This is a genomic window from Gilvimarinus agarilyticus (assembly GCF_000832015.1).
Taxonomy (GTDB): Bacteria; Pseudomonadota; Gammaproteobacteria; order Pseudomonadales; family Cellvibrionaceae; genus Gilvimarinus; species Gilvimarinus agarilyticus.
Map to the genome: position 1 here is coordinate 169,332 of NZ_JXCJ01000001.1, position 57,671 is coordinate 227,002.

A 57,671-nucleotide genomic window follows, 5' to 3' on the forward strand; every position below is an offset into this window, starting at 1 on the left:
ATATAAAATGAAAGAAATAGCTGAGTACTTTGGGTTACATTACTCTTCTGTGAGTAAAATAATAAAAGTCTACGAGGATTCACAATTCAAGACCTAATGGAATGGTCCGCCCCACTCCCAATACGGCTTCGAATGAGCCATGATGTGTGTGCGAACAGACATCAAAAAGAGTGGAGCAGACCATGAGTAATCATACCCTAAAAAATGACGTGGCGGYGTTAGGCATTGRCCTGRCAAAGCAAAGCTTCCAGCTTCACGGCGTGGATACCGGTGGAAAAACTGTATTGAAAAAGAGGTTATCCAGGAAAGATCTTTACAGCTTTATCGCTCAACTCCCAGCTTGCACCATTGGCATAGAGGCCTGTGGTGGCGCAAACCACTGGGTTCGGGTATTTGAGAAATTCGGCCACACTGTGCATATGATTGCCCCACAATTTGTAAAGCCTTATGTGAAGTCCAATAAAAATGATGCTGCCGATGCCGAAGCAATATGTGAGGCGGTGCAGAGGCCGTCGATGCGTTTTGTGCCTGCGAAAAGTCTTGAGCAGCAAGACATCCAAAGCTTGCACCGCATCAGGAGCCAAGCTGTTGCTCGACGAACCGCGCAAGCCAACCAGATCCGCGGCTTACTGATGGAGTACGGCCTTATCATTCCGCAGGGGATTGCTTACGTTAGAAAGTCGATACCGCTGATACTAGAAGATGCCGATAATGAATTAACCGTTATGTTTCGAGAGCTTCTGGCCAATCTCTACGATGAAATGGTTCATCTGGATGCGCGGATTAAAACCCTAGAAATCAAGCTTGAATCGCTCTGTGTCCAGAATGAAGACTGCCAACGTCTTTTGGGTATTCCGGGTGTGGGGCTGCTTAGCGCAACGGCGATGGTGGCATCCATCGGCGACAKTAGCGTCTTTAAAAATGGTCGGGAATTAGCGGCCTGGCTGGGGTTAGTGCCTCGGCAGCACTCCACTGGAGGCAAGCCCACGTTACTAGGTATTAGTAAGCGCGSAGACACTTATTTACGAACGCTGCTCATACACGGCGGACGCACAGTGGTTAGAGTGGCAAACAAGCATSAAGATAAGCGTAGTACATGGGTGACGCAGCTAGAAGGGCGGCGAGGCAAAAACATATCAGCCGTTGCGGTCGCCAACAAAAATGCACGAGTGGCCTGGGCATTACTTAGCAAGAAATCTACRTATCAGGCCAGCGCAGCATAGTGCAAAGAATTTAACAGCAAGCTGTTATCAACGAGTTGCGTAGATACAGTTCAAGTGATGGCAAAAAAGGTAATACCTGTCTATCAGTAAGTCTRCTGGGGTCTCGGGCTCATTAGAAGCCGAAGACTTGATGAGACAGATAGGCGCGAATTCCATCAGGGCCAGAGGTTTAAATAAYCTCATCCAAAGGCCGGATATATGGAAGCAACCTTTTTACGATTACGAGACATTTAATCTTGCAATACGGGGCGGACCATATATGACCCCACCAGCCATGACCCCGCCAGCCTTAATTGGGTCAGGATGATACTTAAATCTGGGTAAATCCATGAGATCTCCGAGAAGCTAACGTCGCAATAAAAGGCGAGCATTAGCAAGTCCAGCCCACGGCTTTTGGTGGGCGATTTTTAATTGCTTTGTTATGTGAGAATCTACGCATCTTTAGCTAAGCTGGTTGTATCTTAATTATTCAAATAAATTTAAGCTATTGGGTGGAGGATTATTTGACTTGAGTGCCTGCACTTCACTAAGAGCTTCAGCTAGCCATGCCCCTGAGGTTTTCTGTAACTCAAACGGATGAGCTCCATGAGCTAATAGTGCAATGTTACCACTGGCGTTAGATCGGCGATTTACAAACAAAGGAACCCAGTTATTTTCATTGTTTTCTTTAGCGCCAGCCCAAGTACCGCCTTTACCTTCATCAGCTCTGACGACTAGGGCAGAGCTTGCAGTAGTATAAATGTACTTATTACGAGCCATTGCATTCCCGACACTGAAGCCTGCTTCAGGATAAAAACTTGAGATTAAAACCAGTTTTTCACTTTGAAGGTATTTGCGCCATTTACTTGCTGTGGCCGCCTTTAAAAGGCTGTCTGACATAATACCAATAGCTGTGCCACCCGCTCTAAGTGAGGCCAGCATAGCTGTTTCGTCTACGCCTTGTGCTGCACCGGATACTATATTGATATTTTCTTTCGCTGCTTGTATTGCGATGTTTTGAGTAAACTCTTCGTCAATCTCATCAATACCTCGCGAGCCGATAACGGCTAAGCCACCATGCTGAAGTAATTCTTTATTACCCACACCAAAGAATACCGGCGGTGAAACATGCCGAAGTTGCTTTTTAAGTAGCTGTGGGTACTCGCTGTCTTGTCTGGTAATGACCCAAACACCTGCGCGCTGCCACTTTTCTAGAGCTAATCCCATAGCAGCTTTACGACGTAATATCTCCGATAGGCGATCAGCCGTAATTTTACCTTTAGGATCTCTCCATTTAGACAGCACCTCATCAAATTGATGAAACAATGAACTAGGCGTGTAATTAAATTCATGTAACCAGCGAGCAAAACGGCCATACTCGATTGCCGTCAATGGTCGAGCCTCATCTTTTCTAGGTTTGCCAAAAAAGGTTGATAGCAGTAGAACCGCTTGTGTATTTTCGTTATATAGGTTGTTTTGAGTATTCAATTTATCACTCTTTAATTAGATTTTGTTGACATAACAGCCATAGGAAATACTGGGCCACATGCTTCACGTCTCAACAATGCCGCAATTACCGCAAATGTCCAACCTGAATCTGACGCATCATCAATCAGTAATACCGCCTCGCCTTCACGTACATTTTGTACTGCAAAAGCTCCATCGAGGTTTTTACAACGAAAATCACTATTTTCCATCCGCTTTTGCGGTGCTGTTTCTTCTACTTTTATTACTGCTTCAACGCATTCTAATCCAAGCTTTTGTGCTATTAACTCAGCAAAATCCTTGACTAACTTAGGATAGTTTTTTGATGGCACATAAGTCACCCATGTCGGCATAGGAACCGGCTGCCAACGATTGTTTATCATTGCAACACAGGCATCTGCTAATTTAGGATCAAAAGCATGTGCTCGTTTTCCAGCAGCGGCTATTTCTCCCCAGCCAGCTTCTCCCCAATGACATAATGCAGCACCTGTTTCATGGGCTAAGTCACCCAGACGAAATGGAAAATCATATACTGGGAATCTGGCCGCAGCTTGTGCGTAGCCATTACCAACTTGTTTTTTGGGCGGTATATCAATCATGGTATTGCCCAAGAACTCTACTGCTTGCTGGCCTAGTTCTTTTGGGTATGTCAGATCAAATGCACTATCAGGATCGCAGTTAGAACATTTTCCGCAAGATGCTGTAAGAGAATCATCAAGTGCGGTGGCTAACACTTGCATAAGACACTGATCACTTCTTAGATACGATTGAATTTCTTCCCATTCGCCAGTTTTCCTATTAGATAATCGTTGAATCATTTCTGTCGGTAAGGAGTAGTGATTAATCGTGCGCTTGTAAAAAGAGCCTTCCTTAACTATCGGTGTTGGGTGTTCAGCTAGTAGAAACTTCAGCGCAGCCTCTATTTTCATAGGTGCAAAGTTGAGCTGTGCTTCCAAATCAGTTTTTTTAAGCCCGTCACAACTGTCTTCTTCTAGTAGAGCGAGTAAATCACAAACTAACTCTTCTTTAGGAAACGCCTCCCTAATAAAGTAGTTTTGGATTTCTTCGTCTTCATCACCGGAAAGCAGTACACCATAAGCATCACTAATACTTCGGCCCGCACGGCCTACTTGTTGGTAATAACTAACAACTGACCCCGCACTTTGATAGTGAATGACGAAGGTCAAATTACCTTTGTCAAATCCCATCCCCAGAGCTGAGGTACTAACTAAAACTTTTATTTCGTCATTTAGTAATTGTTGCTCTAATTGCTCACGTTTTAACGTATTCTCTTCTTTAGTAAGCCCTGGAATTGAGCCTGCATAACCTTCTGCAGCTATACCGCAACTTCGGAGCCAAGCCGCAACAAGGAAGGCGTCATTGATAGTTGTAGAGTAAACGATGCCCGTACCATCAATTTGTGGAATTGTATGGGCAAGCCAAGCCAAACGCTTTGAACGTTTATCTAGCTGTATATTTTGAAGATGAATTGATTCTCGTGTTAATTTCCCACGCAACAAATACACCTGTTGACCTTCAATATGTAGTTGCTCAACAATATCTGTAACAACTCGCCTTGTAGCTGTTGCGGTTGTTGCTAATACTGGTGTATCAGAAATATTCCCAAGTACTCTTGAGATACGTCGATAGTCAGGCCTAAAATCATGCCCCCAGTCTGAAATACAATGCGCTTCATCTATAACAAAGAATCCAGGGTTAGATGGTATTAATACATTATCAATAAACTCTTGGTTAGCCAGTTGTTCGGGCGCAATAATTAGTGCATCTAAATTGCCGGCTAAAAATCGACCTTTGTTAACATCATTTTGCTCTCGACTTTGAGAAGAATTAACTGTTCCGAGCGTTACTCCATATTTGGCGGCAGATTCAATTTGGTTGCGCATTAACGCCAATAAAGGGGAAATAATGATTGTTGGACCATGGCCTTTCTCACGTAACATCTTAGTTGATATAAAGTAAACCGAGCTTTTACCCCAGCCAGTCCTTTGGACACAAATTAAACGAGAGTGTTGATTTACTATTGCATCAACAGATTCCCACTGATGTTCATGAAAGTCAGTGAGTGGGCTGCCAACCCCCTCCCTTAATAATTCCAACGCTCTCTGCTTACTCATGTGCAACCCTTTCTCAATTTTTAATTATTTAATGCCTATGAAAAAACTTAAGCTATCTGCAATTGGGCGTTATGTCTGGTCATCCCAATGGTCGGCACCTTCAAGAAAAACCTGGATGGTTTCTTTATTTTTTCCTGGGTAAATCCCATTTTCTTGAAGAAGCACCAATAATGGCTCGACAGGTATAGCTGAGGAATAACCGAGTTCTTCTGACTGGTTGTTTACCACCAAGGATTCAGTAAGAACTCCGAGGAGGAAACCAAACTCGCTCAAAACGGGACCGCCACTGTAGCCACCACGGCCCATATTAGAAATTACAAAGTGCGGATGAGGTCCATTGTATTTATCAACTACGGCATTTACCTCACCTTCAGAGGCAAGAAGAACGGGGTCGCTAGAAAACGGGATGGGGGGGTACCCCATGAGCAGAGCTTTTGACAAAACTAACTCGTCCCCAATCCAGTCATCTAGGTGACCACCAATCTCTATGTGGTCAGTTTGTACGAAACCTTCTGGTGTGCCGTGTATGGTGGTTTTTGTAAGATAGTGATTAAGATCTAAATTTGTTTTCAATATCGCAAGATCCACCCTCTCATCACGATGGCAGATTATCTTTTCTATTTGTAAGTCTTGGCGGCAGTACTCTGAAACTATTTCCTCGATATCACCGCCATTCACAACATGAGCGGCTGTTACAAGCCATCCATCGCCTATATGAAAAGCAGAACCATTGCTCAAGTCTCCCAACTTCGTTCTAACAGTGATGCGAACCATTGAGTACTTATAGCTTTGATATAGGTGAGTAAAATTCTTCACAGGGCTCTCTCAATGACATAACGCCGCGCTCACCGGCTTGTCCGGTGCAACGCTTTGTTAAATGCTTGTTGACAATTCTCGATATTTTCATCGAAATACATTGGGGAGCCTACAAATGGCCAATATGTGGCTGTCCTTTATGTTTCTCGACCCTTTTAGGGGTCGTAAGGGCCGAAGGCCCGTCATTGCCGCTTTGAGCGGCTCACAAACTAAAGCCCCCGGCTTTGCCGGGGGCTATTTACTTGTTTTGAAGAACGAAACTAGAAATCCAGTTTATTGCATTTTCGTAAATTTCATTAGAGTTAAGATTTACGTTAACTGAATGATTCACCGCAAGGGTGTAAACCATACCTTGCGTATACACAACTCCTGAAATTGAAACATTTTCTTTTTGCGGAACACCGTCAATTGAAACCATTTGTATTTTTCTGTAAATAAGCATGTTGTATGAGTGCTTATATATCTTCGCACTTACACCTTCGGTTTTAACAGTAATTCCGTTAACTAATTGCTCATATTTCTCAGTATTTTTCGCTCTTTTTTTAGCTCCGAGAATAAACTTCCTAGCGTCATCCGGAGAAACATCCCTACCTTCCCAGTACTTACTTGTATATACAAAATATCGGACAGAATCATCATTGACCTCATCTCTTTCTATTGTTTTTTCGTCATAAAAGCAATCAATCAAGTTCCCGCCCGGAACACTCTTATCGAGTGCTCGCCTATATGACTCGTTATTTTGGCACGCGCTTTTCGCCCCCTTGGGGGTTGGCACCTTGATCTCCTTAGAATGCACTTGGAAGCTAATAGAAAATAATGCACAAAGTGTAAGGTGAACGAATGTCAATTTTTTAATCATTATTATCGCCTAGATGGTGAGCTAGATCACCCGAATTACAAAAGTTTAACATTTTAATAGGCTCCCTCTGGAAATTCCGACACCAAGGAGCCTTTCCTTTTTTGAATTTTAACCGAAACTACCTCGAATACCCCGTCAATTCAAACCTCCAGAAGAGTTTGAATTATGTTCAAGCAAAAATAGACCGTACTGGGAGGGAGCCTATTCCCGGCCAAACAACATACTGCAACCCATTGATTATTATATATTATTTATGATAATAGCCAATAACCTCCCAAAATAGGTTCCTTAAATACCTATTGCGACTATTTGAATAGACCGTACACACAACTGTACAGGATAACAGCATTGTGGTTAGCCCAACCAACGCCCGAATGTTAGTCACGATCTAAAGCCATATGCCTGGCAAGACAGACTTCAAAATAAAAGCCCACATTGATAGAGCACCATACAGCCGCACCTCTAAAGCCAGCGTCAAAGCGTGGGTAATGCACTCCGCTCACTGGATACCGGCTCAAGGCCGGCATGACGATGTGAGGACCATAAATATGGTATTTCGACGGCTCAGCTAACCACGAAGCACCGCTTTTAGCTCCCCTGCAGCCAGCCGAACGTAGGCTAATTTTAGGGGGTAAGCAAACAGGACGTTTGCGCAAGCATCGCCACGCCATGGACGGCGTGTCGATGCGGCCCTCTAAAATTTGCCGGAGTGAGGGAACCCTTTAGGGCTGAGATGCCGGGGTGGCCTTTCTTTTGAGTACTTTTCTTTCGGCCAAACAAAGAAAAGTACTTCGCCACGCCCGGCGACACGGGCATATAAACTAAAGCCCGCCTTGGCGGCACTCTACAGCGCTCCAATCACACGAACCTCAATCACCCCCTCAACCCAAACACCCTTTAGCCTTTACGGCTCGACCACCTCTCTCGCGCTATTAATCCTAAACTTCCACTGCTTAAACACATCCCCCTCCCGCTCAAGATTCAAACGGCTCGCCACATAATGTAAACGCCGGGTGGCCTCACCGTTGGGTGCTAAATCAAAGCGTTGCTTCAGCCAATACGGCGGTATCGCCTGGTAATACATAGTCGCGTCTACCGTGAGTGGTTTACCACGGTAGTGTGCGGGTAAATCAATACGGTACTGCAACGAGTCCCGGCCAATAAAGCCTGCGCCCTGATCTTGGTAATCGGGGTCGGTGCCCACAAAGTGCGGATCGGTGGCTTCCATAAACTGCGTCATCACCTCGCCTTGTGGCTTAAAGAACGATGAATCGCGCCAGCCGTCGGGCAGCAGCCGGTTATCTTTTACGATGTGCACGCGGTGAACAAAGCTGGTGGTAAATTCCTTGGCTTTATTGCGGTTTAGCTCTTCGTAAATTTGTACCTGTTTATCGCTGGTAATAACCTGATGATGCGCCTGGTAACAGCCGGCGGGTTGATTATTCGGGTGCCCGCAATCGCCTTTAGGTAAAAACTCGGTGGCCAGTGGTTGGCCCGAGTGATCGACAATAACACCGGCATCGTTGGTGCGCCCCGAACTCCAAACGATTTCGTCGCTGTCTTTTACCAGCAGCTCGATAAACCCGCGCCTAAATGCCACGCCGCTGGGAAAGCGGTGCCCGGTTTTGTTTTTAGCCGTTACATCAACCACCAGGGTATTGCCTGCAAAGTGGAGCTTATCGATGCTCATATCGACGGTACTGTGACGCGCTTGCTGCTTCATGCTCTCTAGCGCCAAATCAACGCCGGCCTCGGATGCTCCCGTCATATAGCTTTTAGGGGCTACCCCCAGTATTGGCTCAAACTGTTTAAACATGCTTAACAAGAAGGCATTTAGMCCCACGTGGGTGTGGCGCTTGTATTCTTTGCGAAATGGCACATCGAGTTCATTGGCCGCCAAGCCGTGGTCGGCATCCGGGTAGTTACTGTCTTCTATGGTGGCGATTTTGCTGATCAGCTCATCAATGGAAACATCGTCTTTCTCGCTGGCAAAGCTTGATGGCATGTGGCAATCCTGACAGCGTTGCGCGGTATCACCCTGCGCGAAGGCGCTATTCTGCCACTCTAAAAAGGTCGCCTGCTCGATAGAGTGCGGATACTCGGCAAACGCCGAGTCAACCTCGGCAGCTTGCAGAACCGGCAAGCGGGTATCGCTAGAGCCGATGTTGGGAAGGTTAATGGTGTGGCAGGTACCACACAGTTCCGACTTTTGTATAAAGTCGTTTTTGCTGGGCGTTATATTGAGTGCGTGCTCCATGGGCTTTTGTGCCACATCGAAAGGCCCATTAAGAGTGCCCGCATCGCTGGTATCAAAGCGCCCGGTGGAGTTATGAAACAGCAGGTACGCCAGCGCTTTATCTTCTATGCCCGTACTGACCCAACCCTTCGGCGGGTTCCAGCTTGCCACGGCTTGCTCGTCTGGCCCGTCAATGCGGTGACACACCATGCAGCTGATGCCTTCGCGCCCGAGTGCGCCGTATTGATGGTATTGCTTTTCCTCTAAGCTTTGCGTCTCTCCGGAAGATAGTTGCTCGGTATAGTAAAAATAATCGGTTTTAAAATTTTTATCCAAGCTCTCGTTTTGATGGGCGTCTAGCGTTAACTGCCTTTGGCCCATGGCGCCGTGGCAACTCAGGCACGTGTTGGTTACCGCTTGCTGGGTTTCTTTTAGCGGGCCTTTTAAACCGGATTCTTCTGGATTTTTGGCGTCTTTATTTAATATTGCCATTTCGCTTTCTAGCTGCGCGTGGAAAATCGGGTCCCGCCCCGCCAGGCCCATGGGTGACCAGCGCCACTCGCCGTACTCTGAAATATCAAAACCATCGCCATACTCGGGGCCGGTGGCCACAAACATGGTGGTGCCAAAGGTGTCGGCACTTAAGCCACCGTGGCAGCCAAGGCAGTTATCCGAGGTGACATACTCCTGCGGCTCACCGCTTTTTTGCACGACGTGATCCAGCCACTGCTGGGGAAACTTTTTAACATCCGCCGCTTTTAATGCCGGTATCTGCGGGAAGGTGTTAAGAAAGGCTTGATTGATGTAATGCTCGTCACGCGTGTTTTCGTCGCTAAACAGCTTAGCGTGTGTCGCCTCATCCATTTGTGAATCGCGACCGTGCTCGTTAAACGAGGCGTCGGCGGCTGCACGCCGAACACGCTGCTGGGTAGACCAAGGCAACTGCGAAAGGGGGACGTCGAAGATGGCTTTTAGCTCCGGGTCATCGAGCAGCAAGGATAGCGGATAGTTAGCGAAGTGGCTGGCAGTGCGCCAAGAGTTATCGTCAAGAAACCGCAGCGGGTCGCCCTTAGACTCAAACCCGTTAATATTACGCAAGCTGGCAAAGGTTAGCTCATTATCCGCCGAGGCGTGGCAGCGTAAGCAAGGCATACCAAAACCGGACAACCGAACGCCATTGGTCGCCACGTAGGATTTTGCCTTGTTGTTGTTTTCACGGGTATCCAGCTGCGCCTTTACCGCCTCTGTGGTGCTTTGCCGCTTGCCATCTACTAAGGTGGGCGCCGAGACGCTGCCCCAAAACCAACCGTCGCTCGAGGCCTTGGCATCTTTCACCATAACCGTCCAATCCGAGAGCTGCTGCAATCGCAAAGACTCGTATTCATCGGCACTTTTAAGGCGGCGTATATCGCGGTAGATTTGTGCCGGCGCCCCGTACATCTCTTTAATAATCATGGCGCCATCGGGAACCTCACTCTCGATGCCCTTTTCGCGGTTGAGCAACCACGCCATCATATTAGGTGAGTAATAAATTAGTACTGCCGGATGAGTACCATGGTACTGGCCATCAACGAAAGGCCCGGTATCGCGCACCTCTTTGTCGTGGCACCAACCCAACGCCGCGTATTCGCGGTTTATAACCCAAGGGTAAAGCGCTTGCTCATAATCGACTAACGGGAGGGAACCGGGCAAGGGTAAAGAGGCCGACGCCGATTTGGGGGGTATCGCACAGTCGAGCGATTGGACATCGACCGTCAATGCGTCACCATCGACGCCCTTGGCGCTCGCCGGTGATGACATGACAGAGGCCAATAGCGCCAACAGCATTAAGTTTGACATTATAATTCGCGCAATCATTATTATGATTCCTTGTTGCCCGGCCTAAAGCCTCCAACCCTAAGGGGAATCACTAAGTGTAGCGGATAAAAGCGCTAAAATCGTAATGTGTAATGGCGTGTAATTTCGTCGCCGAGGTATTTGCCATATTGGGCACCGCCCACGAGGTCAAGCCCCCGATTAAACGGCATGAGTTAGCCGTTAATGATTTACCTATGGCCGCACCCGAACAGCTTTTACAAAGCCTCCGGTGCTTAGCCGCAAAGATCGCCGACCTCAAGAAACACAAAATTCTGTGCCTGACTTTACATGGCTAATGGCTAATGGCTAATGGCTAATGGCTAACGACATCATCCAGAATTGCAATGAGATCTTTGATCACCACAGGCTTAACCAAGTGGTGATCAAAGCCCGCACGCTTGGAGAGCTCTCGGTCTTCATTTTTGCCGTACCCTGTGAGGGCAATTAAGGTTATGCCGGCAGCAGCGGGCTCCGCACGAATCTTTCGCGCTAACTCATAGCCATCCATATCCGGCAAGCCAATGTCTAAAATCATCGCTTGCGGTACGGCGTTTGCCATTTGCTGCAATGCGGTCTGGCCCCTATCGTCAACACGCGGGCGATGCCCATGCAGCTCCAACAACATGGCTAACGCCTCAGCGGCGTCGACATTATCGTCGACAATTAAAATATCGAGCGACTGCGTGCTCGTGTGACGCTTTTCGCTACACGGTGTGTCCGGCGTTTGTGTTTGCAACGAGCGCGGAAGCTGTACCGTAAATACACTACCCTTATTGGTGCCCTCGCTGTGACCGGTAACGCTGCCCTGGTGCAGTTCGACCAAACTTTTCACCAGCGCCAGACCTAAACCTAAGCCACCCTGGGCCCGATCGGGCGAGCGCTCTGCCTGAGTGAACAGCTCGAACATATGGGGCAAAAGCTTTTGCTCTACGCCAATACCGTCGTCCCGCACTGTAATTGTTATATGTTCAGAATCAGCGGCAAGACGTAACTGAATGTTGCCTTGCTCGGGTGTGTAGCGGTTGGCATTGTTAAGAATATTGGCAACGACTTGTGTTAACCGGGTGCGGTCACCGTCAACGATGGGTCGTTGTTCTTCTATCTCAACGAGTAGTGTCTGCCTCTTCTGCTCAACCATGGCGCTGACTTGCTCTACCGCATCATCGACAATTGTTTTAAGGTTGACCGGCTCTTTTTGCAGCGTGACCAGCCCCCGTGTAACGCGTGAAACGTCGAGGAGGTCATCCACCAGGCCTGTCATATGACCGACTTGGCGAGAGATTATGTCGGCGGTTTTTTTCACCACGGCAGGCTCTGCTCTAGAGTCTTTCAGTAATTCGGCGGCCGAGCCAATAGGTGCCAACGGGTTACGTAATTCGTGCGCCAGCATGGCCAAAAACTCATCTTTACGGCGGTTAGCCGCTTTTAGCTCTTCTTGGGCTTTTTCAATGTCGTGAATATCGGTGTTTGTGCCCAACCATTGTAGAATGGTGCCTTTCTCGTCACGCAGCGGTGTAGCGCGGGTAAAGAATGTTCGGTATTCGCCCGAGGCTGAGCGTAGCGGAAAGCTCATTTCAAAGGGCTCTCCGGATTCGAGGCAGCGCTGATAATTGGCTAGCGCTAACGGCAACCACTGCGGATCATGCAGGTCTTTCCAGCCCCAGCCTGCGGCCTCTTCCGGGGTAGTACCGGTGTACTCATACCAGCGATCGTTAAACCACAAAATCTGTCCGTCCGGTTCGGCCAGCCAGGCGAGATGCGGGATGGTATTGGCCAACTGCCTTAGGTGTTCTTCGCTTTCACGCAACGCTTGGGTGGCCTTCACCTCCTCGGTCACGTCGCTGCCTTCGATGAAAATTCCGGTGACCTGATCTCTTGCGTCGCGTATGGGCTGGTAGATAAAGTCGATAAAGTATTGGTCAAGCTCGGCGCTTTGCGGGCGCCGCAGCTTTACCGGAACCGCTCGCCCCACATAGGGCTCACCGGTTTGGTATACGGTATCGAGCAATTCATACAACCCCTGTCCTTCGATTTCCGGCAAGGCATCGCGCACCGTCTTGCCCAGCAACTCACGATGCCCCACCAACTGATAATAGGCTTCGTTGGCCAACTCAAACACATGCTCGCGATCGCGCAAAACAGCCATAATACCGGGTGCCTGCTGAAACAACTGCCGCAGACGCTCGTTCTCGTTTTTGCGTTGGCGCTCCGCTAAAACTTGCTGTGTAGTTTCGGTGCAAGCGCAGTACATGCCGGCGACCTTACCGTTCTCGGCATAAATAGACGAGTACGAAAACGTGAACCACGTCGATTCTTGATAGCCCTTACGCGTCATGGTTAAGGGGAGGTTTTCATGGAACGACGCCTGGCCGGTCATGGCTTGCTCGACAATGGGCACAATGTCCTCCCATATTTCCGACCAAACCTCTTCAAACGGGCGCCCCAGTGACGCTGGGTGTTTGTTCGCCAACATGTCTACGTAAGCGTCGTTATACAGCAGCGCCAACTCCGGTCCCCATGCCAAAAACATCGGAAACTTGGAATTCAAGATCAAGCTGGTCACTGTGCGCAGCACTTGCGGCCAAGTGTCTGGATGGCCTAACGACGATTGGCTCCAATCGTGAGTGCGCATTAAAGCGGCTACCGCGCCATCACCAAAATAAGCCGTAGCGGATAAAGGAGGTATTGACATGTGTTCTCACAATTAGCGTTATTGAAACTCGCGCAAGTATATAGCTGAGAGGCCAGGCTGACACCTTACAACGTGTGATCGAGCGCTGCGTCGAAATAGCTGTCAACAAGGTTGCACATTACGACACTGGATTAACGCATACTATAGGCGTGGTTTCTATAAAAACCACCAAGGGGAATCGGTTAATACGCCCCAACCTCTACCGCAGCGAGAGTGGAACGTAATTCTGACAAGAGAATCAGCTTAAGCACGCTCTGGTGTAAACTCCTACCTTCACGACGCCCATTGCCGCGCCCGTGATGATGAGCTGTTGCCATTGATTATTCACCCGGTAAAAAAACCTTTAAACTGCCCGCTAACCTGCTATCCATCACCGCCACGGAACCCACACCCATGAGCCAAATCTTGAACGTCGCACTGGCCTCATACGGCATGTCTGGCAAGGTATTTCACGCACCACTGATTGCCGCGCACCCAAACTTAAAGCTTGCCGCCGTGCTGCAGCGCAGCAGCAACACCGCCCAAGAGCGCTACCCCGAGGTAACGATCGCCCGCAGTTTTGCCGAGCTTATCGGCAACCCAGATATTGATATTGTGGTGGTCAACACCCCTAACACACTGCACTACCCCATGGCCCGGGATGCACTGCGCGCCGGTAAACATGTGATTGTAGAGAAGCCTTTTACAACTAACATAAATGAAGGCCGCGAGCTGATTGAGCTGGCGGAACAGCTCGGGCTGATGCTAACGGTATTTCACAACCGGCGGTTGCAGTCGGGCTTTTGCACCGCGCAAAAAATATTACACGAAAAGCGCCTGGGTAAACTCAACACCTTTGCGATGACGATCGACCGGTTTCGCCCCGCGCCCGGCCCCAAAAAATGGAAGGAGGAGCCCGGCCCCGGCGCCGGCTTACTGTATGATTTAGGCTCACACTTATTGGACGAGTGCTTAACGCTGTTTGGTTTGCCCAGCTCAGTGTACGCCGACTTACGCATAGAGCGTGATGGCGCCCAAACCTGCGACTATTTTGAGGTGCGGCTCGATTATCCCAGTCACAAATGCTTACTTAAAGCGAGTATGCTGGCGCGCGAGCCGGCGCCCGCGTATGTGATTCACGGCGATAAGGGCTCTTACCTTAAACCGCTGGGCGATGTGCAAGAGAGCCGGCTGGCGGAGGGCACCATCCCTCAGGGCTTAAACTGGGCCGCAGAGGAGCCCCACCAGTGGGGCCATATTCACACCGATAGCGGTCGTGAAGGCTACCCGACTATCGCCGGCAACTACCTATACTTTTACGACAATGTTTACTGCCATTTATTGCAGGGCGACAACCTGTTGGTGAAGCCCGAGCAGGCACTGGTGACCGTGGGCCTGCTTGATGTGCTGGAACGCAGCTCGAGCGAGCGCGCCTGCATCGAGCTTGCCTAATACAGCTGGTATAACGGCGAACATAAAAAAGCCACCCGGAGGTGGCTTTTACGACAGGAGCTAGCCCTTGGGCTAAGAGAACATTAATCGTTCTCGGGGTAATTCAGCACTGCAATGTAGTGCATATTCACCGCGTCATCACCAACAAAGCCTGGGATAAAGCGAGAATTTTTTAACGCGCCTTCGACTACTTTGGCATCGCGACGAGTGCGACCACGAGCCTCGACAGTCTTAACCGAGCTGACTTCACCATCGGCGTTTACCTCGCCCACCACACGGGCCAGCTGGCCTTCGTTAAAAAACGGCTTGCCGTTTGCGCTGCCGTCGGCGGCGTAGGCGCTGTACCAGTCGGCCTGATCCAGGCGCTCTTGCGGCGCAACGTAACTAACGCCGTATTCACGCTGTAGGGTACCCAGGTTAGGCAGCATTACCACGTTGGGCTGGCTGTCGTTGCGTGAGTAGACTACCCGAAAGCCCATACGCACCGGAACAGCGGTGCCGTCCACTTGCGCAGGTGCAAAACTAAGCCCTTCGATCGCGCGCTGGGTTTGCCCTTGCAGGTCGTCGTAGGCGGCTTTGTCAAAACAGCTGACATTACTGGTCACGCCGGTGGCGGCGATGTCTGCTTGGCAGTACACTGAGATAGTGCGCTGCTCTTGACGCATTTCTTCCGGGATAACCACTTTTTGGCTAACCTGATCGACCGCATCACCAAACTGAGCGGGTTGGTACATGGAGCTCGCACTGCTAGAAAAAGGCAGTACTACTGCCAGAATCGCCAGTGAACCGAGCACTTTATTGGTTAGAAGTGTTTTCATGCTCAAATCCTCGTCATCTCTGGGGGACATCCCCGACTTCAAATGGGCGCAGCCGGTAAACTGTTTCTGCACCATTGGTATTAAGAATATCACCGGGCTAAGCACGCTATTGTTAATTTATTATTACAGAAATGACTTTTTTTAAGATTTTTTGCAAAAAAATCGACTTTTTTCACTTTTTAGCTGTTTTCCGCCCAAATCTGTGCAATAAACAGGCAGAAAGTCTTATTTTTAGCTAACGCTATAACAAAAACATCTAAGGTTTGGGCCTGTTTTATTACTGTTTTTGTGCCGCTAGCACCCAAAAACCGGGCTTTACGCGCCTAATGTGACAGACAAAAGCAAAAATATGACAGCGGTAGGCTCGTATTACCGACAAAAAAAAGCCGCACACCTTGCGGCTGCGGCTTGGTCGCGATCCTTCGCGTTATCTTTATTGGCATCTTTTAGAACGAATATTTGAAATCCAGCCCCATACCGACGCCTTGCTCCTGTGTCAGAATATTCACACTTTCGCCGCCAGAGTTTACCTGCTCAAACTCCCGATCCTGATCCAGCAGGTTACTCAACTTGATCTTCATGCTGAGTGTATCGGTTGGATAAAAGGTGTACACCAAATCCAGCGAGTGATAAGGCTGCTCAAACGCATCGTCGTGGCCATCAAGTACCGCGGCGTAGTAAACGCGATCGCCGAAAACGTTGTACAACAGCGAGGCAGTGTGCATACCGTCTTCCGAGTCGAAGCCTAACTGAGCGTTCATGACGTACTCAGATTGACCAGTCATACGGCGCACGGTATTGGTAAAGCCCTGACCTTCGGGCGATACGATTTCTGAATCACTTAAGGTTAAGTTACCCGAGACGAAGAAACCCGCACCGATATCTTTTAAGCCTTCAAACTCTAAACCGTAGATCTCACCGGATTCAGCGTTGTAGTAAGTCAACAAGATACTATCGTCGGAGCCCGGCACACGCGCTTGCTCGATAGGGTTAACGATGTCTTTGTAAAACAGCGAGATCGTAAAGTTGTCACCACCAGGGTAGAACCACTCGGTGCGTAAATCAAAATGATCTAGCTCAGAGAATTCTAGGTTAGGGTTACCTTCTACCCGCACATCCAGATCTGGATCCAGATACTGCACCTCAGACATCTCACGCAGATCTGGGCGTACAACGGTTTGCGCCATCGAAGCACGTATCTGGAAGTCATCCGCCCCCATAAAGCCCTGATCCATAAAGGTCAGCGCTAACGAGGGGTACCAGCTCTCGTCTTCAACTATGAAGTTTTCTGGGTTGTTTTCCAGATCCTCGATTTGTGCCTCTAGGTAACTGCCCGAGTAATCCAGCATGTTGACCGGCAACAAAGCCTGACGAAAGTTTTCGTAACGCGCACCACCAGTCAAACGCCACGTGTAGTCGATATTTAAATCGAACATTGCGTATGCCGCGTCGGTTTTTTGTGCCGCGATGTAACTTTCAGTACCCAACCCTGGGTCCATTGTCAGGTCAAAGTTATAGTCAAGGTTGCCAAGGTTTTCATCGCCCAGCACTTCACCCGGCGTACCAGCCAAGGCTTCACTGCTTACGCCCGGTGCGTTAATTGCGGCCGTATAGCCGTAGTACGCACGCGTCTTGTCGCTGTAATCGTAACCGGCGGTTAAGGTGAGGACGTTGTCGCCAAAGTTCATTGGCAGCTCAAAGTCGTAACCATAACTGGTGACATTGTCTTCTAGTTGAAGGAAGCCAAAAGTCGTCATGTTGGTGGTCGATTGCAAACGCGTTTGCAGAACCTCACCTGTAGCGGGATCCACAACGTTAGAGCCAGTGATGTTCACCTCGCTTGGAATTGCGGTCTCGGCACGCGAATCGGAGTAGTACCAATCTATACCCACCTCATCAATGGCATCGATCAGGTCAAACTCAAAGTTGTGATCACCGGTGAACTGACCAATCGTCAGGCGACGCTCTTCATAGCGGGTCTGATAATCCAGAATCTGTGAACCGTCGGACTCTTGGTTGTTCTGATCGTAACCTCTGGAAATTACAGCGCGATCTTCAATATCGGTGATATAGAACAGGCTGGCTTCAATGGTGTGCATCTCCTGGAAGCTGACACCACCACTTACAGAGGCCAGAGTACGAGACTCTTCCGAGGTACGCTGAATTTCCGAGTTCACCTGATCGGGGTTACCAATACCTTGGGTCGTCTGGTTTTTATTACGCCACTGATGATCGTAAGATAAGTTTGCCAGCCCGCCCACGCTCCAATCATCACCCACATACCAAGAGTTACCCAGCGATACCTTCCCGCCATAATCCGGATCCAGCGACTGCGGGGTAATCTCGACGTTGCGATCCAGGCTAAGCATTAAGTCGCGGTTAATTTGTTGCGCTTGAGCGCGGACTTCTGACGATATCGCTTGTCCCTGGCCGACAATCGACTGCGCGATATCATTGGTGGTGATATTACCCTGATACAGAGTAATGGCCTGGCTCAACTCAGCGGGAACACCATTATCGATATCGCCACCAGAGTAAAAGATGCCATCGTCTGAGTTAACGGTGTTCCAACCCGTACCCACCGACACATCAAAAACCAGATCCTCTGGCATGCCCTTGGTGCGAATATTCACGTTACCACCACCAAAGGTGGCTGGTAGATCTGGTGAATAGGCTTTTTGCACCTTCAGGGTTTTAACAATCGTTGAGGGAAACAAATCCAATGGCAATACGTTACGGGTCAGTTCCGGTGATGGAACAGACGCGCCATTTAAATTGACAGTGGAGTAGCGCTCACCCAACGAGCGAACATAAACATATTGATCGTCGACAACGGTCAAGCCGGTCACTCGACCCAGAGCCGACGCAATGTCCGCGTCGCCGGCACGAGAAATTTGGTCGAAGCCTAGTACATCGGCAGAGAAAGCCTGCTCAAGACGCTCATCGACAATAGAGTCGGCACTGCTTTGCAAGCGGCCGATGGTCAGCACTTCTTCAATAACCGGTGCCTGAATGCTCGCGCGCTGAGGCGTTGGTTGGTCACCAGCTCCCTCGTCAGTCTGAGCCAGTACCAGTTGAGTGCTACCCAACGCAACAGTGGCAGAAAAAACAGCCAGTGCTAATGGGCTTCGTTTGGTAGTAATTGTGCGCATTTTAAAAACCTTTTAGAGGCGGTTTTCCAAACGGTCTGGGATACCCACCCGGCAATCAATCAACTGGATAGACGGGTGGTGTGAGGACCAAAAAGTCCGGGGGTTTATCGCAAAAGGCGCCCCGGAAGGCGCCTTGCAACACAGCTGACGCAGGTGGATTAGTTATCCAGGCCTACTGCCCAGCCGGCAACCCAGTCATTGTCGGCACTTACGGCACCGATGAAGTCAACCGCTTCGAAGAAGCTGCTGCTACCGGCAGAGCCTAACGCTGGAGCGGCGTTAGCTTCGAAGGTGTTTTGCAGCATGGTCACATCGTAAACCGGAACGTTCAAAGCGTTAGCGTTGCCGTCGGTCATGTTAGCGGCGGTGATGTAAGCACGTGGGTTGCTATCCAAACCTTCGATCACCATGGCAGGCAATGCACCGGTGGTGGCTTCGTCCAGGATTACGTTATCGGTGTTCTCACCAGAAACGATCCAGGAGTTAATATCGAAAGCGCCGTTGGCAGGATCAACACCCGCTTTAGTTGCTTCGGTACAAGCGATCACAGTGCTCTTAACAACTGACAAACCGCTAGTCGCTGCGAAGATAGTTTGTGGGCCTTCAGAGTCGTCCAGCTCAAAACACTCGTTAGAGGCCATGCCAGAAGCGTTAGAGGTTACGATCGAGTTGTACAACTCAAAGTGTGCACCCTCGCGGAACAGAACACCTTCAGCAGCACCTTTAGGCGTTGGGTTTTCACCTTCGTTTTCAGCAACGTTTGAAGTAACACACGTCATATTTGAAACACGACCTTTGGTGAACGGGGCGATGTCATCTGCACGACCACCACCGGTGTTGTCGGCTTCGATACAGCGGTTTGAACCAGAGGTTTGGGTAACCAGAGCAAACTGAATGTTGCCAACCCATCCTTCTGAGTAGTCGATAGAGTCGTCACCAACGTTAACGGCAACAACGTTTTTCAGATCAACCGCGCCACCAAACATTTCAAAACCATCATCTTGTGTGGTGTAAGTTTGGGTGTACTCGATAGTGGTGCCAGAACCTACACCGTTCAAAGTCAAACCGTTCAACTCAGAGCCGTCAACAACCTCAAAGCCTGCGTGCTTGATAACAACGTAACGCAAGGTGCCGCTGCTTTCTTCGTTGTTGTTACCGCCGTAGTTAGTAGGACGACCTTCGGCTTGTGCGTTACAGCTGTGCACGTTGTTGGCAGTCGCTTGACGCTGCTCGTCAGTACACTTGTTGGTAATACCGTTACCGTTAATCTGTACACCACCCCACAGACCGCGATCAGACTCGGTCGCAGCGCCGTCACGCAGATCTTGTACGGCAGAGAAGATGATCGGCGCATCGGCCGTACCTTCAGCAAAAATAGTAGAGCCACGAGCTACACGAACGTAGTCAGCAGAGGAAGAGAACGCAATTAGCGATCCGGCTTCGATGCTCAGAGATGGACCTTCGCCCTCTTGCGGGATGCGGGTACCGTTAGCAGCCTCGGTTGCGTCAACATCTTCACCTACCCACAGGCTGTCTTCGAAGATATGCAAACCACCATCCAAAGAAGGGATGTTTAAATCGACAGTCAGGGGGTTGGATTCACTTACGAAAGAAGAGCCGTAAGAGCAGTTGTCGCCATCGAAGCTGCCCTGAAAGGTCTGACCATCTTGCTCATAAGAAGCACATGGGTTGTCATCACCACCGCTGCCACCACCAGTATTGTCGTTGTTGTTGGTAGTGTTGTTGGTTACGTTGTTAGAATCGACAACAGTGTTAGACGGATTCAGTTCGATGTCACCGCCACCACAACCAACTAACACAGCGGCCAAAACGTTTACGCTTACCAGAGTCTTGATCTTCATAAATTCCAACGCTCCCCAAAGGATTGTTTGTCAAAAGTGTGTCTGACGCTAACCCCTGTTAGCGCCGGATAAATTCTTAGCTCGTTCCATAAATCAGGACGGACATGACTGACTGAAAAGGCACAACAAATCTGTGGCAGGCCAAATCCGAGCTCAGTGCTCATGTGGCGCCTATACTTGACGAGTTTTATGAAACTTGCGTGACAGGAATGTGAAGGTTTTGTTTCAGCGGAACTTTTTGAAATAAGACGACACGGGGATACTTGGCGTGCACGTATGCGACTACTAACATAGCGCGATCATTAGTGACTTTGAGACAATCATCAAGGGATCTGATGGAGGTAAGTTCGTGCGGGTGAGGTGGCTGACTTCAGGCGCAAGCCCTGCGCGGCAAGTTCAAAAAGCAACCACATACACCTACACAGATACGTCATCTACCGCCGTTGCGCTCGCAACCAGCGCTCTTATCGCGTGGCGGTGTGTACTTAACGCGTCGAGCAACCGTGGCTCCGCAATATCATCTACCCGAGGGTGATACTGGCGAGGCCTGATCCCCATACCTTCAAAGATCGAGTACCAGCTAGTCGCGCGAAACAAATCGTCTACCCCGGCGCGTAGCACGCCCTGCGCTTTAAACAAGGCAATACGCTGCGCCAACGATTCAGGGAGCGCTTTACTGGCGCAGTCGCGCCAAAAGGGGGAGTCTCGCCGCTGGCTCGTACAGTAATGCAGCAGTACAAAATCTCGTATTTCTTCGAAGTCGGCCTGCATGCGTCGGTTGTACTCCGAGCTTAACACCGGATCACAATCGGCCGTCGGGAAATACCGTAAAAAATATTCAATGCCGCGTGCGATCAGGTGGATCGAGGTTGACTCTAGTGGCTCAATAAATCCTGCGGCCAGGCCCACGCTCAGACAATTATGCTGCCAAAACACCCGACGATGGCCAGGCTTAAACACGATAAACTGCGGATCGGTAATGCGCTTGGCGTCCAAGTGGCGAAACAACACGGATTTTGCGTCGGCGTCAGAGCTGTGACGACTCGAGTAAACGTGACCGAAGCCGGTGCTATTTTTTAACGGGATGCGCCACAGCCAGCCCATTTTTGAGGCTGACGCTTCGGTAAATGGTTTATAGGGCCGCACAGCCTCTGTTTTGACCGACACCGACCGATCACACGGCAAGATTGCCGACCAGTCCCGATAGCCTACCCCCAATTCGCCCTCGATGAGTCGCGCCGCAAAACCGGTACAATCGATAAAGAAATCGCCGCTTACGGCTATTCCATTGTCGAGCTGCACAGCCTTGATGTGGCCGTTATCTTGGCGCGAAGCACTGACGACTTTGCCCTCTATGCGCTCGACACCGCGCTCACAGGCATAGCGACGAAAGTATTGGGCGCTCATTGTCGCATCCATATGCAGTGCGTAGCTTGCACCTATCCCTCCGCCTGTTGCGGGCGAATAAAAGCGCCCGGCCTCGGCCAGCGCCGCGCAGGGGGAATGTGCCATCAAGGCAGACGAGTCCCCCAGCTGATTGGCTCGCAACCAGCACTGGTAAAAATCATGTTGATCTAAACTCTGGCCCAACGCACCAAACGGATGAAAATACTCGTGATTGGAGGCGCCCCAATGGCGAAACCGAATACCCAGCTTATAGCAACCATCGGTCTGCTCAATAAATGCTTTTTCGTTAATGCCGAGCTTGCGTAATAAACCCAAAAAAGGCGGGATGGTGGATTCGCCCACACCGATAACCCCGAGCTCAGCCGACTCAATGAGCGTTATCCGGCATGCATCCCGTGGCAAGTGCGCGGAAAGCATCGCCGCCGTCAACCACCCGGCGGTGCCACCGCCAACGATGACAAGACGCCGGATTGGCTTGCTATTGACTGGGTTAGCCTGCATAGATCACCAACAGTTGTTATCGACAAATAGTGCCTCGCTGGCACTGTGAACCTGAGGCCAACTGGCGCGAGCGCACAGGTTTACAACCTCTTTGGCGAGCGCATCGATGTCTTGCGGCCGAGCAAAACTGCTGCGCCACATCAACGAGTTCTGACGGGTAAACTCCTCACCGAAAGTGCGCGCCACTAACCCGTCGGCAGCCAAACGTTCGGCATTGGCTAACGAACGCGGGATTACCGATACCCCTCCTGCGACACTGATGTGCTGCAACAGTGTGTGCACACCAAGCTGCGACTCGGTAACACGGTTAACCGATTCCAACAAAGCTGCACAGCCATCAATAATATCTTGCCGTAACGCCCCGCCCGGCAACCACAGGTTCTCATTCGTCAAAGCCGCTAACGGTAGGCTGGCAAACTGCGCCAGCGGATCGTGTTGTCGTAACACGGCCACCAATGGCTCTTCAGACACGGCGCGGGCCGTCACGCCACTGATGGTTTGATGGGACGCCACGAGTACCTCTAAGTCCCCCGCCAGCAACTGCTGAGTTAGCTGACTGAGCGCCCCCTCGGTAAACGCTAACGCGGCGGTACTCGCTTTGTACTTTAACGCCGATGCGAGCTGGGGCAGATAGTAAGCCGCGTAACTCTCGCAGATACCTATGCGCAACGGCTGTGACAGCGGTGTAACCGCGCCTTTGGCTAAACGGTCGATGGTATTGCTATGCTCAAGCGCACTGCGCGCTTTGGCTACGACTTTCTCGCCCGCTGGAGTAAGGCGAACCCCTTTGCTGTCGCGCTCAAAAAGCACCAACTCAAGCTCGAGCTCCAGTGCCCGCACCGCCATGCTAAGGGCGCTTTGACTCACACAGCACTTACGCGCCGCGCGCCCAAAGTGTCGCTCGTCGGCCAACGTCACAATGTATTTAAGCTGGGTTAATGTCATAGGGGTTCGTGTTGGTCTCAACCATATCAACAGGCCGCTAAAAACTCGATAGCGAAAACTGATCGCCATTATATTGTGCCCTTGACGGTAAATCACGTAAAACACAGAGACCTGCGACCGCCCGCTAAGAATAATCACCCAGATAAGCGGTGACGCAGTGTTTACCTGCACAACAACAAGCCCGGCGGCGCAGCGAACGCCCCTAACAAACAACGAGCTACTCTTAACAATAAGGCGCAATATGACACTTTCTCCTCCCCCCAAGCGTTACCTGTGGGTTTGGTTTCTTTGGCTGGCACTGTTCTATCTCACGTGGCTGTGGCTACTGCAAGCCGACGGTGCCTGGCTTGCGGCCGTGGCTCATTGGCCCATGGCATTGGCCATGGCCGTCGGCAGCTACGCCGCCGGGTCCACCCCGATGGGCGGGGGCACCGTGGGGTTCCCGGTATTGGTTCTGCTGTTTGACATGCCCGCCACGCTGGGGCGCGATTTTAGCTTTGCCGTGCAATCCATCGGCATGGTCAGTGCCGCCATTTTTATTATCGCCCGCCGCCAGCCGCTGGCCTGGGCGATGCTAAAAGGCGCAATTCTGGGCGGTATTATTGGTACGCCAATTGGGATTATCTTTTTTGCGCCACTGATTCCCGAACTATGGATTAAAGTAACCTTCGCCGTACTTTGGGGCAGCTTTGGTGTCTTACACCTGTACCGCATTAACGAGATCTCGGGCAATATCGGTATGACCGAGTTTGACGAGCGCTGGGATCTTCGTGTCGGCTTTAGCTTGGGCTTGATCGCCAGTTTATTTGCCGTATCCGTCACCGGTGTCGGTATCGACATGATGCTTTACGCCGCACTGGTGCTGCTATGCCGCGCCGATTTAAAAATTGCCATCCCCACGTCGGTCGTGATCATGGCGCTGGCCTCAGTTTATGGTGTGGTTATTAAAAGCGTTACCCATAGCTGGCAGCCAGGCGTTTACGAGAACTGGCTAGCCGCAGCACCGGTGGTAGCATTAGGTGCGCCATTGGGGGTATTTATCGTCGACAAGCTTGGGCGCAAACCGATCTTACTGGTGGTTGCCGCCTTGTGTGTGGGGCAATTTATTTGGACTTGTACCGCCGAAAGCGACGCGCTGGGGCTAGGCGGTATTGCGCTGTCTATTGTAGCCCTGTGCTTTTGTTTGTGGGTGTTTGAAAAACTCCGCAGCTGGGGCTTGGTGCTGGTCAGCAACGCGCAACAAAAACAAACAGAGAAAGTAGGCGTAAACTCTTCATCAACCTCCGAGACAGCCCATAGTAGTCAGCCTGATTTACCGCATTAACCGAACGGTTATCAGGCCGAGCACTGCGCAACCAACGGTAAAAAGCTCCGTTGGTTKCCAGAAGTAAACTTAAAACCAGTGGCGTGTGCGATTGGCGATGGCCACCAGCGACAACATCACCGGCACCTCGACCAACACCCCCACCACCGTGGCGAGCGCTGCGCCCGAATGTAACCCAAACAGCGAGATGGCTACCGCCACCGCCAACTCAAAAAAGTTAGAGGTAGCAATCATACAGGCGGGGGCGGCGATGTCGTGACTCAAGCGCCAGCGCTTGGCCCACCAATACGCCAGGGCAAAAATGCCGTAGGTTTGAATCAATAGCGGAATGGCAATCATCACAATAGCCATTGGTTGCGCCAGAATGCGCGGCGCCTGAAAACCAAACAGTAAAACCACCGTGGCAATTAAACCCAAAATCGACAGTGGCTTGACCCGGAGCAAAAACTGCTCGAGCCCGGCGGCGTTTTGCTTAAAAATAACGTAGCGAGTAATGATACCCGCCAGCAGCGGCAGCAATACATACAGCACCACAGAGGCCAGCAGCGTTTGCCAGGGCACCTCGATGTCGGTCACCCCCAACAGCAAACCAGCAATGGGCGCAAAGGCCACCACCATAATCAGGTCGTTAACCGACACCTGTACCAAGGTGTAATTGGCGTTCCCCCGGGTCAGCTGACTCCAGATAAACACCATGGCGGTACAGGGCGCCACGCCTAATAAGATCATGCCGGCGATGTACTCTTCAGCCGTGGCCGGATCTACCCACGGGGCAAAAATGTATTTAAAAAACAGCACCCCCAGAGCGGCCATGGTAAAAGGCTTAATCGCCCAGTTGATTAACAGCGTGAGCGCGAGCCCCCGAGGGTTAGCCCCCACCTGCTTAATTGAGGCAAAATCCACCTGCGCCATCATTGGGTAAATCATCAGCCAAATCAGCACGGCCACGGGTATGTTTACCCCGGCCCACTCCCAGCCTGCCACCTGGGCAAACACATCGGGCATGACACTGCCAAGAGCAACACCTGCAACAATCGCCAGTCCCACCCACAACGATAACCACCGCTCAAACGCACCCATAACAAGCTCCTAAATGTTTTTTTGATTGACCCGGGCGCTTAACTCAGCCGCCGACTCTACCCGCTCGGAATAGCGGTCGACTAAGTACGACTCCCGCCCCTGTACCAAATAAGTAAACTTCATCAACTCTTCAACCACGTCGACAATACGTTGATAGTAAGACGAAGGCTTCATGCGGCCGTCCTCGTCGAACTCTAAAAAAGCTTTGGCCACCGATGACTGATTGGGGATGGTCAACATGCGCATCCAGCGGCCCAGCACGCGCAACTGATTGACCGCATTAAACGACTGCGAGCCCCCACACACCTGCATCACCGCCAAGGTTTTACCCTGGGTGGGGCGCACCGCGCCAATACTGAGCGGAATCCAATCGATTTGCGCTTTCATAATGCCACTCATAGAACCGTGCCGCTCGGGTGAACACCACACCATGCCATCGCACCAACTGGCCAGCTCGCGCAGCTCGACCACCTTGGGGTGATCGGCCTCGGCGCCATCGGGCAGCGGTAAGCCCGCCGGGTTAAAAATACGCGTTTCGGCGCCGTAGGCCTTGAGCAAGCGCTCGGCCTCCTCGACCACCAAGCGGCTGTAAGAGCGCTCGCGCAACGAGCCGTAGAGCAATAAAATCTTGGGCGCTCGCGCATCCGGGTTACCCAAACGAACCGCCTCGATAGCGGCAAACGCCTCTGGGTCAATATTGGGTAAATCACTCATCATGCCGGCACCTGCTCCGCCACGCGGTTAGCCAGGCTCTGCAACTCGTCAGGCGACATGGACTCCAGCGGCTCGGCCAGCATCTTTTCAACTCGCTTGCTAATCAGTTGGTAGACATTATCAAAAGCGGTGGCCACGGCAACCGGGCCGCCCTCGGTGTGTGAAGGGTCAGGCAAGCCCCAGTGGGCTTTGGCGGTATCGCCCATCCACAGCGGGCACGACTCGCCCGCCGCGCGATCACACACGGTAATCACCAAGTCTGGCGCAAAGCTCTCAAACTCGTCCATGCCCTGGCTGCTCAGCCCATCGGTGGCGACTCCTTTGCCCCGTAAAAAATTAAGCGTAAGCGGGTGAATACGCCCGGCAGGCGCGCTGCCAGCGCTGGCGCTTTGAATTCGGCCGTTACCTAAATCGCGGGCGACAACCTCTGCCAGCACACTGCGGCAGGCGTTGTGGGTACAGACAAACAAGATCTTCATAGTAATACCTCAAGATATACGGAATTTCATATATATACACGCAAAAAAATACGCTCGCCCGCTAGCCACAGCAGGAGGGACGATCGACCATCTTGTGGAGCCGGGCCAGCGGCTCGCGCAGCCACAACTCATTGCCGGCCAGCGTCTCGGCCAGCACCTTGCTGGCCCAGCCGGGCAAAGAGCCCGCCAAACGGTAAAATACCCATTGGCCGCGTTTACTGCTTTGCAGCAGGGCGCACTCACGCAGTTGAGCCAGATGACGGGAGACTTTTGGCTGGCTTAGCTCCGTGGCGGTGGTTAGCTCGCAAACACACAGCTCGCCCTGCCGCTGTATTAACAGCAGGCACTGCAGCCGGGTGGGCTCGGCCAAACACTTATAAAAGCTGACAGGATCCATAGAGGGCCTCAGTTGATTAACTCTTACAATACATATGATTTTTCATATATACAAGGGTGAATGAGCCAACGGGGCTCACAATCATGGCGATACTGGGTTACGCTAAGCTCTGGCACAGCTACTTTATGTTTTTGACCCAAAGGGACACACCCAATGAAACGACACGGACTGCACATTGGCATTGAGCGCATCGACAACGACTTTTTTCTGTCGCTGACCGTCGCTGGCAAGCTTACCCACGAAGACTACCAAAAAATCACTCCGCTGCTGGATAACGCCCTAGAGGGACTCGACGACCCAAACCTGCTGGCGTTTGTGGATATCCGCGAATTTGAAGGCTGGGAACTGCGCGCCGCCTGGGATGATTTTAAGCTCGGCGCCAAGCACCATAGAGCCTTTAAACGCGTTGCCATAGTCGGCGATCAACGCTGGGCCGACGTTGCGGCTAAAGTAGGCAGCTGGTTTATTGCCGGCGAGATGGAAGACTTTGACGAGCCCGGCGACGCGCTGCAATGGCTGCGTCGCCCCCTAAAAACCTAAACTGAGCGCTGCGGCTACTCGGCCACAGCCGAGCTGGCCGATTGAGCCTCGTCCGCTTGCGGCCCAGCCAGGCTCACACCTTGCTCGGCGCCGTAGCGAGTCTGCTCATCAAACGCCAACTCTTTGTCGCGATGCTCTTGCTCGATTTGGCTAGCCATCGCCTCGGCCTGTTGCCGCGCCGTGTCGCAATCCGGCGCGGGCTCCATATAGGTTAAGCGCACGTCAATTTTGTTGGCGGCCTGAATGGCCACAATATAATGGCCTATCTGGTGGCGCTGCAGCGCCTCGGCGTAGCGATTAAACTCGGCCTGTAATTCTGCCGGTGCATCGTAGCCCAGCTCGGGCAAATAAATCAGCGCGTCCAAATTAATATTGATATCACTGATCGCGCAACGGCCATCTTCCGTTTGCTCCGTGGCAAAGCGCCAATCTAATCGCCAGCGAGTTTCGCCGTGCAGCTTGCGACCATCGCGCTCAATGGGTGTGGCGGCATCCAGCTGCTCCTTAAGAGGCAGAGCTTTACCGGATTCCTCTAACTCGTAGTAGATGTAATCAATAATTTCACTGACTTCTGCCTGTGCCAACGGGCTAATGCACAGACATCCGACCGCAATAAATCGAGCCCACACAGACATTACACGCCCCAGCTTAGCGCCTGGATTAACACCGCACGTACCACTTAAAAACAACGCCATTTTTTTGGTCTTTCTCCGCAAAAAATTCAAAAATTTCGGGGCGCGCCAAAGCCCTGACGGCACACCCTATTAATAACAAAATAAGCGCCACACGGTAACAAAAATGTCACGCCGTAAACTTATTTTGTGCCCTCAATCACTGGAGGCACACTGTGAAAATTTCTACCCGGCTTACCCTTGGCGCGATTGCACTGACCGCCGTTGCAGTTATCGGCTCGGCCGGCACCACCGGCTGGCTGGCCTTAAAGGAATCGAGCAGCGCCATTGAAACCAGTTTAAAAAATCAATTCCACGCTATCGCCCGCGGCCGCGCCGCCGCCATTGATGCCAAGCTCGATAGCTACCGCGATTTACTGAGCTCTCTCGCGCACGGCCGCATGACCCAAGACGCCGTGTACGGTTTTGTCCGTCCTTTTGACTCTTACCGCTACGAAGTAGGCATCACCGATAAAGACGCGATAACCGCCGGACTAAGCACGTGGTACCAGCAACAGTATTTACCTCATACACGCCGGACACAATATGGGTTTGAGCCCGCCGTCGATGAGTGGCTACCAGCCATGAGCTTTGAGGCCCAGCTGCTGCAACACTATTATTTACAAACCAACCCCGGCTGGCCCGATGAACTGGCGACAATGGAGGATCGCTCGGACGCCACCATTTATGGACAACAACATCGTAAATATCACTCAAGTTTTCGCGATATCGTTAAGCGTTTTGGCTTTAGCGATTTAATGCTACTCGACAGCGCCCGGCAGCGGGTAATTTACTCGGTCAATAAAGGGCCGGAGCTTGGCACCTCACTGCAGCGCGGCCCCTTTAAAAACTCGCAACTGGCCGCACTTGCGCAGACGCTTAAACAGCACCCGCAGCAGTTGGCGGTTTCCGGTTTTGAACACGCCGCCTTTAACGGCAGTGAACAAGTATTTTATCTCGGCGTGAGCGTCTACCACCAAGCCCACAGCCCCAATCGCGCCACGGGTTATTTAATTGCCGAAGTCCCGGCCCGGCAGTTGAGCGACTTACTCAGCAACCAGCGCCAGTGGCGGGAAATGGGCCTGGGCGAAAGTGGCGATGTCTATTTAGTCGGGCCAGAGGGCACCTTAATTACCGATTTACGGCCCCCGACCACCGGGGCCGATACACTGCTTAGGCAATTGGCTGATACCGGATTATTGCGCCAGCCCACCCGCGCCCGCGCCTCGGGCAGCGCCGCCGGCTGGCTGACACTCGAGAGCCAGGCGGTACAACAAGCGCTGCAGGGGCAGGCGGGCGTCGGCCTTACCGAGGATTACCTCGGCCGCGAAGTCTACAGCGCCTGGCAACCCGTCACCATTGGCAACGAGCGTTATGGGCTGATTGTGCAGCAGTCGCCCGCCGAGGTATTCGCGGCGCTGGGCCACCTGCGCTCTCAGGTGGTCATCAGCATCGCGGTGGCCGCCATTGTGCTCATTGCCCTGGCGATGATTGCGGCGGTGGCTTACGCCCGCTATTTAGCCCGACCGCTTGCCCGGCTAGCACAAGAAATCGAGGCGAGCGCCACGCAACGCAACCTGACAGCGCAATTTGCCAGCCACCGCAGCGACGAGGTAGGCGATATTGGCCGCAGCCTTAATACGTTATTTAGTACTCTGCGCGCAACCTTTGCCAGCGTGATTGACGCCACCGAACAATCGGCCAGCACCGCCGGCAGCAACGCCGCCATCAGTGCAAGTTGCCGCAGCGACGCCATTAACCAGCGGCGCGAAATGAATAGTGTCGATAGCGCGTTAACACAAGTGCAGGGCGCACTTGAAACTATGAGCCAAGAGCTTGGTAGTAGCGCCACGGAGGTACAGCAGGCCAGTAAAGTCGCCCATGAGGGCAAGCAACAAATGGTAGAGGTCGCCGCCCAGATCGAGCGTCTACAGCAGCAAATCGCACTGTCCGATAACAGCATGCAAGCCCTTACCCACGCCGCCGACGACATTGTCGCGGTGGTAGACACCATTAAAGGCGTCGCCGAGCAAACCAACCTGCTGGCCTTAAACGCCGCCATTGAAGCCGCCCGCGCCGGCGAGCACGGCCGCGGTTTTGCCGTGGTAGCCGATGAAGTGCGCCGGCTATCCGCCAACACCCATGACGCCACTGGCGAAATCCAGCAGCTGATTGATCGCCTGCGTGACACCGTGGGCTCTACCGCCGCCGGGCTTGCCGCCGAGCAATCGGGCGCGATATTGTGCGTCGAATCCTCCCAAGCGGCGGAGCAATCACTGGCCACTATCGAGCACACCGTGGCGCGGCTTGAAACCGTGATTGCCAGTGCCGCCAGCCGCTCTGAACAAGAGTGCCAACGGGCCCAACAGATGCGCGACACGCTGGCCGGAGCGTTGGCGATGGTCGAGCACGCCGATGCCTCGATTGCCCGGCTTGCCGAAAGCGCCAACGACCAAAGCACGCTGGCGCACCAGACACTCGACTCCACCCGCCAGCTCAACCTGTAAGGCAACGCGCAATCGGGTAAACTGGCGGCTTTGTTGGCCACCAGTGAACCTCCATGATCGAGTTTGACCCCATTGCGGTTGTCCGCTCCTGCTTTACCGATAAATTCGGTATCCCCCGGCAAAGCGGCCTGGTGCCCGCCGCCCGGGCGACACTGGAGTTTCACCCGCCTTACAACAATGCTCAGGCGTTTGTCGGGCTGGAGGGCTGCTCCCACCTGTGGCTGCAATTTGTGTTTCACGCCAACCGCGCCAATGGGTTTCGGCCCCGGGTGCGCCCGCCTCGCCTGGGCGGCAATAAAAGTCTTGGGGTATTTGCCACTCGCTCGCCCGTGCGCCCCAACCCCATTGGCCTATCGGTTGTAGCGCTGGAGGAGGTTGTCATCACCGGGGGCACTGCCGCGCTTATTGTCAGCGGCCACGATTTGTTGGATGGCACTCCCATACTGGACGTCAAACCCTACGTGCCTTACACCGATGCGCTAACCCATGCGGTTAACCCGGTTGCGCCCGCGCCTCCGCCAACCTTGCCAGTACGCTTTAGCCCCCGCGCCGCCGAGCAGTGCCAGATGCACAGCTCGCGCACGGGCTGTGACTTAACCGCGCTACTTACCCAGCTGCTGGCACAAGATCCCCGACCTCAGTACCAAACACCCGACCCCAGCCGGCGCTATGCCATGAACTTATTCGATGTAGACGTCGCCTGGCACTATTGGCAGCAAGGGGGCGACTACGGGATTGAGGTCGTAAGTATTGATGTGGCAAAGGATAAGAATGACCCGTAACTGGTGTAGCGTAGCCCGGTGACAGGCAAACAAATCCACGTTCAGCCGCCTGCCGAACTATGCTATCATTCGCGGCTCTGACGGCGGCGCCGGCCAGAATAACCTACCCCCACCTTTCATTCTCTGACAACGCGCGAGTTGAGGTCTTTGTTTTATGGGCAAAAAGTCACTGGATAAGAGCAAAATTAAGTTCTTACTGCTGGAGGGCGTGCACCAGTCCGCCGTCGAAACACTGCATGCGGCAGGCTACGAAAACATCGAATACCTGAAAACCGCCCTGTCAGAAGACGACCTGATCGAGAAGATCAGCGACGCTCACTTTGTTGGCCTGCGCTCGCGCACTCAGCTAACCCGCCGCGTGTTTGAGAACGCGCCTAAACTGATCGCAGCCGGTTGCTTTTGCATCGGCACCAATCAGGTCGATTTGCAGGCCGCACAAGAACACGGTGTAGCGGTATTTAACGCGCCCTACTCCAACACCCGCTCGGTGGCCGAGCTGGTGATTGCCGAAGCCATTCTGATGATGCGTGGCATCCCTGAGAAAAACATCGTTTGTCATCGTGGCGGCTGGCTAAAATCCGCGGCCGGCTCTTACGAGATTCGCGGCAAAACGCTAGGCCTGATCGGTTACGGCTCGATTGGCAGCCAGACCAGTGTGCTGGCCGAGTCGATGGGCATGAAAGTGAAGTTTTACGATGTCGTCGCCAAACTGCCCCTGGGTAACGCCTCGCAGGTGCGCTCGCTCGACGAGCTGCTGCAAACCGCGGATGTGATCAGCTTGCACGTACCCGAGACCGGCTCGACCAAAAACATGATTGGCGAACGCGAGCTGGGCCTGATGAAAAAAGGCGCCTACTTAATTAACGCCTCGCGCGGCACCGTTGTCGATATCGACGCGCTGGCTACGGCGGTAAAAAACAAACACATCGCCGGTGCGGCGATTGATGTATTCCCGGTAGAGCCTAAAGGCAACGACGACGAGTTTGTCAGCCCGTTGCGCGGGCTGGATAACGTGATTCTTACACCGCACATCGGTGGCTCGACCCAAGAGGCGCAGGAGAACATCGGTGTAGAAGTGGCCGAAAAGCTGGTGCGCTACTCGGATAACGGCACCACGATTACCTCGGTTAACTTCCCCGAGGTGGCGCTGCCCGAGCACCCGGACGCTCACCGCCTGCTGCACGTACACGCCAACGTACCAGGCGTACTGTCGGCGATTAACAAAGTGTTCTCAGATAACGACATTAATATCTCGTCGCAGTACCTGCAAACCAACGATAAAGTGGGTTATGTGGTATTGGATGTGCACTCGCCCTACAGCGAAACCGCGTTAGAGCAACTGCGTAATATCGAAGGCACCATTCGCTGCCGCGTATTGTTTTAACACCAACACGGCGCTGGTAAACATTTACCAGCGCCGTGATTACACCGCACTATTGTTTCTCTAAAGCTTCCAGCGCGTTCGACAACCGGGTAAATTCGTTGTCGATCACCGAGCCCGCCTCGTGCAACAACGCAAACCGCTGCTGCGCCTCGGCGAGCACATTGCTAAACACCTCACGCATTTCATCGTTCGTATCCAGCCCCAGTAGTAGCTCATCCAGCTCGGTTAACAACGAGGCCGAAATCCGTTTTACCTCTTCGGTTTGATAGGCGTATTGAATATCGATATTAGTGATACCGGCGCGAATTTTTTGCTCTAACGTCAGCACTTGCTGATGATGCGCTTGCAGCTGCTCGCGCGTACCTTGCTGCGCCAACTGCAGCACTATTAATGAGTGCATCACATCCAGCAAACAAATCAACTCCTGAAAATCGATATCCGCCAACGCGACTTCGGGTACAAATACCTGCAAACACGGCCGGGAAAAAAACAACCCTTCAGCGTTGTGCTCTTGTACGCTCACCTCGGCAATATCCAGCAGCCGCTGCCGCTGAGTTGTGTTATCAAGGTTGGCCGAGCCACCAAACGCGGTCTCTTGCGCAAAAGAGACGACGGCCAAATAGGGTAAATTTAACTGCACCAGGGTATCGGCCAATAGGGCAATGACCTCATCGGGGTTGTGCTTATCGGGTACAGCCAAGGCAAATGCCAGCAGAGTTTCAGCCAGGGTATTGTCGGGCAACACGGGGGCGGCTGACGATGGCGTATCAGACGACTCAGGCGCCTGCTCCAGCAGGCCCTGTAAGTAAGCCACTTCACTCTCAAGGGTGGCAATACAGCCTTCGCATTCATGCAGCATACGTTCTAGCGCTTCCGTCTGGCCTTTTTTATCGTGCTCGTCGTGCTCTAAAGAGTGCTGCAGCTCACTTAGCTCACGGTGCAAACTAGCAATGGTGTTACGCTGGCGGTGGTTATTGCTACGCAGGCTATCGATTACCGTGAGCTTATCCAGCTCGGCGTCGTGGTGCAGGGATTTGTGCAGTTGCTCTAACGTCTGATCGACATCCTCTACACCCTCTTGCAGTGCATCGACCTGCTGATGCACACCGTCGCGCTCGCGATACAGCTCGCCGTGGGTATCGCTGTTGATATGGCTGTGCATCTCACCCACCACCTGGCGCTGTTCGGCGTTGGCTCGGCTTAGCCGTAGGGCTTTGTCGTCTGCCTGGTCGCGCGCTTGCGCCTCGTCTGCTGCGTCGTCTTTGGCCCTGTCGGCCAGCAGCGCCCGATATTTTTGATAATACTGCCGCAGTTTTTTTAGCTCTTCATCATAGCGCTGGTTTTGCCCGCGCAACTCGGCGTTGTCCTGTTCGACATGTTGCAGGGTTTTCATGCGCTCGCGCAGCAGTGATACTTTATCGGGCTCGTGGGCCTCAATCGCACCGGTGCTGCTTGCGATGTCACTAACCACTTTAGCGAGGGCTTTCTCTAATACCTGCCAGCGCTCGTGCTCGGTGTGTTGTTGCTCGGCCTGGCGCTCGGCCTGCAGGTAGTGATAGCGGATCGAGGCAATGCGCGCACTAAACGGATCGTCGGCGGCATAATCACCCAAACTTTTTTCACTAAAATTTTGGTAGCGGGTAAGGGCTTCAGCCTCAAGCGCGGGCCAATCGATGCGCTTAACAGGTTCGGCACGATCGGCACCCTCTGGGGGAGGATTGTTATGCTCATCGGATTGGTGCTTTAAACTGGCATACGCGCTCAGCAGCCGCCGGTAACGCTGGCGAACCCGCCATAGCATCAGCCCCAGGAAAACCGCTGCCAGCAACACAGCGGCGAGGAGCTGCGCCAATATAAGCACTAGCGTGCCGCTATTAGCCATAAAGCACTCAGAAGTTATTATTGGTTCTGAGAGTATAGCCCTACCGCCGGCCTACGTCATAGTTCAGTCGGTAAGAGGCTAGGAACGCTCCAGCATAAAGGTGATAGGAAACACAAACTCAAAATGCTCGGCCGTCAAATCATCGGGAATCGCCGGGTAAGGAGCGGCTTTATCAATGGCGCGGCGCACAGCGTCGTCCAACTGCTTAAAACCCGACTCCAGCAGCGGCTGTACTTCCAGCACTTCACCGGCTCGGTCGATTACCACCGCCATACGGACACTGCCGGTTTGCTCTAACTTCATAGCGCGGCGAGGGTACTTAATCTCGGCGTGGGTTAGCGTAACCAGCTGGGCGGTGTAATCTTGCAGCATGCCGAGAGATTCGGCCGAAAAGTCTGGCAGGTCTTCCTCGGGCTCGGGCGCCGGGGCACTAGCCACCGGGGCGGGCGACGGCTCGCTGGCGACACTCGAACGGGCTTCGGCCAATGGCGACACCTGTGCTGTTGTCGACTGCTCTACACTGGCCGGCAATTGCGCCTCGGCAGCCACCGGTGCCACGAGCGTTGGCATCTCCAGCTTAGGCTGAGGCACGAATACCGCCGCAACCACGGGCACCGCAGGCTCGCTGGCCACCGACGCGCTCGATTCAGCGGCTGACGACACCTGGGCGAGTGAAGCCACTGACGCCGATTCAGGCGAAGGGTTTTGCCACTGCTCGACCAAACTTAAACGCTCGGGAGACGGGCTAATTTGATCGAATCGCGCCACATCGGCGGCAGCGGAGCCTCCCAGCAGGGCGCTTTTAAATTCCCGGCTTGGCGGTACCGAACCGATCCAGGTAACCAATAACAGGTTAAAGAAACTCGCATCGTCAACACTGACTAATCGCTCACGATTTAAGTAGACATTGGCGCCGCTGCCATCCGTGCGCTCGCTGATGGCAAGAATATCCCCGCGCCGCAAGCTGCCTTTAAACGCGTTAAAAAAGCTCGCTAACGATTCACCACTGGCGCGCTGGGCAGCGGCTGAGTTATTGATGGCAATACTTTGCAAAAACATTCGCGAAAGCTTGCCGGCGGTCATGGATTCCGCGACGAAGCGCAGCTCCATTTGCCGCGACCCGCGCAGCTCGACGGCCTGTTGAGCATTGCTTACCGGCTCGGGCAAATACAACCCCGCCAGAAACAGCTCTCGCTGCAACTCGATGTAAGGGGCAACACCATCTGGGGCGGCCATTGCCCGTTGCACTGGCAATAACATCATGAATATCGCAACCATCGCACTACAGCAAAATACCGTGCGTTTCATACCTTTCCCTATTGTCGGCTGGTAAAGTAAATGGCGTCCGCTCTCAACGCCTATAACGTGCGCTGAGAGGTAAAATATTGTTGTGATTTTTAGCGGTAGGGTATCCTGCGCGATAGCTGTTATCGTTTTATGACAGCACAGGTTTTATAACTAAATTAATTTTATTTGAGGTGGCCAATGAGACCCGTCGTGCTTCTGCAGCCTTTGCTTTTTATAGGGCTATTGCTCGCTCTAACACTACCCGCGTTGGCGAGCACCACGGCGACGGGCGATCATGTAAAGGTGCGCCTAATCACCCCCAGCCAATTTGCCGCCGGGCAAACCACCACCGTAGGCTTTTACTTTGAGGTTGACCCGCAGTGGCACGTGTACTGGCAAAACGCCGGCGACTCGGGCGCTGCACCGCGCTTTGACATAACCGCCACGGGCGCCACTAGCGGAGATATTCAGTGGCCCTACCCCGCGCGCCTACCCATCGAGCATTTAACCAACCTCGGCTACGAGGGCAACGTCGCCTATTTATTTGAGCTAACGCCGGAGCCGGAAAGCACCTCGATCGCGCTCGACATAAACCTCGAATGGTTGGTGTGCAAAGTCGACTGTATCCCCGGTTTTGGGCAAATGAGCAGCCAGTGGCCGGTGGCCGACACCACCCAGTGGAATAAAAGTGATAGTGATAAAGCGTTGCTCGAGACCTTTGCCGTACGGGTGCCACAAGAGGCGGCCGGCAGCCCATGGCAGGCTACCGCACTCAGCGCAAACACTGATGGCAGCGCCACGCTCACGCTAAACGGCAGCGGGCCCGCCCCCGAGGTATTTCCCCTTAATGGCGACTGGTTGGGTGCGCAGGCTCCCAGCGCAATGCCCACCGACGACGGCTACCAATTTCGTTTTACGACGCAACCCGGTGTAAGTGCTCCCGCCAGCGCCGGGTTTGTCATCGCGCAACAAGAGCGCGCCTGGCGATTTGACGCCGTACCCCTCGGCGGTGATGACTCAACCGTGGCACCGACAACCGCTACCACGGCACTGTGGCTACTGCTCGCGGCGGCCTTTGCCGGCGGTGTAATTCTCAATCTAATGCCCTGTGTGTTTCCAGTGCTTTCGATTAAAGTTTTTAGCCTGATGCAGCCGGGGGTGAGCCGCCGCGAGCGACTTCGCGAGGGCCTGCTATACAGCGCCGGCGTACTCACCACCTTTGCGCTACTGGGGGGGTTATTGCTGGCGCTGCGCGCCGGCGGCAGCGCTATTGGCTGGGGGTTTCAGCTGCAATCAGCACCGGTGGTGTTGGCGCTGGCGGTACTGTTTTGGTTAATGGCCCTGTCGTTCAGCGGGGTGTTTGAGTTTGGCCACAAGTTGATGAACCTGGCGGGCGGCGCTCGCGGCGGCGCCTTTGCCACCGGGGTATTGGCGGTGTTTGTCGCCGCCCCCTGCACCGGTCCCTTTATGGGGGCGGCCTTGGGTGCGGCCGCGGTATTGCCAGCCGTGTCAGCTATGGCAATTTTTATCGGCTTAGGCGCAGGCTTAGCCGCGCCTTTTTTACTGTTAAGTGCCTCCCCGGCGCTGCTTAGACGCCTTCCCAAACCCGGCCCCTGGATGGACACTCTGCGTCAGTTTTTTGCGTTTCCGTTGTACGCTACGGTGATCTGGCTGCTGTGGGTGTTGGGCAAACTGGTGGGCGACATCGGCTGGGTACTGGGTTGCTCGCTGCTGCTGGCGCTGGTGTTCGCCCTGTGGCTGGCGCACGGAGCGGGACGCCTACGTACCGCGCTCGCCGTGGTGATCGCTCTCAGCGCAATCACCGTAAGCGGCGCCACCTTAATGCGCGCCGAGGCACCTACCCTCCAAGCGAGCAGCACGCTGTGGCAAAGTTACGATAAAACCGCCATTGCCGAGGCCCGCGCCGCCGGCCGAGCCGTGTTTATCGACTACACCGCGGCCTGGTGCATTACCTGTCAGGTGAATAAAAAGCTGGTGTTAGACACCGATCACACCCGCGAGTTATTTAAGCGGCATAATGTACTGGCAATACGCGCCGATTGGACCCGTTTTGACCCGGAAATTACCGAGGCACTTGAGGCTCTGGGGCGCAACTCACTGCCGGTTTACGCCTGGTACCCGGCAGGCAGCACGCAAGCGATGCTCTTGCCGCAACTGCTGCAAGAGCGCATGATAACCGAACTGTTTGATAGCGAATAACCCAACTATTGGAGACCCGACATGAACGTCCGCAACCCGATCCGCCCGTTGTTATTTGCCGCCGCACTAAGTGTGCCCAGCTTAAGTTTTGCCGTTGCCACGCCCGGCGAATCCGCCCCCGCCTTCTCCGAGGTGGATGCCTCCGGCGAGATGCATGCACTCACTGATTATGAGGGTGAGTGGTTGGTGCTCGAGTGGTTTAACAAAGACTGCCCCTACGTGCGCAAGCACTACGGCAGCGGCAACATGCAAGCGCTGCAAAAAAAATACACTGACCAAGGCGTTAACTGGCTAACGGTGATTTCATCGGCGGAAGGCAAGCAAGGTTATCTGGGCCCGGTTGAAGCCAAAGCCGAAGCCGAAAGCCACAACCTAAACGCCAGCAGTGCCTTTGTACTCGACCCCGACGGCAACATGGGCCGCGACTATGGCGCTAAAACCACTCCACATATGTTTGTGATCAACCCCGAGGGCGATGTGGTTTACGCCGGCGCCATCGATGATAACGATTCAGCCAACCCCGCGGTGATACCCGACTCGCACAACTACTTAGCCGCCGCATTGGATTCCGCTATGGCCGGCGAGCCGGTGGCAGAACCTGCCACTCGCGCGTATGGGTGCAGTGTTAAGTATTAAAGGCCGGAGGACTGTTTAAGGGGAACGGGGAGCGGAAAATTTCTCGCCCCCGTACTCCACTCCCCGTCCACCGTTACCCGCTAGTCCTTTTAATGCAGCGCCAAAAACCTAGCCACCACTATCACTCTCAACCAACGATCTTTCTATGTCCTTACCCTTTTCCCAAGCGTGCGAAAACAACAAACAACCTATTCTTACGATTTTACAAAGCGTGTTTTCAGATCGTACCCGGGTGCTGGAAGTCGGCTCGGGCACTGGCCAACACGCGGTGCACTTTGCTCCCGCGCTACCGCACTTGGTGTGGCAAACCAGCGATCTGGAGCATAATCACGCGGGCATCAATAGCTGGATAGACTCGCAGCCAAGCGACAACCTACGCCGGCCGGTTATTTTTGATTTGTCGGCACCGAACTGGCCCGGCGAGTTTGACGCCGTGTACTCGGCGAACACCGCTCACATTGTCAGCTGGCCGCTGGTGCAAAATTTATTTCACGAGGTAGGCCGCCAGTTACCCCACAAAGGCGTATTTGCCCTGTACGGCCCATTTAATTACAACGGGCAATTCACCAGTGAGAGCAACGCCGCGTTTGATCAAATGCTGCGCCAGCGCGACCCGGGTAGCGGTATTCGCGCCATAGAAGACTTAATCGAGCTGGCACAGAGCCATGATCTACACTTACAGGACGATCACGCGATGCCCGCTAACAACCGGCTACTGATCTGGAGTAAGCGTTCGCGCGAATAAACTCTTTTACTTAACAAAAGGATACCGCTATGCCTCTGGATTACACTTTCACCTACGTTTGGGTTTACATCGCGTTGGTCACCCTGCTGGTACAGGCCACCGTAGCGGCTATGAGCAAAGCGAAACAACCGGGCGCCATACCAGGAAAAATGGACGAGCACCTGTCTCACGGCTCGTTTGTGTTTCGCGCCAATCGTACCTTTATGAACTCGCTAGAGAACTTTCCGCTGTTTATCGGCAGTGTGTTTCTGGCGGTGTTTAGCGGCACCAACCCACGCTGGATTGGCATTTTAGTGATGATTTACGCGCTCGCTCGTATTATTCATATGGCGCTTTACTACGCTATCGCCACCGAGAAAAACCCCAGCCCACGCAGTTATTTTTACGGTATTGCACTGTTGGCTCAGGTAGGGATTCTGGCGCTGATTGGTATTAACCTTCTCGGCCGTCTGTAAGGAACTGTTAAAGCCCGTTTAGTTTACGGTTATGAAAACGTATTCAACCGCCGCGGCGCACGTCGCCGTGGCACACTCCCGCTCAGGACAACCATAAACTGATAAAAAAGAGCACACAGCGGAGACCGCCATGCCGAGTTTATTCAACCGCCCCCAAACACTATTACTGCTAAGCAGCTCACTGGTATTAATCGCCTGCAGCCCCGACAGCGCAAAACAAACAACAGCCAGCACGGACCTTAGCGGCCCGATGCCAGCGTTTCGCTCAGTGCTGGACGGTAAACCCCGGGTGCTCACGATTAGGTTAGGCGATGATCTCAGTTTTGCTTACGACACCGACGGCGGCGAGCTGTATAAGGTGTGGGATGGCCAAATAGAGTTCTCGGGCGCGGTGTACGACCAAAAACACGGGCCGCAACCTTCAACGCCGCCGCGTAATTATTTATTAAACGGCGCAAGCCGTTGGGCCGACGGCGTTGATTACCAAGGCTATCGGCTGGACGGCGCTCATGCTCAGCTGCAGTTTGGCAATGGGGCGATTGAGATTATCGAAACCCCCTGGCACGCGCCGGCCGCCGAGGGCATTATTCTTACCCGCACATTTACCGTGCGCGGGCTCGCTGCCGGGCAACACGCTACCCTTGAAGGCTTAAAGCTACCCGATACCTACGATGTTACCGGCGACGGCCGCATTACCGGCAGTACACTACAACTTGGCAACGGCGAAACCACCCTAACTCTGTCTTACCCGCCACTGCCCAAACTCAAGCGGAGTGAAAAAACGGCGCCCGACGCTCAAGAGCCCCCAGGCCTCACCCTAATCAACAACAGCGACTGCGCCGCCTGCCATAACGCCGAGGTTAAAACCGTCGGGCCGTCTTATGTCAGTATTGCCCAGCGCTATGCGAATGAGGGCGGTTCTGCCACCGCGCTCGCCGATAAAATCATCAGCGGCGGAGCCGGTAACTGGGGGCAAGTTCCCATGACGCCCCACCCCGATTTAAGCGCACAAGATGCTGAGCAAATGGTAGATTACATCTTTTCCTTAACGCCCTCAGCCGTCGACACTTCCGATAACGCGGGCCCAATGGCTCAAGCGGCGGTAGCCGTTAATTTAAAAGAACAAACCCCAGAGCTTAGTGAAAACACCCCCGGCGCGCTGTTTTATCAGCATTACTTTTCCGGCGACCAACCCAATGTGGATGTGCTGCGCACCACACCACCGGCGTTAGCCGCCCATAGCCGGCAAATCCATTTGCCCGACATTAACGCCTTTGAACCCATTAAAGAGCGCTTTGCATATCAAGTAAAAACCAACTTACATCTTACCGAGCCACTCAACACCACTTTGCGCTTGGTAAGCGATGATGGCTCTTACTTATATTTAAACGGCAAGCTGGCCATCAACCACTGGGGCTTTCACGGGCCAGACCCGATGGACACAGAGATCTCGCTCGAGCCCGGTATTCACCCGCTGGAGATTATTTATTTTCAGGGAACCTCGGGTGCCGCCTTATCGCTACAGTGGAAAAACCCAGTCTCGGGCGCGTTTGAATTAGTGCCCGAATCCATGTTGCTGGCCACGCCCAACGATGTACGCACGGTCGAGCCCGTGGTAACCGACCCGGATATTGTCAAAACCGTGCCTGGAGACACGCGCGAAGTGGCGGGCGTGCACCCGTCGTTTGATTTGCATCAGGCGCGCCCGAAAGAATTTGAGCCCATGGTGGGCGGGCTGGATTTTTTACCCGACGGACGCTTGGTGGTCTCCACCTGGGACCCAGAGGGTTCGGTGTACGTTGTCTCTAACTGGGATGCCGCGCCCGAGAAAATTAACGTTAAACGCATTGCCCGCGGCCTGGCCGAGCCCTTGGGGTTAAAAGTAGTGGACGGCGACATTTACGTACTGCAAAAGCAAGAGCTAACGCAGCTCGTCGACGTCAACGGCGATGACATTATCGACCAATACCGCCTTGTGACTAACGACTGGTCGGTAACCGGTAACTTTCACGAGTTCGCCTTTGGCCTGGAGTATAAAGATGGCTATTTTTACGGCGCCTTAGCCACCGCCATTTTACCCGGTGGTGCCAGCGCCGACCCACAAGCCCCTGACCGCGGTCACGCGTTTAAAGTGAATAAAGAGACCGGTGAGGTGACCATGGTGGCCTCGGGCCTACGCACCCCCAACGGTATCGGGTTTGGCATTGACGACCAACTCTTTATTGCCGATAACCAAGGCGACTGGGTGCCATCCAGTAAAATTATTGAGCTCACCGACGGCGCCTGGTACGGCTCCCGCTCTGTTGACTATGACGGCACCGCCAAGCTCACAGAGACCCTGCCCGTGGTGTGGCTACCGCAAGACGAAATTGGCAATTCACCCAGCGAGCCCGCCCCGCTCGACATTGGCCCCTATAAAAACCAAATGATTCACGGCGAAGTGACGCACGGCGGCATTAAGCGTGTATTTGCCGAGCGCGTCAACGGCCGCTTGCAAGGCGCTGTGTTCCGTTTTATTCAAGGGCTGGAGGCAGGCGTTAACCGACTACAGTGGGCACCCGACGGCTCGCTGATTGTGGGTGGCGTGGGCAACCCCGGCAACTGGGCCCACGCCGGCGGCAAATGGTACGGTTTGCAGCGCTTAAATTATAACGGCAACACCACCTTTGAAATGCTCAGTGTCAGTGCGCGCAGCGATGGTTTTGAAATTACCTTTACCGAACCGGTTAAAGCCGGACTAAACCTAAGCGCCGATGACTTTGAAATTATCCAGTGGCGCTATGAGCCTACGGCCGAGTACGGCGGCCCGAAAATAGATAAAGACGCACTGGAGGTGCAAGCATTCTCGCTGTCAGAAGATCGCATCCGCGCGCAATTTAAGCTGAAGGGTTTAAAAGACAATCACCTGGTGTATTTTCGTATTAAACGCCCATTTAGCAGCGCCAGCGATCAAGAGCTGTGGACTACAGAGGCCTGGTACACGTTAAATGCCATCCCGCAAAACAAACCGGTTGTTATCAATACCGACTATAGCGTTAACCACAACCAGCTCACCAAACAGGAGCAAGCCGATGGGTGGCAACTGTTATTTGACGGCAAAACCCTTAACGGTTTGCGCAACTATAACAGCGACCGTCTGGGAGAGCGCTGGATAGTCGACGAAGGCACACTGCACTTAACCGGTCGCACCCCCGACGATAAAGGCTGGACAACTCCGGGGGGCGGCGATGTGGTTATTACACCAGAGCCTATTACCAACTTTGAGTTGCGTTTGCAGTGGAAGCTGGCCAAAGATGGCAACAGCGGTATACTCTACAACGTAAAAGAAAAGTCCGAGCTAGAGCACGCCTACGAGAGTGGCCCCGAATACCAGTTGCTGGATAACCCCGGCCACCCGGACGGTAAAATTGAAAAGCACCGCGCCGGCGACCTGTACGATTTGATTAAGTCCAAATTCGTTACGGTACTGCCCGCCGGGCAATGGAACCGCACCCGTCTGGTGGTAAACAACGGCAAAATCGAGCACTGGTTAAACGGCTACAAACTTGTCGAAACAGATATGGCCTCACCCCAGTGGCAGCAACTTATTAACAACAGTAAGTTTGCCGACTGGAGCGATTTTGCCAAAACTCCCGGCGGCCATATCCTATTGCAGGATCATGGTGATAAGGTCTGGTTTCGCAATATCAAATTGCGGCCTTTGTAATAAACTCAGTAGCCCTGGGCCAAACCTGGGGCTACAACTATCCTTATAGGCTCTTATCAGCTAACCTTAATGGTCAGTGCTGCACAAGGATAGCTTATGAAGCCCCTGACCTTACTAAAAGCCGCCCCTCTCGCTCTGGCATTTGCCGCCGTCCACAGCTTTGCCATCAGCGAAGACTTTATCGACCCCGAAGACGGCATGCTCGATGCCAGCCAATTTTTAAGCCAGCATATGCTCGGCTTTTTACCCGTACCGGTGATTATCACTGAACCCGCGACCGGTAACGGCTTAGGGGTAATGGGGGTATTTTTTCACGAGTCCGATGAACAAAAAAAAAGCGCCAAGACCACCGGCGTAATCCCCGAGAATATTAGTATCCTCGGCATGGCCGCCACCGAAAATGGCACCAAGTTTGGCGGCGCAGGCCACATAGGCTTTTGGCGGGGCGATACCATCCGCTACAAAGGCGGCATCGCCTACCCGGACATTAACCTGGATTTTTACCGCGTCGCCAACGTCGATTTACAAAACCCCGTCGAGCTAAACATTAGCGGCCCCGCCATGCTGCAAAAATTGACCTTTCGTCTGGGCAGCAGCAAATGGTTTGCCGGTGTTTATCAAACTTACCAGCATATGGAGACAACGCTTGCCAACGATATCGATATCGAGCTATTGCCCAACGACGAGCTCAACGACAAAGTCGAAGCGTTTTTACAAAATAGGTTAGACATCAGCGAGGATACCTCGGGGCTAGGCTTAATTCTTGAATACGACTCGCGCGACAACCCCATGAATCCCGAGGCGGGTTACAACTACCGCGCCCGGGCGGTACAGTTTGATGACGCTATTGGCAGCGATTTAAATTACACCCAGTACCAATTTACCGGCTTAAACTATTGGCGCCTGAGCGACAAAGTCAACGTAGCCCTGCGCCTGGATTACCAGAGCATAGAGCCCGCGGGCGGTGAAACTCTGCCACCCTACGCCCTGCCCGGTTTGCGTATGCGCGGTGTTCCCGCCGCCCGCTACCAAAATAACCAGGCCTTTATCAGCGAGATAGAAGCCACCTATAAACTCACCCCACGCTGGCACTTAAAGGGCTTTGGCGGCGCCGGCTTTGTGGCCGAAAACTGGAGTGAGCTTACCGGCGATGCCGACAGTGTCGAAAGCTACGGCACCGGTTTCCGTTATCTTATTGCCCGGCGCTACGGCTTTACCATGGGTGTGGATGTCGCCTGGGGGCCAGAAGAATCAGCCTGGTATATTCAGGCCGGCTCCAGCTGGTAATTAAGCAAGCAGACATAGGCCCACTGGCTAACACTCCGCACCACCGCCATTTCCGATACCACGAGAAAGGCTTGCCCCAGCCAGGCATTAAAGTCCAAAAAACTGTTGGCAAGACTTAACCCAACGCTTGGCGTATCATGGCGACTTTTGCTTGGCTGGTTGAAGTTATGAAACGCTACGATGTGATTATTATTGGCGCGGGCGCCGCCGGTTTGATGTGTGCCGCGTCAGCTGCAGCGCGCGGCCTACGGGTAGCTCTGCTGGATCACGCCAACAAAGTCGGCAAAAAAATTCTGATGTCCGGCGGCGGACGCTGCAACTTTACCAACTACCATGTCGAGCCCGGCAACTATCTCTCAGGTAATCCGCATTTTTGCAAATCGGCTTTGGCGCGCTTTACCCAGTGGGACTTTATCGCACTGGTCGAAAAGTATCAGCTGGCCTATCACGAAAAGACCCTCGGCCAACTGTTTTGCGACAACAAGGCCAAGGATATTCTGAATATTTTACTCGCCGAGTGTGAACAATACGGTGTGGAGATCGTAACCCACTGCGACATTGAATCAATCGAGCCGATAGCCACCCCAGAGCATCGTTACCAGATAGAGTCCAGCATGGGGCCGTGGCGCTGTCACTCACTGGTGATAGGCACGGGCGGGCTGTCTATCCCCACCATGGGCGCCACGGGTTTTGGCTACGACATTGCCAAACAATTTGGCCTAAAAATAAAGCCGCGCGCCGCCACTCTGGTGCCCTTCACTTTTAAAGCGGAGCTGCTCGCATTGATGCAGTCCATGGCGGGAGTTTCTTTGCCGGTAACCATAAGCTGCGCCGAACAACGCTTTGCCGAGGCTTTGTTGTTTACTCACAAAGGCATTAGTGGCCCTGCGGTGCTACAAATTTCTAACTACTGGCACCCGGGCGATACTATTGTCATCGACTTTTTACCCCAACTGAATATTGCCGAGCAGCTTAAGCAGTGGCGCGACCGGGGCGAAAAAGCGGGGCTGACCAAGCTGCTGGCACAACACCTACCCAAGCGCTTTGTACAAGCCTGGCTCGAGTTTCACGGGGCGCAACCTTATTTACACTTACCGCTGGCGCAGTTGAGCAATACCGATATCGAGCATTTAGCCGATTGCCTGCAGCGCTGGGCGTGCAAGCCGGCAGGCACGGAAGGTTATCGCACCGCCGAGGTTACCCGCGGTGGCATCGATACCGATGAAGTCTCGTCAAAGACGTTTGAGAGCAAAAAGTCACCTGGGCTGTACTTTATAGGTGAGGTACTGGATGTGACCGGTTGGCTCGGGGGGTACAACTTTCAGTGGGCCTGGGCGAGTGGTTACTGCGCCGCCCAGTCGCTGCCACTAAACCCTCAAGGTTAAAAACCAGCGCGCTTAGCGCTCGACCAACTGCCCCACCATTTCGGCAAAATGACTGACGCCCTGCTCGACCTCTGTTAGCCCCTCGGTTAAACCACTGATCTTGGTTTGCCCCTCGGCCGAGATCAGGCTGACCTGCTCCATTTTTTCGCGTATCGCGCGGGTTAGCTCGTGATCATGGCTTACCACCGAGGCAATTTCTTCTGTGGCTTCACTGGTGCGAAACGCCAACTGCCGCACCTCATCGGCCACCACCGCAAACCCGCGCCCCTGATCCCCCGCCCGAGCCGCCTCGATGGCTGCATTTAACGCTAGCAGGTTAGTTTGATCGGCAATAGAGCGAATGGTACTGACAATAGTACTGATGCTGTCAGACTGAGAGTTCAACCGGTCGGTAATCTCTGAAGCCTGGGCAATTTGCTCACTTACCTGATTCGCTGTGGCTACAGCGTCGCCGAGGCGCGAGCGAGCTTCGGCGGTGATGTGTGAGGTTTGCTCTGATGTCGATGAGGCCGTCTCGATAGCCTGCAGGGCCGTATCAATACGAACGGTGATGTCACTGGCAAACTTGATAACTTTGTATACCCGACCCTTATCGTCGTAAATGGGATTGTACGTCGCCTCCAGCCAAATCGCCTGACCGTTCTTGCCGCGGCGCTCAAACTTGCCCGACTTAAACTCGCCCCGCGCCAGCGACTGCCAAAAGTCTGGATTATTGCGATAAAACGATTCCGTGCAAAATATTTTGTGGTGCTCGCCGACCACCTCAGTCAATTCGTAACCAACGGTTTGCAGAAAATTTTGATTCGCCGTTAAGATCGTGCCATCGGGCGTAAACTCTATGACCGCCAATGACGTATCGAGCGCGCTAAACAGGGCATTGCGCTCTTGTAGCGATCGCTGAGTGGCGGTAACGTCCGAGGCAATTTTAATAACTTTAACCACATTGGCGCCGGAGAATACCGGAAAATAGCTGGCTTCAAGCCAAATGGCCTCGCCATTTTTAATGCGCCGGTTAAACGTACCCTTTTTTGTTTTGCCGGCGCGTAAGTCCTGCCAAAACTGCTGATACTCTTCAGACTCCACATAATCTGGCTCACAAAACATACGGTGATGCCGGCCGATTACCTCGCTAGCAGCGTAGCCCACCACCTGCAAAAATAACGGATTGGCATCAATAATATCCCCGGCCGGGGTGAACTCGATATACCCCATACTACTCTTAATGGCATTAAGGTCTGCCCGGAGTGCACCGCATTGCCCGTCCAGCTGATCCAGTTGCAGCACCAGTTTTTTTTGTTGCCCAAACATAGCATTGTCCTTATGAATTAAATTCCCGTATTACGCATTTGGCTATCAGCGATATTCGCTGTCACACACGGCGGCAGCCCAACAGCTACTGGGCTACTCTATAAAGATACACCAGAATCACAAACACGAGGGTGATACAGTCAATATCGACCCCAAAGGCAAAAATCTTTCAGATTGTTTTGTTATTAGTTTGACTTTAGCTGAACATAAACCTTCTTAATATTGTGCCACAGGAGCAGATACGCCCCATGAGTAATATTCACTACAAAGAGAGCTTGCACCACCTTCAGGTGGAGCTGGTTAAACTGCAAAAGCACCTGATTGCCAGCGACCTACAGCTATTGGTAATTTTTGAAGGGCGCGATGCCGCCGGCAAAGACGGCGTCATTAAACGCATTGTGGAGCACTTGAGCCCACGGGAAACCCGCGTTGTCGCGCTGGGTAAGCCATCCGACCAAGAGCAGAAAAGCTGGTACTTTCAGCGCTATGTTGCCCACCTACCCAAAGCCCAGGAGATGGTGTTAATGAACCGCAGCTGGTACAACCGGGCTGGCGTTGAACGTGTGATGGGGTTTTGCAGCGAGGCACAATACCGGCAGTTTATAGACACGGTGGTCGATTTTGAGGCACTGCTAAACAAGTCGGGTGTGCAGATTGTTAAGTATTACCTGGATATCGACCGGGAGGAGCAAGCCAAGCGCCTGCAGGCGCGGCGCGACGACCCGTTAAAGCAATGGAAGATAAGCCCTATCGACGCCGTCGCCCAAGAGCGCTGGGACGATTACAGTCAGGCCCGCAACGCCATGCTGATGCAAACCCACCGCGCGCACAGCCCCTGGACAATTGTTAATGCCAACAACAAAAAGCGCGCCCGGCTGGCGGTGATTCGTCACTTACTGCAACAGGTAGAGTCCCCGGCCAGAGTGTTCGACTACCAGGAGCCCAACCCCGACATTATCTTTACCTTTGACAAAAAACACCTACACGATGGCCATATTGCCCCCTGACCGCCTATAGCGGCCGTTACTGGGCCAGCATCTGCCGCAGCGTGTTCTCTAGTAGGGTTATATCCATAAATTCTGGGTCAATTAGGTCAAAGTGATCAGCCCCGGCAATAAGCAAATGCTCGCTATCATCGCCAGCAAGCTGCGCGGCCCCCACGTAAGCTTGAGCCAAATCTGATGGCACAATGCCGTCATTACTGCCGCTTAACAGGCGAGTGCTAACGCCTGTGGGCAGTAGCTCCAGGGGCGAGGCTGCCGCTAACCGTGCCTGATATTGCGCTGTATCAATGGCCGCCCGATCAAGAATACGCCCGGCAGACTCGCCACAGGCGCGGGAGGTTAAATCGCCAATACCCGCAAGGCTGAGCACGCCCTTAACGGCTAATGGCTCGGGGTTATATAAGCGGCTGTCTGGGGCAATTTGCCCCCGGCTGGCCAACCACAGCGCCAGGTGCCCGCCCGCACTGTGGCCTATAACCGTAACCGCGCGGGTGTTTAGTTGATAGTCCTGCGCGATCGCGGGCAGATAGTCTGCCGCCGCCGCAACATCTTTAAACATCACCGGCCACTCGCCCCCGTTGCCTAAACGGCGGTATTCAATATTCCATACGGCAAAGCCTCGGCCGGCCATGGCCTGCGCTAAACCCGCTTGAAACTCCAGGCCATAAGCCGAGCTCCAGCAACCGCCATGAATCATAATAATAACCGGCAACAAGCCACTAGACTCGTCAGGCAAGTATAAGTCGGCAAACTGAGACGGATGATCGCCCCACGCGATGCGCGCGGGCACGACTACGTCATCCCGCAACGGCGCAGACGATAGAGAACTCCCGGCCGGGCTTTGGTTTGTGCCACCGGTGCTGCCGCTGCCACCACAACCAGCGCTTAAGGAGATCACCAAGGCTACCGTGAAAGCCCCAAGTACTCGCCCACCCACCAAGTTTTTGCCCTGTCGCATACCCACACCCAGATTAAAGAGATCCACCCGTATAGCTACGCGTGTGACACACGCCTGGATCTGTGCTTGTGGTACAGTCGAGCATTCAGAACGTCAGGGATTTATCATGCTCATATTTTTTATCGTGCTAACCGCACTACTTGCGCTTTTTACCTTGTTACCGCTGGCGCGCATTGATGCCTGGCCGGTACGGGTACTCGACTTCCCGAGGTTGCAGATCGCCGGGCTATGGGTGATCGAAATCATCGGCCTATTTATTTTTGTAGGGTTTGAAGCACCTGCCGCCTTAACGATGCTGGCAATTGCCTTTGCCTGCCTGGCTTATCAGTTATGGTGGATTCTGCCCTACACCCCACTTTACCAGTGCGAGGTAAAAGGCTGTAAACAACCTGGTAGCGAGCGCACCATCAGTATCGTAACGGCCAATGTTCTCACCCCAAACCGGGGCGCCGATAAGCTGTTGCGGCAGATACGCCAACTTAAACCCGATATTTTAGTCACCCTGGAGTCAGATCAGTGGTGGCAAGAGAAGCTTGATGTACTGCAAGACGATTACCCACACACACTCAAGTGCCCATTGGACAACCTCTACGGCATGCACTTGTACTCTCAGTTACCGCTGCAAGACGCGAGCATCAACTTTTTAGTTGAAGACGATAAACCCTCCATGCACGCCGAAGTAGAATTGCGCTCCGGCGACAAAGTACGCTGCCATTTTTTACACCCGGCGCCTCCCAGCCCCACAGAGAACAGCGAATCCTCCGAGCGCGATGCCGAGCTCCTGGTGGTAGCCCGCAGCCTTAAAAGCGTCACAGACCCTGTGATCGTTACGGGCGACTTAAATGACGTGGCCTGGTCACGCACCACCAAAGCCTTTCGCCGCATTAGCCGGCTGCTAGACCCGCGTATTGGCCGGGGTATGTTTAACACCTTTCACGCCGAATACCGATTACTACGCTGGCCGCTGGACCATGTGTTTCACTCTGATCATTTTACCTTGGTTGATATGCACCGGCTGCAGCCGTTTGGCTCTGATCACTTCGCGCTCTATACTCAATTGGCCTTTACCCCAAGGCAACAGAACCAGCAAGATAAACCCGAGCCCAGCACCGACGAGCAGCAGTTTGCCGAGGAGAAGGTGGCGGATCAAGGCGTGAACAAGCAGGAGGTCCCTAAGCCCGGACAATAGTCACCCCCCGGAGCCGGAACTGAAACTCGCTATAAACGTCAAATGCACGTGTACCTACAGGAGCTTGATATGACACTTTTACAAAAATTACTCTCTGCCACCGCTGTACTCGCGGTTAGCGTATCCACCTGGGCGCAACCGATGCCCGACTTCCCGTTTATCACCGTGACCGGCGAGGCCGAGATCGAGGTTGCCCCCGATACTGTCACCGTTAACTTTCAGGTAATGGAATTTAATAAAAGCGCCGAACTTGCCATGAATACGGTGGCCGAGCGTGGCGCCGAAGTGGTTGCACTTGCCAAAGAAAACGGGCTAAGCCATGAGCAGATTGAGTCTTATGCAATCGATAAACAAGTGCGTCGCAACCGTGAAAACATGAACGGTAATATGGAGATTATCGGCTACGAGGTGACTCAACGATTTACGTTAGAGGTAGACGGCCTAGATACCTATGAAAAACTCATGAATAAGCTTATGCGCATGGACAACACCAGCGGCCTAAATGCGAGCTTTGACATATCGAACCGCGACGAGGTGATGACTTCACTTGTTGCTAAAGCCGGAGCCGATGCACGCGAGCGCGGCAACAACCTGGCCGCCGCACTCGATGCCGAGATTAAATCGGTTTATGCCATTACTGAAGACGCCGGCTTTGATAATTTTATGGCGCGTTTTGGCGTTAGTGCCGAAAAATTCGGCGCTATATCCATGGCGGCCGACCGAGGTCGATCGTTCGATTTGTTTGCCCCCGAGACCATTACCTTAAGCAAACGGATTAATGTCATCTTTAAAATCAATCCTTAGCCACGGCGGCCAGTGCCTTTGGGGCGCTGGCCGAAAATATTGCGAAAACCCCAATGGGTTGCTATGTTACATAATAAGCTCGTCACCTAAGCTATAGGTTTGCCAACTCGCAGCGATTAGCCCTGCCACCGCCCGAGGCACAGTTTTTTTGCTATGCTAAAGATTCTTCGAGAGCACTTTCAGCTCGCCATGGTCATTTTGCTGTGCAGCTGCGCCATTCTGGCGATTACTCCCTTTGCGGTCGCCCGCGTTTTATCTCAAGAGTGGTTATTAGCAATTGCCGATGGCATTATTATCGGCGGCATGGTTGTTATCTTGGTAGTGGCGCTGCGCACCGGCCGGATCAAGCTGGCCAGCATCGTACTCTCCATTTTTTATACAACCGCCGGGGTTGCTATGGCTCACTTGAAAGCCGACACCCTTATTTATTGGATTTACCCGATATCAATTGCCAACTTTTTTATTCTGCCAGCGCGCTTTGCCGGCATCATCAATGTATGCGCCCTGATTGCCTTAACACCGCTTATCAACCACTTCAAAGAGTCCTTAGTTCTCTTTGAGCTTCTGGTGACACTGTTACTGGTCAATGCGTTTGGGTGGGTGTTCTCCTGGCGCACAGAAGATCAGCGGCAACAACTGCAGCAACAAGCCACCATCGACCCTCTAACGGGTATCGGCAACCGCCGCAAGCTTAGCCAATATCTGGAAGCGCACAACCATGAACAAACAGACGCCTTTAGCGGCTCTATTATTTTACTCGACCTGGATCACTTTAAAGAGACCAACGATACTCACGGCCATGAGCAAGGCGATATCGCCCTAAAAAAAGTGGCCGATATTATTCATGGCCGCCTGCGAGCCAATAATGACCAGGTGTATCGCTATGGTGGCGAGGAGTTTTTGCTACTGCTTAATAACACGCCTCTTGAGGGCGCCATACAAGTCGCCGAAAGCCTTAGGCTAGAAATTGAGCAGGCGTTTAAAGATCATTCGCCAGCATTAACCGCCTCATTTGGCTGTTCGCAACACGACGTAGAGAAGCCCTGGAACCACTGGATTAAATGCGCTGATAAAGCGCTTTATCAAGCAAAAGGCAGTGGCCGAAACTGTGTTCGACCACTGCCCAACAACACAGCGACCCTTAACTAACGTTGCAAATAATCGGCGTGAAACCGCACGTGTTCATCAATAAAGCTGGCGATAAAATAATAGCTGTGATCGTACCCCGGTTGCATGCGTAACGTAAGCGGATAACCGCTCGTCTCGGCTGCCGCCGTTAACGATTCGGGCTTTAACTGTTCGGTTAAGAACGTATCGCCCTCGCCCTGGTCAACCAACGCGGGCACCGTGCCTCCCGTTGTCATTAAGACGCTGGCATCGTACTCGGCCCAAGCATCACGGTCTTCACCTAAATACGCTTTAAACGCTTTTTGCCCCCAGGGGCAATTCACCGGGTTAGCGATCGGGCTAAACGCACTTACGCTTTGATAGCGCTCGGGATTTTTTAAAGCCATCACTAACGCACCGTGACCGCCCATCGAGTGGCCACTAATAGAGCGCCGGTCGGTAACCGGAAAGTGCTGTTCGATTAAATCGGGCAACTCCTGCTGTACGTAATCGTACATTTTGTAGTGGCTCGACCATGGCGCTTGCGTGGCATTGACGTAAAAGCCCGCCCCCAAACCTAAGTCATAGGCGCCATCCGGGGCGTCAGCCACGCCTTCGCCGCGAGGGCTGGTATCGGGTGCGACAATCGCAACCCCCAATTCGGCGGCGGCTCGAAACGCGCCGGCTTTTTGCATAAAATTCTCGTCGGTACAGGTTAGTCCAGACAGCCAATAAAGCACCGGCACCTTGACGCCCGCAGACGTAGCCGGTGGCAAATAAATAGCGAAGCGCATAGAGCAGTTTAAAGCGGTTGATTGGTGCTGATACTGCTTGTGCCAACCGCCAAAGCTTTTATTGCTGTTTAACAATTCAAGGCTCATACGTACCCCTTTACTTGTTAAAGTGAATCACACTGCGAATGGATTCACCCGAGTGCATTAAATCAAACGCTTTATTAATATCGTCCAGCCCCATGGTATGGGTAATAAAGTCGTCCAACTTAAACTTTCCGGCCAAGTAATCTTCCACGATCCCCGGTAATTCAGAACGGCCTTTAACGCCGCCGAAGGCGGTACCGCGCCAAACCCGCCCGGTGACTAACTGAAAAGGACGGGTGCTAATTTCTTGCCCGGCGCCAGCCACACCAATAATCACCGACTCACCCCAGCCTTTATGGCAGCACTCCAGTGCCGAACGCATCACATCGACATTACCGATGCACTCAAACGAGAAGTCTACGCCGCCATCGGTTAACTCGACGATCACCTCTTGAATAGGCTTATCGTAATCTTTGGGGTTGATGCAGTCGGTAGCCCCCAACTGCCTAGCTAAATCAAACTTACGCTCATTTAAATCAATGGCGATAATCCGCCCGGCGCCGGCCATGGTGGCACCGATAATGGCCGATAAGCCAATGCCACCTAAACCAAAAATTGCCACGCTATCGCCGGATTGAACTTTCGCGGTATTCAACACGGCGCCCATACCGGTGGTAACACCACAACCGAGCAAACACACTTCTTCTAGCGGCGCGGTTTTATTGACTTTAGCCAGAGATATCTCGGGCAACACGGTATACTCCGAGAAAGTCGAGCAACCCATGTAGTGATAAATCGGCTCACCGTCTTTATAAAAGCGCGTGGTACCGTCGGGCATCAGACCTTTGCCCTGAGTTTCGCGAATTTGCTGGCACAGATTAGTTTTGCCCGACGTACAAAACTTACACTCACCACACTCGGGGGTGTACAGCGGGATCACGTGATCGCCCACCTTTAAGTCGGTTACACCCTCACCCACCTGCTCGACAATACCACCACCTTCATGGCCCAAAATGGCTGGCCAGTTGCCCTCGGGATCTTCGCCGGACAAGGTAAAAGCATCGGTATGGCAAACGCCGCTGGCAACCACTTTGATCAATACTTCGCCGGCTTGCGGCGGCATGACATCAACCACTTCGATACTTAACGGCTTACCGGGGCCCCAGGCCACGGCGGCACGAGATTTAATCATCTCACTCTCCTTTCAGTGTTTTTACTATTGTATTACCTCAACCAGCGTTAATAATCGTGTTAAGCTGTAAAACCTTATTACTTTATGGTAACAATGAGAGGCTAATGGCTGACTGGGCAGGTATCAACGAGTTTGTCGCGGTGGCCGAAACCGGCAGTTTTACCCGTGCCTCGCAACGCCTGGGCAGCTCGGTGGCCCACATAAGCCGACAGGTTAAAGCACGCGAGCAGCGCATGGGGGTTAGCTTGCTGATGCGCACCACACGCAAAGTCAGCCTCACCGAAGAGGGCCGTGTGTACCATCAGCACTGCCGGCAAATTCTCGATGCCCTGGCCGCCGCCGATAGCGCGCTGGCCAATTTACAGCACACACCCACTGGTCATTTGCGCCTTACTGCGCCGGTCTCGTTTGGTGAAAAGTACCTAGCCCCGCTCATCAGTGAGTTCGCCCAACGCTACCCGGGGCTTAGTATCGATTTACAGCTTAGTAATCAGCGTCTGGATTTAATCGATGAAAGTATAGATCTTGCGGTGCGCATTGGCCTGCTAGAGGACGAGCAATTAATCCCCCGTAAACTGGCCGAGCGCCAACCTATGGTGTGCGCGTCGCCCGAGTATTTGGCCCGCCACGGCCAGCCCCATACTCCCAGCGAGCTGGCACACCACAATTGCCTGCTGGGCACGTTAGATTACTGGCGCTTTACGATTAACGGGCGGGCGCAAAATCTACCGGTCAATGGCAGCTTACGCTGCAACAACGGACCCGCGCTGCGCAGTGCTGCCTGTCAGGGGTTAGGGCTGGTGCAGCTGCCCGATTACTATCTGCAGAGCGAGCTTGCCAACGGCGAATTAGTTGAGGTGCTTAGCGCCTATGCGCCAGCAAAAGAAGGGATTTGGGCGTTGTATCCTGCGAACCGCCGACTATCGCCCAAAGTGCAGCTGTTGGTTGATTACCTGGAAAAGCAGCTCGCCAAGCTGTATTGAGCGAGGCTGCTAATAGCAGCAAGCTGACGCCCCTAAGGCGCCACCTTGCTTTAGTACGACGATTTGACCTAATGCTTACAGCTGGTAATTAAACTCAATACGCTGGTCGCCATCGACAAAATCCACGTTCTCGTTCCAGTTGGCAAAGTAACGTACATTAAAACGCGGGGTAATTTGGTAACTCAGCGCAAACTCGTGGGTTAAAATATCGCTGTTATCAAGGCCATAATAATTATCTTCATAATTATCCGAGCCGCTAATAGTCGTCAGCCAGAATGGGTTATAGTTAATCCAAATCTTATCGGTTACGGCGAATTTGGCGTACATACCAGCCAACCCGTAAAAACCCATAATCGAGTACCCACTATCAATCGAGCCGTCGTCTTCAATCACGTTCTCGCCCATTGATGTCCCAACGCCCACCAAAGGGTATAGATTAAAGCGGCCCATCTTGGGCAGCGCCTGCATGATGCCATAGGAAATATCGGCAGACTTCTCGGCCACAAGATTCTGCTTCAGGCTGACCGTCGCATCTATTTGTGTACCACGCCCCTGGGTTAGATCTACAGTGAAGTTACGAAAGCGGAAAGAGTCAACCGAGTCCGTCGTCTTACTATCGCTAAGCCAACCCAAAGCGTCACCATAAATCCCTTTAACTTCTATCAGGTTCATACCCGCTGTGGCCGGGTCACCTGTATCGTAAGACTGACCCACTTTGAGGTTGATGCCTTTATCGGTTATGCCCGCCCCAACCTGCGTATAAATTGCTAACGGGTCGGACATATCCTGGACTTCATCCTCTGCCACAGCGGTTACTGACAAACCGAGAATCGCTACAACACTGGCCTGAGATATTAGCTTACTGTTCATTCCTTCTTCCTCTCCCTTATAGAAGTTCATGCTGGTTGTGACACGCTACAAGAACGATCGCACAAATCTAGAAATTTCCGTCTTTATGACGCCACCGTGATGGCCAGAGAGCCCACACGAGAGACAGTTGACGCGCCTCCCTACCCAGCGACATAAGTCGCTGCTCGGTAGCGGTCTGGTATTACATCAAATGTAGCCGCAGCGTTGGCCGGATTACTGCTCCTGGCAGCCTTGATACAAGGTATCGCCCGATTGCTGCAATACCGCTTCAGAACCTTTCGACCAGTAAGATAAGGTGCCATCGGTATACTTAGCGCCCGAGGCCGAGCGCTCGCGGGTTAGCTTGTAAGTCGTGCGTGATTGCGCGTCCGACAACATCACCTCATCGGGGCCCAGCTTAACGCGCTGGTCGTCGGCCCGGTATTCGCCAAAAAACACCGTAAAGCGGGCCTCCCCGGCACATTGATACTGTACTTGGCGCCCGGCTTGCCCGGCACTGGCTTGTTCGTCATCTAAACAGCGGGGCTGTTGATACTTCATACAAGCTTTTCGGGTGCAG

The 57,671-nt window shown here is 53.0% G+C and carries 43 protein-coding genes and 1 pseudogene (1 of these 44 only partly in view); 19 read left to right on the forward strand and 25 right to left on the reverse strand.

All coding sequences use genetic code 11. From position 1 onward, the window contains the following. The first annotated feature begins 182 nt into the window (after positions 1-182). Positions 183-1,223 (forward strand): IS110 family RNA-guided transposase, encoded by a 1,041-nt coding sequence (locus SD69_RS00785; RefSeq protein ID WP_041521685.1) that lies wholly within the window; start codon positions 183-185, stop codon positions 1,221-1,223. A gap of 465 nt (positions 1,224-1,688) precedes the next feature. Here SD69_RS00785 and SD69_RS00790 read toward each other — a convergent pair whose 3' ends face one another. The 6 genes from SD69_RS00790 to SD69_RS17910 form a co-directional block, all read right to left on the reverse strand. Continuing rightward, a complete protein-coding gene (locus SD69_RS00790) occupies positions 1,689-2,690 on the reverse strand; it encodes a DNA-processing protein DprA (RefSeq protein ID WP_052480776.1) in 1,002 nt (333 codons plus the stop codon). Between the two features lie 11 nt (positions 2,691-2,701). After that, positions 2,702-4,822: a RecQ family ATP-dependent DNA helicase gene (locus tag SD69_RS00795; RefSeq protein WP_041521686.1), complete on the reverse strand. Its 2,121-nt coding sequence runs from the start codon at positions 4,820-4,822 to the stop codon at positions 2,702-2,704. A gap of 69 nt (positions 4,823-4,891) precedes the next feature. Beyond that, positions 4,892-5,638 carry a S1 family peptidase gene (locus SD69_RS00800; protein ID WP_041521687.1) on the reverse strand — a complete coding sequence of 249 codons (747 nt, stop codon included), beginning with the start codon at positions 5,636-5,638 and terminating at the stop codon, positions 4,892-4,894. Between the two features lie 238 nt (positions 5,639-5,876). After that, positions 5,877-6,497 (reverse strand): hypothetical protein, encoded by a 621-nt coding sequence (locus tag SD69_RS00805; RefSeq protein ID WP_041521688.1) that lies wholly within the window; start codon positions 6,495-6,497, stop codon positions 5,877-5,879. A gap of 904 nt (positions 6,498-7,401) precedes the next feature. Further along, positions 7,402-10,590 (reverse strand): hypothetical protein, encoded by a 3,189-nt coding sequence (locus SD69_RS00810; RefSeq protein WP_232301125.1) that lies wholly within the window; start codon positions 10,588-10,590, stop codon positions 7,402-7,404. A gap of 313 nt (positions 10,591-10,903) precedes the next feature. Continuing rightward, complete coding sequence (locus SD69_RS17910; RefSeq protein ID WP_052480777.1) at positions 10,904-13,282, reverse strand: hybrid sensor histidine kinase/response regulator; 2,379 nt, start codon at positions 13,280-13,282, stop codon at positions 10,904-10,906. Between the two features lie 393 nt (positions 13,283-13,675). Between SD69_RS17910 and SD69_RS00825 the strand changes: the two genes are divergently transcribed. Then, positions 13,676-14,713, forward strand: coding sequence for a Gfo/Idh/MocA family oxidoreductase (locus tag SD69_RS00825; RefSeq protein WP_041521690.1), 1,038 nt, complete (start codon positions 13,676-13,678; stop codon positions 14,711-14,713). 83 nt (positions 14,714-14,796) lie between these two features. Here the strand turns inward: SD69_RS00825 and SD69_RS00830 are convergent, their stop codons facing one another. From SD69_RS00830 to SD69_RS17915, 5 genes are all read right to left on the reverse strand, one after another. Then, positions 14,797-15,531, reverse strand: a complete 735-nt coding sequence (locus SD69_RS00830; RefSeq protein WP_041521691.1) for an energy transducer TonB — start codon at positions 15,529-15,531, stop codon at positions 14,797-14,799. Between the two features lie 446 nt (positions 15,532-15,977). Continuing rightward, positions 15,978-18,683 carry a TonB-dependent receptor domain-containing protein gene (locus SD69_RS00835; RefSeq protein WP_041521692.1) on the reverse strand — a complete coding sequence of 902 codons (2,706 nt, stop codon included), beginning with the start codon at positions 18,681-18,683 and terminating at the stop codon, positions 15,978-15,980. A 158-nt stretch (positions 18,684-18,841) separates the two neighbouring features. Then, positions 18,842-20,545: a hypothetical protein gene (locus SD69_RS00840; protein ID WP_041521693.1), complete on the reverse strand. Its 1,704-nt coding sequence runs from the start codon at positions 20,543-20,545 to the stop codon at positions 18,842-18,844. 417 nt (positions 20,546-20,962) lie between these two features. Next, a complete protein-coding gene (locus SD69_RS00845) occupies positions 20,963-22,453 on the reverse strand; it encodes a tryptophan halogenase family protein (protein ID WP_041521694.1) in 1,491 nt (496 codons plus the stop codon). Between the two features lie 3 nt (positions 22,454-22,456). Further along, positions 22,457-23,398: a LysR family transcriptional regulator gene (locus SD69_RS17915; protein ID WP_198144036.1), complete on the reverse strand. Its 942-nt coding sequence runs from the start codon at positions 23,396-23,398 to the stop codon at positions 22,457-22,459. A 241-nt stretch (positions 23,399-23,639) separates the two neighbouring features. Here SD69_RS17915 and SD69_RS00855 point away from each other — a divergent pair, with 241 nt between their 5' ends. Continuing rightward, the gene (locus SD69_RS00855) at positions 23,640-24,722 is read left to right on the forward strand and encodes a sulfite exporter TauE/SafE family protein (protein ID WP_041521695.1); all 1,083 of its coding nucleotides are present in this window, start codon (positions 23,640-23,642) and stop codon (positions 24,720-24,722) included. Between the two features lie 69 nt (positions 24,723-24,791). Here the strand turns inward: SD69_RS00855 and arsB are convergent, their stop codons facing one another. From arsB to SD69_RS00875, 4 genes are all read right to left on the reverse strand, one after another. After that, complete coding sequence (gene arsB / locus SD69_RS00860) at positions 24,792-25,802, reverse strand: ACR3 family arsenite efflux transporter (RefSeq protein WP_041521696.1); 1,011 nt, start codon at positions 25,800-25,802, stop codon at positions 24,792-24,794. 9 nt (positions 25,803-25,811) lie between these two features. Next, positions 25,812-26,519 carry an arsenical resistance protein ArsH gene (gene arsH / locus SD69_RS00865; RefSeq protein ID WP_198144037.1) on the reverse strand — a complete coding sequence of 236 codons (708 nt, stop codon included), beginning with the start codon at positions 26,517-26,519 and terminating at the stop codon, positions 25,812-25,814. Then, positions 26,516-26,995 carry an arsenate reductase ArsC gene (locus SD69_RS00870; RefSeq protein ID WP_041521697.1) on the reverse strand — a complete coding sequence of 160 codons (480 nt, stop codon included), beginning with the start codon at positions 26,993-26,995 and terminating at the stop codon, positions 26,516-26,518. The genes arsH and SD69_RS00870 overlap by 4 nt, the downstream gene beginning before the upstream one ends. 61 nt (positions 26,996-27,056) lie before the next feature. Beyond that, entirely contained in the window at positions 27,057-27,392 is a 336-nt protein-coding gene (locus SD69_RS00875; RefSeq protein ID WP_041521698.1) for a metalloregulator ArsR/SmtB family transcription factor, read from the reverse strand. A gap of 153 nt (positions 27,393-27,545) precedes the next feature. Here SD69_RS00875 and SD69_RS00880 point away from each other — a divergent pair, with 153 nt between their 5' ends. Next, positions 27,546-27,932: a SpoIIAA family protein gene (locus SD69_RS00880; RefSeq protein WP_041521699.1), complete on the forward strand. Its 387-nt coding sequence runs from the start codon at positions 27,546-27,548 to the stop codon at positions 27,930-27,932. Positions 27,933-27,946: 14 nt separating this feature from the next. Here SD69_RS00880 and SD69_RS00885 read toward each other — a convergent pair whose 3' ends face one another. Beyond that, positions 27,947-28,627, reverse strand: coding sequence for a DUF922 domain-containing protein (locus tag SD69_RS00885; RefSeq protein ID WP_041521700.1), 681 nt, complete (start codon positions 28,625-28,627; stop codon positions 27,947-27,949). Positions 28,628-28,779: 152 nt separating this feature from the next. On the opposite strand from SD69_RS00885, the gene SD69_RS00890 reads away from it, so the two are divergent. The 3 genes from SD69_RS00890 (at position 28,780) to serA (ending at position 33,276) form a co-directional block, all read left to right on the forward strand. After that, complete coding sequence (locus tag SD69_RS00890; protein ID WP_041521701.1) at positions 28,780-31,110, forward strand: methyl-accepting chemotaxis protein; 2,331 nt, start codon at positions 28,780-28,782, stop codon at positions 31,108-31,110. Between the two features lie 53 nt (positions 31,111-31,163). Continuing rightward, a complete protein-coding gene (gene tsaA / locus SD69_RS00895) occupies positions 31,164-31,892 on the forward strand; it encodes a tRNA (N6-threonylcarbamoyladenosine(37)-N6)-methyltransferase TrmO (RefSeq protein ID WP_041521702.1) in 729 nt (242 codons plus the stop codon). 154 nt (positions 31,893-32,046) lie between these two features. After that, positions 32,047-33,276, forward strand: a complete 1,230-nt coding sequence (gene serA / locus SD69_RS00900; protein ID WP_041521703.1) for a phosphoglycerate dehydrogenase — start codon at positions 32,047-32,049, stop codon at positions 33,274-33,276. Positions 33,277-33,325: 49 nt separating this feature from the next. Here serA and SD69_RS00905 read toward each other — a convergent pair whose 3' ends face one another. Both SD69_RS00905 and SD69_RS00910 read right to left on the reverse strand, forming a co-directional pair. Beyond that, positions 33,326-35,158, reverse strand: a complete 1,833-nt coding sequence (locus SD69_RS00905; RefSeq protein ID WP_041521704.1) for a hypothetical protein — start codon at positions 35,156-35,158, stop codon at positions 33,326-33,328. Between the two features lie 78 nt (positions 35,159-35,236). Beyond that, positions 35,237-36,466, reverse strand: a complete 1,230-nt coding sequence (locus SD69_RS00910; RefSeq protein ID WP_084591445.1) for a TonB family protein — start codon at positions 36,464-36,466, stop codon at positions 35,237-35,239. 189 nt (positions 36,467-36,655) lie between these two features. Here SD69_RS00910 and SD69_RS00915 point away from each other — a divergent pair, with 189 nt between their 5' ends. The 7 genes from SD69_RS00915 (at position 36,656) to SD69_RS00945 (ending at position 46,879) form a co-directional block, all read left to right on the forward strand. Next, positions 36,656-38,665, forward strand: coding sequence for a protein-disulfide reductase DsbD family protein (locus SD69_RS00915; protein ID WP_232301126.1), 2,010 nt, complete (start codon positions 36,656-36,658; stop codon positions 38,663-38,665). Positions 38,666-38,686: 21 nt separating this feature from the next. Further along, on the forward strand, positions 38,687-39,301 hold the full coding sequence (locus SD69_RS00920) for a thioredoxin family protein (protein WP_041521707.1): 615 nt from the start codon (positions 38,687-38,689) through the stop codon (positions 39,299-39,301). 145 nt (positions 39,302-39,446) lie between these two features. Continuing rightward, a complete protein-coding gene (locus tag SD69_RS00925; RefSeq protein WP_041521708.1) occupies positions 39,447-40,046 on the forward strand; it encodes a DUF938 domain-containing protein in 600 nt (199 codons plus the stop codon). 29 nt (positions 40,047-40,075) lie between these two features. Further along, on the forward strand, positions 40,076-40,501 hold the full coding sequence (locus SD69_RS00930) for an MAPEG family protein (protein ID WP_041521709.1): 426 nt from the start codon (positions 40,076-40,078) through the stop codon (positions 40,499-40,501). Positions 40,502-40,631: 130 nt separating this feature from the next. Continuing rightward, positions 40,632-44,207: a family 16 glycoside hydrolase gene (locus SD69_RS00935; RefSeq protein ID WP_041521710.1), complete on the forward strand. Its 3,576-nt coding sequence runs from the start codon at positions 40,632-40,634 to the stop codon at positions 44,205-44,207. A gap of 96 nt (positions 44,208-44,303) precedes the next feature. Beyond that, positions 44,304-45,494 (forward strand): BamA/TamA family outer membrane protein, encoded by a 1,191-nt coding sequence (locus tag SD69_RS00940; protein WP_041521711.1) that lies wholly within the window; start codon positions 44,304-44,306, stop codon positions 45,492-45,494. Between the two features lie 167 nt (positions 45,495-45,661). Then, positions 45,662-46,879, forward strand: a complete 1,218-nt coding sequence (locus tag SD69_RS00945) for a BaiN/RdsA family NAD(P)/FAD-dependent oxidoreductase (RefSeq protein ID WP_041524283.1) — start codon at positions 45,662-45,664, stop codon at positions 46,877-46,879. Between the two features lie 12 nt (positions 46,880-46,891). On the opposite strand, the gene SD69_RS19175 is transcribed toward SD69_RS00945, so the two are convergent. Both SD69_RS19175 and SD69_RS19180 read right to left on the reverse strand, forming a co-directional pair. Then, a complete protein-coding gene (locus SD69_RS19175) occupies positions 46,892-47,449 on the reverse strand; it encodes a methyl-accepting chemotaxis protein (protein WP_408606044.1) in 558 nt (185 codons plus the stop codon). Next, positions 47,423-48,187, reverse strand: a pseudogene (locus SD69_RS19180) (PAS domain-containing protein); the annotation flags it as partial. The gene SD69_RS19175 and the pseudogene SD69_RS19180, both read right to left, overlap by 27 nt. Positions 48,188-48,435: 248 nt before the next feature. Here SD69_RS19180 and ppk2 point away from each other — a divergent pair. Beyond that, complete coding sequence (gene ppk2 / locus SD69_RS00955; RefSeq protein ID WP_041521713.1) at positions 48,436-49,194, forward strand: polyphosphate kinase 2; 759 nt, start codon at positions 48,436-48,438, stop codon at positions 49,192-49,194. 16 nt (positions 49,195-49,210) lie between these two features. On the opposite strand, the gene SD69_RS00960 is transcribed toward ppk2, so the two are convergent. Beyond that, on the reverse strand, positions 49,211-50,149 hold the full coding sequence (locus SD69_RS00960) for an alpha/beta hydrolase family protein (RefSeq protein ID WP_084591648.1): 939 nt from the start codon (positions 50,147-50,149) through the stop codon (positions 49,211-49,213). A gap of 106 nt (positions 50,150-50,255) precedes the next feature. Between SD69_RS00960 and SD69_RS00965 the strand changes: the two genes are divergently transcribed. The 3 genes from SD69_RS00965 (at position 50,256) to SD69_RS00975 (ending at position 53,291) form a co-directional block, all read left to right on the forward strand. Continuing rightward, a complete protein-coding gene (locus SD69_RS00965) occupies positions 50,256-51,338 on the forward strand; it encodes an endonuclease/exonuclease/phosphatase family protein (RefSeq protein WP_041521714.1) in 1,083 nt (360 codons plus the stop codon). 69 nt (positions 51,339-51,407) lie between these two features. Further along, the gene (locus tag SD69_RS00970) at positions 51,408-52,142 is read left to right on the forward strand and encodes an SIMPL domain-containing protein (protein ID WP_041521715.1); all 735 of its coding nucleotides are present in this window, start codon (positions 51,408-51,410) and stop codon (positions 52,140-52,142) included. A gap of 153 nt (positions 52,143-52,295) precedes the next feature. Further along, a complete protein-coding gene (locus SD69_RS00975; protein ID WP_041521716.1) occupies positions 52,296-53,291 on the forward strand; it encodes a GGDEF domain-containing protein in 996 nt (331 codons plus the stop codon). Here the strand turns inward: SD69_RS00975 and fghA are convergent. Continuing rightward, entirely contained in the window at positions 53,288-54,130 is an 843-nt protein-coding gene (fghA, locus tag SD69_RS00980; protein ID WP_041521717.1) for an S-formylglutathione hydrolase, read from the reverse strand. The two genes, SD69_RS00975 and fghA, sit on opposite strands and share 4 nt — an antisense overlap. A 10-nt stretch (positions 54,131-54,140) precedes the next feature. Further along, on the reverse strand, positions 54,141-55,259 hold the full coding sequence (locus SD69_RS00985; protein ID WP_041521718.1) for an S-(hydroxymethyl)glutathione dehydrogenase/class III alcohol dehydrogenase: 1,119 nt from the start codon (positions 55,257-55,259) through the stop codon (positions 54,141-54,143). 104 nt (positions 55,260-55,363) lie between these two features. Between SD69_RS00985 and SD69_RS00990 the strand changes: the two genes are divergently transcribed. After that, positions 55,364-56,242: a LysR family transcriptional regulator gene (locus tag SD69_RS00990; protein WP_041521719.1), complete on the forward strand. Its 879-nt coding sequence runs from the start codon at positions 55,364-55,366 to the stop codon at positions 56,240-56,242. Between the two features lie 75 nt (positions 56,243-56,317). On the opposite strand, the gene SD69_RS00995 is transcribed toward SD69_RS00990, so the two are convergent. Then, positions 56,318-57,112, reverse strand: coding sequence for a hypothetical protein (locus SD69_RS00995; RefSeq protein WP_041521720.1), 795 nt, complete (start codon positions 57,110-57,112; stop codon positions 56,318-56,320). A gap of 213 nt (positions 57,113-57,325) precedes the next feature. Further along, positions 57,326-57,671: the 3' portion of an MliC family protein gene (locus SD69_RS01000; RefSeq protein WP_041521721.1), read on the reverse strand. 233 nt of this gene lie beyond the right edge of the window; the window shows 346 of its 579 coding nt (coding positions 234-579); the start codon falls outside the window, past its right edge — the gene reads right to left on this strand; the stop codon is at positions 57,326-57,328.

What these genes read in the sequence shown, in the direction of transcription:
- SD69_RS00795 (WP_041521686.1), bottom strand. Translation starts at nt 4,822, where the DNA reads ATGAGTAAGCAGAGAGCGTTGGAATTATTAAGGGAGGGGGTTGGCAGC.
- SD69_RS00805 (WP_041521688.1), bottom strand. Translation starts at nt 6,497, where the DNA reads ATGATTAAAAAATTGACATTCGTTCACCTTACACTTTGTGCATTATTT.
- SD69_RS17910 (WP_052480777.1), bottom strand. Translation starts at nt 13,282, where the DNA reads ATGTCAATACCTCCTTTATCCGCTACGGCTTATTTTGGTGATGGCGCG.
- SD69_RS00825 (WP_041521690.1), top strand. Translation starts at nt 13,676, where the DNA reads ATGAGCCAAATCTTGAACGTCGCACTGGCCTCATACGGCATGTCTGGC.
- SD69_RS00830 (WP_041521691.1), bottom strand. Translation starts at nt 15,531, where the DNA reads ATGAAAACACTTCTAACCAATAAAGTGCTCGGTTCACTGGCGATTCTG.
- SD69_RS00835 (WP_041521692.1), bottom strand. Translation starts at nt 18,683, where the DNA reads ATGCGCACAATTACTACCAAACGAAGCCCATTAGCACTGGCTGTTTTT.
- SD69_RS00840 (WP_041521693.1), bottom strand. Translation starts at nt 20,545, where the DNA reads ATGAAGATCAAGACTCTGGTAAGCGTAAACGTTTTGGCCGCTGTGTTA.
- SD69_RS00845 (WP_041521694.1), bottom strand. Translation starts at nt 22,453, where the DNA reads ATGCAGGCTAACCCAGTCAATAGCAAGCCAATCCGGCGTCTTGTCATC.
- SD69_RS17915 (WP_198144036.1), bottom strand. Translation starts at nt 23,398, where the DNA reads ATGACATTAACCCAGCTTAAATACATTGTGACGTTGGCCGACGAGCGA.
- SD69_RS00855 (WP_041521695.1), top strand. Translation starts at nt 23,640, where the DNA reads ATGACACTTTCTCCTCCCCCCAAGCGTTACCTGTGGGTTTGGTTTCTT.
- arsB (WP_041521696.1), bottom strand. Translation starts at nt 25,802, where the DNA reads ATGGGTGCGTTTGAGCGGTGGTTATCGTTGTGGGTGGGACTGGCGATT.
- arsH (WP_198144037.1), bottom strand. Translation starts at nt 26,519, where the DNA reads ATGATGAGTGATTTACCCAATATTGACCCAGAGGCGTTTGCCGCTATC.
- SD69_RS00870 (WP_041521697.1), bottom strand. Translation starts at nt 26,995, where the DNA reads ATGAAGATCTTGTTTGTCTGTACCCACAACGCCTGCCGCAGTGTGCTG.
- SD69_RS00875 (WP_041521698.1), bottom strand. Translation starts at nt 27,392, where the DNA reads ATGGATCCTGTCAGCTTTTATAAGTGTTTGGCCGAGCCCACCCGGCTG.
- SD69_RS00880 (WP_041521699.1), top strand. Translation starts at nt 27,546, where the DNA reads ATGAAACGACACGGACTGCACATTGGCATTGAGCGCATCGACAACGAC.
- SD69_RS00885 (WP_041521700.1), bottom strand. Translation starts at nt 28,627, where the DNA reads ATGGCGTTGTTTTTAAGTGGTACGTGCGGTGTTAATCCAGGCGCTAAG.
- tsaA (WP_041521702.1), top strand. Translation starts at nt 31,164, where the DNA reads ATGATCGAGTTTGACCCCATTGCGGTTGTCCGCTCCTGCTTTACCGAT.
- serA (WP_041521703.1), top strand. Translation starts at nt 32,047, where the DNA reads ATGGGCAAAAAGTCACTGGATAAGAGCAAAATTAAGTTCTTACTGCTG.
- SD69_RS00905 (WP_041521704.1), bottom strand. Translation starts at nt 35,158, where the DNA reads ATGGCTAATAGCGGCACGCTAGTGCTTATATTGGCGCAGCTCCTCGCC.
- SD69_RS00910 (WP_084591445.1), bottom strand. Translation starts at nt 36,466, where the DNA reads ATGAAACGCACGGTATTTTGCTGTAGTGCGATGGTTGCGATATTCATG.
- SD69_RS00920 (WP_041521707.1), top strand. Translation starts at nt 38,687, where the DNA reads ATGAACGTCCGCAACCCGATCCGCCCGTTGTTATTTGCCGCCGCACTA.
- SD69_RS00925 (WP_041521708.1), top strand. Translation starts at nt 39,447, where the DNA reads ATGTCCTTACCCTTTTCCCAAGCGTGCGAAAACAACAAACAACCTATT.
- SD69_RS00930 (WP_041521709.1), top strand. Translation starts at nt 40,076, where the DNA reads ATGCCTCTGGATTACACTTTCACCTACGTTTGGGTTTACATCGCGTTG.
- SD69_RS00935 (WP_041521710.1), top strand. Translation starts at nt 40,632, where the DNA reads ATGCCGAGTTTATTCAACCGCCCCCAAACACTATTACTGCTAAGCAGC.
- SD69_RS00940 (WP_041521711.1), top strand. Translation starts at nt 44,304, where the DNA reads ATGAAGCCCCTGACCTTACTAAAAGCCGCCCCTCTCGCTCTGGCATTT.
- SD69_RS00945 (WP_041524283.1), top strand. Translation starts at nt 45,662, where the DNA reads ATGAAACGCTACGATGTGATTATTATTGGCGCGGGCGCCGCCGGTTTG.
- ppk2 (WP_041521713.1), top strand. Translation starts at nt 48,436, where the DNA reads ATGAGTAATATTCACTACAAAGAGAGCTTGCACCACCTTCAGGTGGAG.
- SD69_RS00960 (WP_084591648.1), bottom strand. Translation starts at nt 50,149, where the DNA reads ATGCGACAGGGCAAAAACTTGGTGGGTGGGCGAGTACTTGGGGCTTTC.
- SD69_RS00965 (WP_041521714.1), top strand. Translation starts at nt 50,256, where the DNA reads ATGCTCATATTTTTTATCGTGCTAACCGCACTACTTGCGCTTTTTACC.
- SD69_RS00970 (WP_041521715.1), top strand. Translation starts at nt 51,408, where the DNA reads ATGACACTTTTACAAAAATTACTCTCTGCCACCGCTGTACTCGCGGTT.
- SD69_RS00975 (WP_041521716.1), top strand. Translation starts at nt 52,296, where the DNA reads ATGCTAAAGATTCTTCGAGAGCACTTTCAGCTCGCCATGGTCATTTTG.
- fghA (WP_041521717.1), bottom strand. Translation starts at nt 54,130, where the DNA reads ATGAGCCTTGAATTGTTAAACAGCAATAAAAGCTTTGGCGGTTGGCAC.
- SD69_RS00985 (WP_041521718.1), bottom strand. Translation starts at nt 55,259, where the DNA reads ATGATTAAATCTCGTGCCGCCGTGGCCTGGGGCCCCGGTAAGCCGTTA.
- SD69_RS00990 (WP_041521719.1), top strand. Translation starts at nt 55,364, where the DNA reads ATGGCTGACTGGGCAGGTATCAACGAGTTTGTCGCGGTGGCCGAAACC.
- SD69_RS00995 (WP_041521720.1), bottom strand. Translation starts at nt 57,112, where the DNA reads ATGAACAGTAAGCTAATATCTCAGGCCAGTGTTGTAGCGATTCTCGGT.